The 57,671-nt window shown below is 54.8% G+C and carries 46 protein-coding genes (2 of these 46 running past the window's edge); 27 read left to right on the top strand and 19 right to left on the bottom strand.

Translation table 11 applies throughout. From position 1 onward, the window contains the following. The 11 genes from Q3O59_RS14130 to Q3O59_RS14080 form a co-directional block, all read left to right on the top strand. On the top strand, positions 1 to 667 hold the final stretch of the coding sequence (locus Q3O59_RS14130) for a winged helix-turn-helix domain-containing protein (RefSeq protein ID WP_305946201.1). Its footprint begins 1,475 nt before the window's first position; 667 of the gene's 2,142 nt are visible here — the last part of the coding sequence; its start codon lies off the left edge, out of view; its stop codon occupies positions 665 to 667. 167 nt (positions 668 to 834) lie between these two features. Further along, the gene (locus Q3O59_RS14125; protein WP_091342789.1) at positions 835 to 1,089 is read left to right on the top strand and encodes a hypothetical protein; all 255 of its coding nucleotides are present in this window, start codon (positions 835 to 837) and stop codon (positions 1,087 to 1,089) included. Positions 1,090 to 1,116: 27 nt separating this feature from the next. After that, complete coding sequence (locus tag Q3O59_RS14120; protein ID WP_305946200.1) at positions 1,117 to 1,251, top strand: hypothetical protein; 135 nt, start codon at positions 1,117 to 1,119, stop codon at positions 1,249 to 1,251. A 16-nt stretch (positions 1,252 to 1,267) separates the two neighbouring features. Further along, the gene (locus tag Q3O59_RS14115) at positions 1,268 to 2,053 is read left to right on the top strand and encodes a CPBP family intramembrane glutamic endopeptidase (protein WP_305946199.1); all 786 of its coding nucleotides are present in this window, start codon (positions 1,268 to 1,270) and stop codon (positions 2,051 to 2,053) included. Continuing rightward, on the top strand, positions 2,046 to 2,420 hold the full coding sequence (locus Q3O59_RS14110) for a hypothetical protein (protein ID WP_305946198.1): 375 nt from the start codon (positions 2,046 to 2,048) through the stop codon (positions 2,418 to 2,420). The genes Q3O59_RS14115 and Q3O59_RS14110 overlap by 8 nt, the downstream gene beginning before the upstream one ends. 64 nt (positions 2,421 to 2,484) lie before the next feature. Beyond that, entirely contained in the window at positions 2,485 to 3,849 is a 1,365-nt protein-coding gene (gene glmU, locus Q3O59_RS14105; protein WP_305946197.1) for a bifunctional UDP-N-acetylglucosamine diphosphorylase/glucosamine-1-phosphate N-acetyltransferase GlmU, read from the top strand. Between the two features lie 108 nt (positions 3,850 to 3,957). Next, positions 3,958 to 4,875 (top strand): tetratricopeptide repeat protein, encoded by a 918-nt coding sequence (locus tag Q3O59_RS14100; protein ID WP_305946196.1) that lies wholly within the window; start codon positions 3,958 to 3,960, stop codon positions 4,873 to 4,875. 430 nt (positions 4,876 to 5,305) lie between these two features. After that, positions 5,306 to 6,535 carry an efflux RND transporter periplasmic adaptor subunit gene (locus tag Q3O59_RS14095; RefSeq protein ID WP_305946195.1) on the top strand — a complete coding sequence of 410 codons (1,230 nt, stop codon included), beginning with the start codon at positions 5,306 to 5,308 and terminating at the stop codon, positions 6,533 to 6,535. 10 nt (positions 6,536 to 6,545) lie between these two features. After that, the gene (locus Q3O59_RS14090; RefSeq protein WP_305946194.1) at positions 6,546 to 7,259 is read left to right on the top strand and encodes an ABC transporter ATP-binding protein; all 714 of its coding nucleotides are present in this window, start codon (positions 6,546 to 6,548) and stop codon (positions 7,257 to 7,259) included. Beyond that, positions 7,256 to 9,676, top strand: a complete 2,421-nt coding sequence (locus Q3O59_RS14085) for an ABC transporter permease (protein ID WP_305946193.1) — start codon at positions 7,256 to 7,258, stop codon at positions 9,674 to 9,676. The genes Q3O59_RS14090 and Q3O59_RS14085 overlap by 4 nt, the downstream gene beginning before the upstream one ends. After that, positions 9,669 to 10,193 (top strand): DUF8453 domain-containing protein, encoded by a 525-nt coding sequence (locus Q3O59_RS14080; RefSeq protein ID WP_305946192.1) that lies wholly within the window; start codon positions 9,669 to 9,671, stop codon positions 10,191 to 10,193. Before Q3O59_RS14085 ends, Q3O59_RS14080 begins: the two co-directional genes overlap by 8 nt. A gap of 38 nt (positions 10,194 to 10,231) precedes the next feature. Here Q3O59_RS14080 and Q3O59_RS14075 read toward each other — a convergent pair whose 3' ends face one another. The 8 genes from Q3O59_RS14075 to Q3O59_RS14040 all read right to left on the bottom strand — a co-directional run bounded on the left by Q3O59_RS14075 (position 10,232) and on the right by Q3O59_RS14040 (position 16,835). Beyond that, complete coding sequence (locus tag Q3O59_RS14075) at positions 10,232 to 11,374, bottom strand: dicarboxylate/amino acid:cation symporter (RefSeq protein ID WP_305946191.1); 1,143 nt, start codon at positions 11,372 to 11,374, stop codon at positions 10,232 to 10,234. Between the two features lie 109 nt (positions 11,375 to 11,483). Next, the gene (locus tag Q3O59_RS14070; RefSeq protein WP_305946190.1) at positions 11,484 to 12,110 is read right to left on the bottom strand and encodes a hypothetical protein; all 627 of its coding nucleotides are present in this window, start codon (positions 12,108 to 12,110) and stop codon (positions 11,484 to 11,486) included. After that, complete coding sequence (locus Q3O59_RS14065; RefSeq protein WP_305946189.1) at positions 12,100 to 12,342, bottom strand: helix-turn-helix domain-containing protein; 243 nt, start codon at positions 12,340 to 12,342, stop codon at positions 12,100 to 12,102. The genes Q3O59_RS14070 and Q3O59_RS14065 overlap by 11 nt, the downstream gene beginning before the upstream one ends. 17 nt (positions 12,343 to 12,359) lie before the next feature. After that, positions 12,360 to 12,833: a hypothetical protein gene (locus Q3O59_RS14060; RefSeq protein ID WP_305946188.1), complete on the bottom strand. Its 474-nt coding sequence runs from the start codon at positions 12,831 to 12,833 to the stop codon at positions 12,360 to 12,362. A gap of 8 nt (positions 12,834 to 12,841) precedes the next feature. Continuing rightward, a complete protein-coding gene (locus tag Q3O59_RS14055) occupies positions 12,842 to 13,054 on the bottom strand; it encodes a hypothetical protein (RefSeq protein WP_305946187.1) in 213 nt (70 codons plus the stop codon). Between the two features lie 110 nt (positions 13,055 to 13,164). After that, positions 13,165 to 13,497, bottom strand: a complete 333-nt coding sequence (locus tag Q3O59_RS14050) for a hypothetical protein (RefSeq protein WP_305946186.1) — start codon at positions 13,495 to 13,497, stop codon at positions 13,165 to 13,167. 15 nt (positions 13,498 to 13,512) lie between these two features. Next, positions 13,513 to 14,601, bottom strand: coding sequence for an ATP-binding protein (locus tag Q3O59_RS14045; RefSeq protein WP_305946185.1), 1,089 nt, complete (start codon positions 14,599 to 14,601; stop codon positions 13,513 to 13,515). Beyond that, on the bottom strand, positions 14,601 to 16,835 hold the full coding sequence (locus Q3O59_RS14040; protein ID WP_305946184.1) for an ATPase, T2SS/T4P/T4SS family: 2,235 nt from the start codon (positions 16,833 to 16,835) through the stop codon (positions 14,601 to 14,603). The genes Q3O59_RS14045 and Q3O59_RS14040 overlap by 1 nt, the downstream gene beginning before the upstream one ends. Positions 16,836 to 16,993: 158 nt before the next feature. Here Q3O59_RS14040 and Q3O59_RS14035 point away from each other — a divergent pair, with 158 nt between their 5' ends. Further along, positions 16,994 to 17,551 carry a YceB family lipoprotein gene (locus tag Q3O59_RS14035; protein ID WP_305946183.1) on the top strand — a complete coding sequence of 186 codons (558 nt, stop codon included), beginning with the start codon at positions 16,994 to 16,996 and terminating at the stop codon, positions 17,549 to 17,551. Here Q3O59_RS14035 and Q3O59_RS14030 read toward each other — a convergent pair. Further along, a complete protein-coding gene (locus Q3O59_RS14030) occupies positions 17,548 to 19,233 on the bottom strand; it encodes a sulfite reductase subunit alpha (protein ID WP_305946182.1) in 1,686 nt (561 codons plus the stop codon). The genes Q3O59_RS14035 and Q3O59_RS14030 overlap by 4 nt on opposite strands. A 227-nt stretch (positions 19,234 to 19,460) precedes the next feature. On the opposite strand from Q3O59_RS14030, the gene Q3O59_RS14025 reads away from it, so the two are divergent. The 5 genes from Q3O59_RS14025 to Q3O59_RS14005 all read left to right on the top strand — a co-directional run bounded on the left by Q3O59_RS14025 (position 19,461) and on the right by Q3O59_RS14005 (position 27,790). Continuing rightward, positions 19,461 to 23,267 (top strand): ATP-binding protein, encoded by a 3,807-nt coding sequence (locus tag Q3O59_RS14025; RefSeq protein WP_305946181.1) that lies wholly within the window; start codon positions 19,461 to 19,463, stop codon positions 23,265 to 23,267. A gap of 53 nt (positions 23,268 to 23,320) precedes the next feature. After that, positions 23,321 to 24,094 carry a DeoR/GlpR family DNA-binding transcription regulator gene (locus tag Q3O59_RS14020; RefSeq protein ID WP_305946180.1) on the top strand — a complete coding sequence of 258 codons (774 nt, stop codon included), beginning with the start codon at positions 23,321 to 23,323 and terminating at the stop codon, positions 24,092 to 24,094. Between the two features lie 15 nt (positions 24,095 to 24,109). Continuing rightward, complete coding sequence (gene glmS, locus Q3O59_RS14015; RefSeq protein ID WP_305946179.1) at positions 24,110 to 25,939, top strand: glutamine--fructose-6-phosphate transaminase (isomerizing); 1,830 nt, start codon at positions 24,110 to 24,112, stop codon at positions 25,937 to 25,939. 163 nt (positions 25,940 to 26,102) lie between these two features. Beyond that, positions 26,103 to 26,636: a HEPN domain-containing protein gene (locus Q3O59_RS14010; protein ID WP_305946178.1), complete on the top strand. Its 534-nt coding sequence runs from the start codon at positions 26,103 to 26,105 to the stop codon at positions 26,634 to 26,636. A gap of 38 nt (positions 26,637 to 26,674) precedes the next feature. Beyond that, the gene (locus tag Q3O59_RS14005; RefSeq protein WP_305946177.1) at positions 26,675 to 27,790 is read left to right on the top strand and encodes an SLC13 family permease; all 1,116 of its coding nucleotides are present in this window, start codon (positions 26,675 to 26,677) and stop codon (positions 27,788 to 27,790) included. A 47-nt stretch (positions 27,791 to 27,837) separates the two neighbouring features. On the opposite strand, the gene Q3O59_RS14000 is transcribed toward Q3O59_RS14005, so the two are convergent. Beyond that, a complete protein-coding gene (locus tag Q3O59_RS14000; protein ID WP_305946176.1) occupies positions 27,838 to 28,332 on the bottom strand; it encodes a MarR family winged helix-turn-helix transcriptional regulator in 495 nt (164 codons plus the stop codon). Between the two features lie 92 nt (positions 28,333 to 28,424). Here Q3O59_RS14000 and Q3O59_RS13995 point away from each other — a divergent pair, with 92 nt between their 5' ends. Continuing rightward, a complete protein-coding gene (locus tag Q3O59_RS13995) occupies positions 28,425 to 29,666 on the top strand; it encodes a cyanate transporter (RefSeq protein ID WP_369812396.1) in 1,242 nt (413 codons plus the stop codon). A gap of 6 nt (positions 29,667 to 29,672) precedes the next feature. Here Q3O59_RS13995 and Q3O59_RS13990 read toward each other — a convergent pair whose 3' ends face one another. The 3 genes from Q3O59_RS13990 to Q3O59_RS13980 all read right to left on the bottom strand — a co-directional run bounded on the left by Q3O59_RS13990 (position 29,673) and on the right by Q3O59_RS13980 (position 35,932). Next, on the bottom strand, positions 29,673 to 31,385 hold the full coding sequence (locus Q3O59_RS13990; protein WP_305946174.1) for a hypothetical protein: 1,713 nt from the start codon (positions 31,383 to 31,385) through the stop codon (positions 29,673 to 29,675). A gap of 170 nt (positions 31,386 to 31,555) precedes the next feature. Then, the gene (locus Q3O59_RS13985; protein ID WP_305946173.1) at positions 31,556 to 33,052 is read right to left on the bottom strand and encodes a tryptophan halogenase family protein; all 1,497 of its coding nucleotides are present in this window, start codon (positions 33,050 to 33,052) and stop codon (positions 31,556 to 31,558) included. A gap of 69 nt (positions 33,053 to 33,121) precedes the next feature. Next, positions 33,122 to 35,932, bottom strand: a complete 2,811-nt coding sequence (locus Q3O59_RS13980; RefSeq protein WP_305946172.1) for a TonB-dependent receptor — start codon at positions 35,930 to 35,932, stop codon at positions 33,122 to 33,124. Between the two features lie 388 nt (positions 35,933 to 36,320). Here Q3O59_RS13980 and malQ point away from each other — a divergent pair, with 388 nt between their 5' ends. Beyond that, positions 36,321 to 38,459, top strand: a complete 2,139-nt coding sequence (malQ, locus tag Q3O59_RS13975) for a 4-alpha-glucanotransferase (protein WP_305946171.1) — start codon at positions 36,321 to 36,323, stop codon at positions 38,457 to 38,459. On the opposite strand, the gene Q3O59_RS13970 is transcribed toward malQ, so the two are convergent. The 3 genes from Q3O59_RS13970 to Q3O59_RS13960 all read right to left on the bottom strand — a co-directional run bounded on the left by Q3O59_RS13970 (position 38,437) and on the right by Q3O59_RS13960 (position 44,345). After that, entirely contained in the window at positions 38,437 to 39,501 is a 1,065-nt protein-coding gene (locus Q3O59_RS13970) for a hypothetical protein (RefSeq protein ID WP_305946170.1), read from the bottom strand. The genes malQ and Q3O59_RS13970 overlap by 23 nt on opposite strands. A gap of 120 nt (positions 39,502 to 39,621) precedes the next feature. Then, complete coding sequence (locus Q3O59_RS13965) at positions 39,622 to 42,036, bottom strand: alpha/beta hydrolase family protein (RefSeq protein ID WP_305946169.1); 2,415 nt, start codon at positions 42,034 to 42,036, stop codon at positions 39,622 to 39,624. A 245-nt stretch (positions 42,037 to 42,281) separates the two neighbouring features. Continuing rightward, positions 42,282 to 44,345 carry a M13 family metallopeptidase gene (locus Q3O59_RS13960; RefSeq protein ID WP_305946168.1) on the bottom strand — a complete coding sequence of 688 codons (2,064 nt, stop codon included), beginning with the start codon at positions 44,343 to 44,345 and terminating at the stop codon, positions 42,282 to 42,284. Between the two features lie 222 nt (positions 44,346 to 44,567). Here Q3O59_RS13960 and Q3O59_RS13955 point away from each other — a divergent pair, with 222 nt between their 5' ends. From Q3O59_RS13955 to Q3O59_RS13945, 3 genes are read left to right on the top strand one after another with little or no spacing between them, the layout of a single operon-like run. Continuing rightward, positions 44,568 to 44,978: a DUF350 domain-containing protein gene (locus tag Q3O59_RS13955; RefSeq protein ID WP_228592852.1), complete on the top strand. Its 411-nt coding sequence runs from the start codon at positions 44,568 to 44,570 to the stop codon at positions 44,976 to 44,978. Between the two features lie 9 nt (positions 44,979 to 44,987). Continuing rightward, the gene (locus Q3O59_RS13950) at positions 44,988 to 45,605 is read left to right on the top strand and encodes a DUF1190 domain-containing protein (protein WP_305946167.1); all 618 of its coding nucleotides are present in this window, start codon (positions 44,988 to 44,990) and stop codon (positions 45,603 to 45,605) included. A gap of 1 nt (position 45,606) precedes the next feature. Continuing rightward, positions 45,607 to 46,755 (top strand): glutathionylspermidine synthase family protein, encoded by a 1,149-nt coding sequence (locus tag Q3O59_RS13945; protein ID WP_305946166.1) that lies wholly within the window; start codon positions 45,607 to 45,609, stop codon positions 46,753 to 46,755. A gap of 383 nt (positions 46,756 to 47,138) precedes the next feature. Here the strand turns inward: Q3O59_RS13945 and Q3O59_RS13940 are convergent, their stop codons facing one another. Then, complete coding sequence (locus Q3O59_RS13940; protein WP_305946165.1) at positions 47,139 to 48,290, bottom strand: type III PLP-dependent enzyme; 1,152 nt, start codon at positions 48,288 to 48,290, stop codon at positions 47,139 to 47,141. 345 nt (positions 48,291 to 48,635) lie between these two features. Here Q3O59_RS13940 and argA point away from each other — a divergent pair, with 345 nt between their 5' ends. Together argA and Q3O59_RS13930 are read left to right on the top strand one after the other, a co-directional pair. After that, positions 48,636 to 49,979, top strand: a complete 1,344-nt coding sequence (argA, locus tag Q3O59_RS13935) for an amino-acid N-acetyltransferase (RefSeq protein WP_369812395.1) — start codon at positions 48,636 to 48,638, stop codon at positions 49,977 to 49,979. A gap of 286 nt (positions 49,980 to 50,265) precedes the next feature. Then, a complete protein-coding gene (locus tag Q3O59_RS13930) occupies positions 50,266 to 52,407 on the top strand; it encodes a DUF6351 family protein (protein ID WP_305946163.1) in 2,142 nt (713 codons plus the stop codon). On the opposite strand, the gene proB is transcribed toward Q3O59_RS13930, so the two are convergent. Next, positions 52,376 to 53,512, bottom strand: a complete 1,137-nt coding sequence (proB, locus tag Q3O59_RS13925; protein WP_305946162.1) for a glutamate 5-kinase — start codon at positions 53,510 to 53,512, stop codon at positions 52,376 to 52,378. The genes Q3O59_RS13930 and proB overlap by 32 nt on opposite strands. Before the next feature lie 150 nt (positions 53,513 to 53,662). On the opposite strand from proB, the gene Q3O59_RS13920 reads away from it, so the two are divergent. Continuing rightward, positions 53,663 to 54,313: a YiaD family glycine zipper/OmpA-like lipoprotein gene (locus Q3O59_RS13920; RefSeq protein ID WP_305946161.1), complete on the top strand. Its 651-nt coding sequence runs from the start codon at positions 53,663 to 53,665 to the stop codon at positions 54,311 to 54,313. Between the two features lie 64 nt (positions 54,314 to 54,377). Here Q3O59_RS13920 and speE read toward each other — a convergent pair whose 3' ends face one another. Continuing rightward, a complete protein-coding gene (gene speE, locus Q3O59_RS13915) occupies positions 54,378 to 55,244 on the bottom strand; it encodes a polyamine aminopropyltransferase (protein WP_305946160.1) in 867 nt (288 codons plus the stop codon). A gap of 240 nt (positions 55,245 to 55,484) precedes the next feature. Between speE and speA the strand changes: the two genes are divergently transcribed. Next, on the top strand, positions 55,485 to 57,371 hold the full coding sequence (gene speA, locus Q3O59_RS13910) for a biosynthetic arginine decarboxylase (protein ID WP_305946159.1): 1,887 nt from the start codon (positions 55,485 to 55,487) through the stop codon (positions 57,369 to 57,371). Positions 57,372 to 57,455: 84 nt separating this feature from the next. Further along, positions 57,456 to 57,671: the 5' portion of a 1-acylglycerol-3-phosphate O-acyltransferase, YihG family gene (yihG, locus tag Q3O59_RS13905; RefSeq protein WP_305946158.1), read on the top strand. Its footprint extends 678 nt past the window's final position; 216 of the gene's 894 nt are visible here — the first part of the coding sequence; it begins with the start codon at positions 57,456 to 57,458; its stop codon lies off the right edge, out of view.

The raw sequence follows: 57,671 nt of genomic DNA, 5'->3' as shown, positions 1-57,671 counted from the left end.
GCAGTCGATGTTGTTTCAGTACCATGCCCAGTCGGGTGAAAAAGTGCAGGTTTATGTGGCGCTTGAGTCACTACGGGTCATTCAGCAGCAAGCAGAAAAACTGTTAATTTATTTGCTGAAGCAAGAGCGGTTGGCCGTGTTGGATACATCCAGTGGTGCACTACGTTACCTGACCAGCGCGCAGCAGAAGGTTGATCGGCATCAGGCGTATTTGACAAAAGATGCAGTCTACTTTGGCGAGGAGCGCTCCGGCCGCTGGCAGGTTAGTCGCTATGACTTAGTGCAAAACCAGCAAGAAGTATTGCTGCCGGGCTACCGCTTTCTGGCGCCCTGGCAGCAGCAGTATGTAGCACGGGATCAGCATGGCCTGTACTGGTTGCTCACGCCAGATATGGAGCCTTTAAAACCGCTGCCTTTGCAAGTGCCGAGTTTGTTTCCAGTGCGCAGCATGCTGGTGAATGACCAATTAATTGCTGTAACGAGGCAGCCTGACCTGAGCTATTATGCCTATCAGTTGGATCTGCAAACAATGCAAATGACTGATATACCATTACCGCCAGATTTCCACGCATTAATGCACCTTAGTGTGGCCGATAATCAGCTGCTTTACCGTGAGAGCCCAGAGGGTGCGAGCAAGGTGGTGCGGTTGAAGGGTGCGCCTTTGTAGTAGTTTATAGTTACAGCCTTATGATTTTATTGTTTCTTTATAGGTTATAACTTGGTTATAACCTAAATCCCTACTTTGTCACAGCAAAGTCCTGCCACCGTTATCGTCTTTGTACCCTGCTCTGCCTAAGCTGGCGTTGTCTTAAACAAACGCCATTGGAGGCACCTATGAAAACATCACTAAAACGCTATGCCGCTGCTATCGCCATTTTGTCTGTGAGCAGCTTACCTTTGACTGCTGCGGAACTAACTGGGCAAGACGATGCTTTGCCGGAACTGACACAATACATTCAGCAGGATTTACGACAACAACTGCAAGACCAACTGGTAGTGCTAAAGCAAAGCACGAAACAGCAATTGCAGCAGCAAGTAAAACAGTTGTTGCAGCAGTCCATCCAGCTGGTGTTGCCAGAGCGCAACTAAAGAATAAAACATGGCAGGTAGCACTTTATGAAACCAGTGATTAATAAATGCATGCCCATTTTGAGCTATGGCTGTTGGTTGTTGCTGTGCCTGGCTCTGCAGCAGGGGCTGATTGCGCTGCTCAATACCATGGTGCCATTGGGCTGGTACCTGCCGCTTTGATAACAAGGAACACAACATGACAACTCAGACACTGAACGAAGCGCCGGCAGCTGAAGCCATTGAGCAGCCGCAAACATCGACAACGGCTCAACCTTTTAGCCGTTCCATCAAGTTTTTGCTGGCCATGGTGGTGACTTACTTTGTAGCGGCATTTGTGTATGGCATTGGCGCTGTGATTTATGGTACCGCCACTCAGCCGGATTTGTCACAGGCAGAGAGCCAGGCCTGGATAAGTGCGCATTTGATCAGCCCCAATGGCATCACCTGGATGTATTTGGTGACCGCCATCCCTGTGCTGCTGGTGTTGCTTAAAGCAGCCAGCTTGCCGCAGCAGCGCTGGACACAAACCTTGGCATTAACACCGGTCGCGGCCAAGCGCTACTTGCCCTGGTTGGGTGCTTTTGCGCTGTATTACGCGTCGGCCTGGCTGATCAACTGGTTGTGGCCGGTAGAGTCGGGGGAGTTTATTGAAGCCCTGGTGGGGGTGCGTCATCTGGGGCTTTTTGTCACCATGGTGCTGGTAGCGCCGGTGCTAGAGGAACTGGTGTTTCGTGGCTACTTCTTTCAAGCCTGGCGCAACAGCTTTCTGGGTTTGTGGGGTACCTTGTTGCTGACCTCGGTACTGTTCACCTTGATCCACGCCGGCCAGTACCCGCTGTTAATTTTGGCCATGCTGTTTAGCTTTAGCTTAATTCTGGGACTGGCGCGGGAAAAAACCGGTTCGGTCTATGTGCCGATGGCAATGCATGCGGCGAATAATCTGCTGGCATTTATCCTGATCAACTGGCTAGGTTATGTCTAAGCGGCGCCTGCTTATCGCCTTGCTGTTGGGAAGCCCGGTGCTGAGCCTAGCTTCTCTGTATGGCTGGCAATGGTATCAAACGCCCAGAGTGACGCTAAGCCCGGAGCTGTGGCAGCCGGCTTCCTTAGCCAGCACGGGTGACATGGATCTAAGCTTCTGGACCCAAAAGCGCCATGCCCACCAGTTGCAACTGTCGAAAGACTTTGTGCTGCAAAGCCATGACAGCAGCATTGGCATTCGCTTAACCTCGATCAGCTATCCCAGTTTGTATCCGTCCAAGGTTCGGGTTGGCTTTGAGCTGATTGAGCCGGAGGATATGGAGCCGCTTAGCCAACAGCAAAACTTTGTGCTGCGTCCACAGGGGTAAATGCCCTGTAATCGGGCGGTAATTTCGGTAGAATAGTGCCATTACGAACAAAGGAAGCATCGTTATGGCATTGAATGTAGTGATACTGGCGGCCGGTAAAGGCACACGGATGAAATCGGACTTGCCCAAGGTATTGCACCGTGTGGCCGAACGGCCGATGGTGCAGCACGTGATTGATACCGCCCGCGCTTTGGGCTCCGATAAGCCGCAGCTGGTCTATGGCTATGGTGCTGAAGCGTTACAAAGCACACTTGGCGAGCAGGCGTTGCATTGGGTGCTGCAGGCCGAGCAACTGGGCACCGGCCATGCGGTGGCGCAGGCGGTGCCGAATATCGCCGATGAGGATACCGTGCTGGTGTTGTACGGCGATGTGCCTTTAACCCGGTTGGAAACTCTGCAGCAACTGCTGGCAGTCAAACCTGCTGATGGTTTGGCCATTCTAACTGTTAATCTGACCAACCCAACCGGCTATGGCCGCATTGTGCGTGAAAACGGCAAGGTGGTTGGCATTGTTGAGCAAAAAGACGCCACGCCCGAGCAGCTGCAAATCAATGAAGTTAATAGCGGCATTATGGCGCTGCCCGGCAAGCAGTTAAAAAACTGGTTAAGCCGCTTATCGAACAACAATGCCCAGGGCGAATACTACCTCACCGATGTGATTGCGATGGCACACGCCGAAGGCGTTGAAATTGCCACTGCCCAGCCGCAAGATCCGATGGAAGTGGAAGGTGCCAACAACAGAGTGCAATTAGCCGCGTTAGAGCGTGCTTACCAGCAACGCCAAGCTGAAGAGCTGATGCTGGCTGGTGCTAACTTGCGCGATCCGGCGCGTATTGATGTGCGCGGTACGGTTGAAGTAGGCAATGACGTAATGATCGATATCAACGTGATTTTTGAAGGCCGCGTGGTGCTGGGTAAAGGTGTTACCATCGGCGCTAACTGTATTCTAAAAGACTGTACTATCGGTGATAACACCGAAATTAAACCCAACTCGATGATTGAAAAAGCCACTGTCGGCGCTGATTGCTCGGTGGGCCCTTATGCCCGCCTGCGGCCAGACAGCGTGATGCTGGATGATAGCCATGTCGGCAACTTTGTCGAGATGAAAAAAACCACCCTTGGCAAAGGCTCCAAAGCCAATCACCTGACTTACTTGGGTGATGCGATCATCGGTGCTAAGGTCAATGTTGGTGCCGGTACCATTACCTGCAACTACGACGGCGCCAATAAGTTTGTGACCACCATCAAAGACGGTGCCTTTATCGGCTCCAACAGCGCCCTGGTGGCACCGGTCACGGTCGGTGAAAACGCCACCATAGCGGCAGGCTCAGTGCTGACCAAAGACGCCGGTGACCACGAACTGGTCGTCGCCCGCGCCAAACAGCGCCATATCACCGACTGGCAGCGGCCAGTGAAGCAAAAAGCCTAACCATCTTACCGGTCCTGTTCCGCAGGGCCGGCAAGATACGTTGTTCTCAAATTTGATTTTTTGTTTATTTGTTGCTACAAATAAAAGTCATTATTTGAGGATGAAATTATGAAAATCTTAACAATGGCCGCTACTTTGTGCCTAGTTTCGGCTTTTGCTGTACCTGCGCATGCAACGGATGAGAGTGTTCAGGCCTTTTGCGATACCGAAGATTGTGTCAATACGTTAAGGCATCTTGAGCGTCGTGCCAATCATGGCAGTACCTTAGCAGCCATAGTGGTGGCAACTGCTTATGCGAATGGTGATGGCGTGGAGCAAGACTCCGCGAAGGCTGTGCGATTGTTGCGCCGAGCGGCCAACCGGGGTGATCCAGCCTCTGAGTTGCTGATATCGAACTGGTATCGAGAGGGAGTCCACCTGGCCCAGAATAGTGAGAGAGCCGATATGTTTTTGGCGCGGGCCGTAGGTCGTGATTACAATCCAGCATTAAAACATCAGGCCATGCTGTGGTTGCAACAGGAGACTCCAGAGCTTGATGCCAAAGCCATTGCGCTGCTGGAGCAAGCCTCGGCTCAAGCACATGTACCCTCGCAGTATTTTTTAGCGCAACTGTACATGAGTGGCGTCGGTACCGATGTGGATCTGGTTCGTGCCGGCACTCTCCTGCGGAATCTGGCCATCAGTAATTACAAAGACGCTCAGGTTTATTTAAAGCAGGTCATAGCTGCACTGGACAACGACGATGCAGTAAGTGAGGAATATCTGGCCAGTTTAACAGCAGCCTTTGATGTTGAGCGGATCGAAGTATTTGGTGGTCGCAATTCACCAGAGGATGTGTTGGGCTTTATTGAGTCCAACTTTCGTAGAGCCAATATTTACAACCGCCCAGGGACAGGGACCCGCATCATCGGCCGTTTATGTGGTGAAGCGGGACCTGCCAGCAACTGCATATCCCGCAGCGTGCGGCATGGTGAGTGCTGGTATGATATTTTGCCTGACCTGGTTGACCCCTCGGATGGCTGTTAAGCTTCTACCTTTTTGCAGTGAAAGCCTGGGTGACCAGGCTTTTCTTTTTGAAGGGCATAGAGCTTTATCAATGAATACAGCAAAAAGTGTCAATAGTCGGATTTGTTAGTTAGCTGGGCTGATTAGCAAGCGCTGTGAAGTTAGACTGATTTCCCAATGCTCCAGAGTTAACTGATAAAGAGCACTGTTTGGCCTGCTTTTTCCTTGGAATGGCAGCTGTCTATTGGGGGTAGCTTATGCCCAAAGACTACCCATCTATTTGAAGTCACTTATTCACAGATCTGTTAGCTTGCTATCTCCACTTTATTGTCATCAAGTAGAGGGGGTGGCGTCAAGTTGTGAAAAATGAAAAAAATTATTGTGCTACCTGCCTTTTTTCCATACTCTCAATTGTAAAGAAATTAATATGCAAAGTTAATTTGGGGGGGGAGTGAAAGCCAATTTAAGTACGCTGGTCTACAGCGCTGTTGGTTTGGTGTCTGCTTTATTGCTAATCAGCGGCTGGAGCATCGGCTTTGCCGGTGGGCTGCATTATATGAATGCATCCAGTGTCAGCGTGGCGACGGTGCAAAGTGGCGACTTTATCCAGCGCGTGACCGGCTATGGCAGCTTGCAATCGCAAAATCAGCGTTTGCTGACTGCCAGCAGCATGGCGACGGTGGATGAAATTAAGTTGCGCCCGGGTGCCGTGGTCGAGCCGGATACGGTGATCCTGACGTTAAAAAATCCTGCCTTAGAAATTGCCGCTCAGCAGGCGTTGGCCAATCTGCACAACAAGCGCAGCAACAGCCGCCGGCTGGCGCTGGAACAGCAACGCGAAATTTTGGAGCAAAGCTCGCGTTTGGCCGAACTGAAATCCGAATCCGAGCTGGCCGCTTTGCAGGTAGAAGCCGAAGCGCCGCTGGCTGAAGCCGGCATTATTTCGGCGATGGATGCCAGGCGCAGCCGGGCCCGGGCTGAGCAGCTGGCCGAGCGCTATCAATTGGAGCAACAAAAGCTCGCCACCTTGCAGGAAGTGCATCAGCAGTATTTATTGATCCAGCAAGAAGATATTCAGCAGGCGGAAGCCGAGCTTGCCAATGCTACCAGTCAGTTGCAGCAATTGGTGGTGCGGGCAGGTTTGGCTGGTGTGCTGCAGCGCTTGCCGGTCAGTTTGGGCCAGAGCGTCAATGTTGGCGATGAACTGGCGCTGGTTGGCAGCTTGTCGCCTTTGGTCGCCGAGGTCAAAGTGCCGCAAATGCAGGTACGGCTGTTGCAAACAGGGGCTACGGCTGAAGTTGATACCCGCCATGGCATTGTCACCGGTCAGGTGGTGCGGATAGATCCTGTGGTGGCCGATGGCGCGGTGCAGGTGGATATTTTATTGCCCGAGCAATTATCCGCCGATATCCGGCCAATGCAGATGGTGGATGCGCGCATTCATGGCCAAAGCCGTGGCCAGGTCAGCTTTGTCGACCGCCCGGCTGGGGTGGCCGAAGATGCACGGGTTGAGCTGTTTAAACTGGATGCCAATCAAGTGGCCAGCCGGGTGCCGGTGCAATTTGGCAAGGTATCTGGCCAGCAAATCGAAGTGGTGTCGGGCTTAAACCCGGGCGACCGTATTATTATCAGCGATCTGCAGCTTGATAGCAGTGTGCGGCAACTGAAACTGACTCAGTAAGGATTGAACGATGAAAACCGATGTACTCAAAGTAAAACAACTGAAAAAAGTCTTTCAATCCGGCCAGCAACAGCAAGCGGTGCTCAATGGCGTCAGTTTTAGCGTGCACGAAGGTGACTACGTGGCGATTTGCGGCCCTTCTGGCTGTGGTAAATCTACCTTACTCAATATTTTGGGGCTGCTGGATACTGCTGATAGTGGTGAGTATTACATCGATGGCCTACTGGTGTCGGATATGAATGCCGAGCAGCGGGCGCAGATGCGCAGCCGCCGTATTGGCTTTGTGTTTCAGGCCTTTAATCTGATTGATGAATACAGCGTGCTGGATAATGTCGCCCTGCCGCTGAAATACCGTGGCGACAGTGTTAAACAGCGCCAGGCACGGGCGCTGGAGTGTCTGGAAAAGGTGGGTCTGGCCGATAAAGCGGCACTTTTTCCTAACCAGCTATCCGGTGGTCAGCAGCAGCGGGTGTCGATTGCCCGGGCCTTAGCGGCCGACTCCGGCATTATGCTGGTGGATGAGCCGACCGGTAACCTGGACTCGAAAAATGGCGATGCGGTAATGGCATTGCTGGCCGATTTGCACCGCCAGGGCACCACCATCGTACTGGTCACCCACGACCCGCGCTACGCCACTATGGCGCACCGACAGATCCATTTGCTGGATGGTCAGGTGGTCGCCGCCGAGGCACTGCAGACTGATGCAGAGGAGCAAGTGGCATGAATGGGCGGCTAATCTGGCCAATGCTTTGGCGCAGCTTTCAGCAATCCCGGCACTACTATTTGACCGTCGTGGTCAGCCTGGTCTTTACCCTGACACTGCTATTTAGTGTGCTGAGTTTGGTCAATATTACCTTCTTTGCGCCCCTGCCTTATCAGAATGATCGCGAGCTTTATTTTGTCGGCGGTGAGCTGAATTATCAGGGAGCCGTGCATCAAGCCAGCAATGTACAGACTTTGTTTGACCTGCAGGAAAAAAGTCAGTTTCTGCAGCAGATGGCGGTGTATTTTAGCTTTCAAACGGAGTACAAGCTGCTGGATCAGCCAACACGGCCAAGCGTTCCGGTTCTGTTTGGCGCGCACGATATTTTTGAGGTGATGGGGGTAGAGCCTTTATTGGGTCGGCTTTTTAACGAGCAAGAACAAATGGGCAATAAGCAGCCCTCGGTAGTGCTCAGTCAGGCCATCTGGCAGCAGCATTATGGCGCTCGGCCGGATATTATCGGCCAAAGCGTTCAACTCAATCAGCGCCAGTTTACCGTGATAGGGGTGGTGAAACAGGCGCTGGAGTTGCCGGGTTTTACCGATGCGCATGAAGCCATCTGGCTGCCGCTGGATATGGATGAGTTTGTTGATATTCGCGGTTTTGATGGCTACTCGGGAGGTTTTGCTGCGCTAGGCCGGTTAAAGCCAGGCGTTAGCGTGCAAGAGGCCAATGCCGAAGCTTACCAGCTGTTAAAGCAAGCCTCAGCCGAGCGGCATCCTGACTTTCAAGGAGTGTTTGAGTATTACGGCAAAGTGGTACCACTGCGCCAACAAATTCAGGGCGACTCCGGCCGTTTGGTGTTGATGCTGATGGCCGGGGTGTCGCTGCTTACCTTAATTGCACTGGTCAACTTATCCAGCATGCAGCTGGCTCGGGCAGTCAAGCGGCTGCAGCCGCTAGCGGTCTGCTACGCCTTTGGTGCCAGCAAAAAGCAAATGTTTCTGCAGGTGTTTCGCCACAATATCGCCTTGCTGGCCGGGGCTGGCTTGCTGGCGCTGCTGTTGACCTGGTTGGGTTTTGGCGTCATTGCCAATGTGGCCAGTGAGCAACTGCCACGCATCAGTGCGCTGCGTATTGATGGCATGATGTTGCTGCTCACTGCCCTGGTGCTGCTTGTGATCGCCTTGCTGTTTAGCTGGATTGAGCTTAGCGGTGTGCGCGAGCAGCAGTTGATGGCCAGTTTGCAAAGCAGTGGCAAAGGGGCCGGTAAGCAGCTCAAGCAAGGGGTGGCGCATACTTTAATCGGGGTGCAGCTGATGCTGTCTTTGCTGGTGCTGCTGGCGACCGCCCATGTCTTTGTTGCCACCTGGACAGAAGCCAACCGACCGACTGGTATCGACAGCACTGAGCTGTGGTCCATTACAGTCAACTACAGCGACTTGGACAACCGCGAGCAGCGGCAAAACCAACATCGGGCCTTGCTGCAAAATCTGGTTGCTTTGCCTCAGGTGCAACAAGTTACTGCGGTATCTGAGCCGCGCGCCCCCCGGGTGCGTAATCAGGATACGGTTAGCAACGCGCAAGGGGAAGTCATCACCTCGGCCCGTATCATTCGGGTGCTGCCAGGTTACTTCCAATTTTATGGTCTTGAGTTGAGTGGTCAGGATTTTACTGCCGAGCAAGTCGGGCTGGAACATTACCCGCTGATTATTAATCAGCGATTGGCTGATCGCATTGCCCGCACTTCCGGCAAGCCTGCATTGGGGCAAACGCTATCCATTTATCAGGACAGTACCCAGCGGCAAATCATCGGCGTGGTGGCCAATACCAACTTCCCCGGCGACCCCAGCTATGAAGTGGATGAAGTGTTTTACCCGTCAGAAAATCCCGGCTGGCGTGACTACAGCTATCTGCTTAAGCTGAATCCCGGTGACGCCTTAACCGATACCGCTTTGCTGGAGCTGCTGCGCCAGCAGGATCCACGGCTCGATTTAATTGAACTCACTACGGTAGCGGCCGCTTTTCATCGCTTTTCGCTGGCACACCGGCTGGCAGCGGCTTTGGCGGCTACCCTGGCACTGATGAGCCTACTGACGGTGCTGGCCGGTATTGCCGGTATAGTGATTTATCTGGTGCAGGCCCGGCGGTATCAGCTAGGGGTAGAAATGGCGATGGGGGCCAGCTTAAAGCAATTGCTAAAAGACAACCTGGTTAAGCTGGCGCAGCCAATAGCGGCGGCGCTGCTGCTGGGCTTTTCCTGCTTCTTTTTTCTGGCCGGCATCAGCCGCACCCAACCCGAGCTGATGTTTCAAGCCAACTGGAGTCTGGTAGCGGTCTTGCTGGCGCTGTTGGCGTTGGCCGCCCTGCTCTGCAGCTTTGTGCCACTGCGACGGGTGCTGCTAACCGATCCGGTGAAGGCGCTGCGCAATGAGTGATCATAAAATGAGTGAACCGGCCAAAAAAAATGTTAACTGGGAAAAGTACACCGCACTCAGCTCGATGCTGATCGCGGTTTGTGCTTTGGTGATTTCCATCTGGCAAAGTTACAGCATGCAGCAACACAATAAGCTGTCGCTACGACCTTACCTGGAAATGGCATTTGAGTATGATCGCCGTGAGGGGCGCTGGGGGCTTTATATCTACAACCAAGGTATGGGGCCAGCCCAGGTAACAACTGTTGAGTATAAAGTGGATGGGAAATCTTACCCAAACATTGTTGCTTTTTTAATGGCTTTAGGAGAGGACCCTGATTGCTATACCAGAGGAAATATTAGTCGCTTTTATAAAGTAGAGGATCGGCAAGTTGTACTAAGAACACAAAATGAGCCCTGCTTCAAAGAAGAGCAAGCCTTTAGTGCTATGTTTGATAGGCTGCAGATAATATTGAATTACCAATCCTTGTACGGTGAATCGTACCGCTTAGTTATTGGTAATCCAGACGCTGTTGGCTAGCCCACCGACAGTATCGGCGGGCCTTTCGGTAAACATACTCAGCTGGCTTTATCCACCAACACGGAAATAGCCCCATCGCCGGTCACATTACAGGCGGTGCCAAAACTATCTTGTGCCATATACAGCGCTATCATCAGCGCAATGGCGGCGTCGCCAAAACCCAGCATCGAAATCAGCAAGGCAACGGCCGACATCACGGCGCCGCCCGGTACCCCTGGCGCAGCCAGCATCACCAGGCCCAGCATTAGGATAAAGGGCAGCATGGTGATAAACGATGGAATGGCCAGGCCATCCTGCATCACCATCACCGCGACCGCGCAGGCAACAATCGTAATGGTGGATCCGGCCAAATGAGTGGTGGCACAGAGTGGCACCGTGAAGTTGGCGATGTCGTCTTTGACACCATTGTTTTTGGTGGCCTCAAGCGATACCGGAATGGTGGCGGCGCTCGACATGGTTCCCAGGGCGGTAAAATAGGCGGGCAGCATGTTTTTCACCAGGCCAAATGGCGAGCGGCCAGCTTTGATGGCCGCCAGGGTAAAGAGCGCAAAGATCCAGACCCAGTGCAGTGCAATCGACAGCAGCAACACCACACCAAAGGTTTTCAGGGTAGCAAACACTGTACCGGCCACCGCCATCTCAGCAAAGACACCGGCAATGTAAAACGGCAACAGTGGGATAATCACCTTGGTCAGCAGCAGCTGAATGACATCCCGGCCCTGATCGGATAATTGTTTCAGTTGCTCGGCTCTGGTGGCGGCAATGCCAAGACCAAAAATAAAGGCCAGCGCCAGCGCCGTCATCACATTAAACACCGGCGGAATGGCCAGCTCGATAAAGGGGCTCAGCACAGTGCCATTGCCACTGGTCGCCGCGGCATCTGCCGAGCCTGCCAGCATCGGCACCAGCAAGGCGGCGATAAAAAACGCCAGGCTGCCGGCTAAAATGGTGGAAAGGTAAGCGGTGCCCAAAGTGCGGCCCAGCAGCTTGCCGGAATTTTGCGGCAAATTGGCAATACCGCTGGTTATAAAAAACAGGATCAGCAGCGGAATGGTAAAAAACAGCAGCTGAGCAAAAAGGCCTTTGAAGGTGATTAGCAGTTGGGTCAGCACCGTCGGGGCATAGAGCCCCAACAGCATGCCAAGCACTATGCCGGCAATCAGTTTTAAAATAAGCAGCATGGTCGTTTCTCGTTGTTTTACACCAGCACAGTGCTGGCGGTCCCCTGGTAACGGTCAGAGCATACCATAAGGCAGCGGCAGAGATCTGCATCTGCAGCTTGAGTTGGTATTAGGCGCTGCCCAGCAAACGCCCAATGCTGTCACTCAAGACAGCAACACTGTAACCAACAGTGCCGCCAAAACTCATGCCGAGTACCAATGCTCGGGGTAAGGTATGGCCCAGGTAGCTGAGCGGTGAGGAGGATGAAGGCTTGTTGGCTGCCAATGGTGGCTTGAACAGCCAGAACAGGCACAGCAGGCAAAGCGCAGCCAAGCTTAGCAGCGGCACCAGCACATTGCGGGCATCGAACAGCAGCAGCGCCACCATCATGGCCAGTGGTATCAGCAACGTCAGCACAAAAGGCAGTTTCAGCTCGGCCAGCCAGGCGGCGTTTTCAGGCTCTGCCAACTGCTTCTGATCGGCGCCTTCGAACAGTACGATTTCCTGTTGACTGAGCAGAGCACCACCGCGCATAAATTCAACTTTGATGGTATTCATCAGGCCGGGCTCTATACGAATGCGGATGTGCTTGCCTGGATTTAACTCGACCAGATAATTGCTGTTCATGGTCCAGTTCAGCCGGTTGATTTTCACCTCGCCATCCACCAGCACGGTTTCACGACCGGTTAAACCATTCAACCGTACTTCGACCTGATGGCCATCAATTTGCTGCACCAGGGCTGGTTTATAGCTCATCGGTTCCCTCCGGATTTTTATCTTGTTCTGTCTCGGTGTAGGCCAAAATATCGCCCGGCTGGCACTCCAGCACCCGGCAGATGGCACTTAAGGTGCTAAAGCGAATGGCTTTTGCCCGGCCGCTGCGCAGTACACTAAGGTTTTGTGGCGTGATGCCAATTTGCTCCGCCAGCTCGTTGGATTTCATTTTGCGGATCGCCAGCATCACATCCAGATTTACGGTAATCGCCATCAAGTTCTCGTCTGTAGTCAGATGGTAAGGTTTTGCTCGTCTTCCAGTTGCGCGCTCAGCTTGAGCTTGGCAACAGCCAGCGGCACGGTACAGCCCAGGCCAATCAGCGGCAGGTTTAGCTGCGCCAGCAAGGTGAGCAGGTGCAGCTCCTGGCCCCAGTACAGCAATAAACTGCAAAGAAATAGGGCGGGAAACAGCGCTGCTACCAGGCAACCGCTGGCCAGTTGCATCCACAGGGCGCGGCTTGCTGGCTGGAACAGCTGGCCCTGAGATGCGCTGAGCAGCAAGCGCTGGATAATCAGGCCCAGTCCAAGGGCGCTGACCAGCTGGGCCAGCCACAGCGCCCGTTGCTGGGCCCGGTCTAGCTGCTCTGGTGGAAACAGCAGGTCCGGTAGCAAGGCGACGGTATGCACCAGGCTAAAAGCAAGCAAGGCCCAGATCACCAAACGGCTGCGCTGGTAGAGTACTTTGGCGTACTGTTGAATAATCATGCTTGGCCTCAGTTATTATTCAGATAGTGATCAAGCTGTTTCAGTGCGGGGCGCAGCAAATGCAGGCCATAACCAATTGCTGCTGGGGCAACAAGCAGCAGCAAACTAAAGCGCCAGTGACCATTGGCGAGCCAGCTGCCAAGTTCATAGCCCAGCATCAGGCCGCCGAACATCAAAAACAGGATGGCGACCAGGGTTTGTTGTTTCAGTGAATTGGACATAAGCGACTCCATGCGTGTTGTTTACACTCGCATTAAAGCCGAAATTGATTTGATGGGCAATAATTAATTATCGAAAAACAATCATTAATTATTGCAAAATGTTTCAGCGGCTAGGTCATGCGCTCGGTGAGATCCATCGAAAAGCTGGCCTGATCGGTCAGGCTGAGCCGCACTCCTTTAGATTGAAAGTGCAAATCGCTCAACTGCAGATTGGCTGGCAGTTCGTACACGATCAGGGTACCGGAGCTGATGGAAAACAGCTTGGTGCGGCGATCGCTTTTTTCTTTCATGGTGCCGCTGACACCATCCCGCAAAATGGTGTGACCACTCACCTTCACGATCCCATCCTGGTAGGCTTCGACTTCACCGAGAAAAAAGCGGCTGTCATCCTCCGGGAACAAGCGCCGGTAGTTAATGAGGACCAATGATTTAGGTTGTAACATAACATAGCTCCTTGGTTAGATAAGGTGGCGCGCTGCATAAAGCTGCTGCCAGTGCTGGCCCTGCTTCTCTGCCACTTCGGTTTCAAAGTAGTGCTGCAACCGTCGCCGGTCTTCCGGGTTGTCTTTTAAGGCTGAGCCAAGCAAGAAATGCAGCAATTCGGTAATTTTTAGCTCGCCTTGATGGTAATACCAGGCATGCAGACAAAAAGTGTGGGCTACGGATACGGCTTCGGCGGTCGACATCGCGGCTCCAGCCAGTCGGTCGGTGCTGCGCCCGTCCAGGGTTTGACCATTGCGCAGCTCATGGAAGATGGTGACCAGCATTGCAAAAGGTGCGTGATCCAAAGTCAGCTCAATACCGGCTTGTTGATTGAGTTTTTCTGTTTGCTGCAACACCACAGCAATTTCATCATCCAGCTGCCGAATGGGACGAATGTGCTCAAAACTAAGCCGTCGTTTTAAGGCTGCACTCATCTGATGCAGTCCCTGATCAACGCTGTTGGCGGTGGCAATCACATTAAAGCCATGGCGGGCATACAGCACACCGTCCTCACCGGAGAGCTCCGGGATGGTAATCACCCGATCGGACAACAGGGACAAGGTCGCGTCCTGCAGCGGCTGTGGACAGCGCGACAACTCCTCAAACCGGACGCACTTGCCTTGTTGCATCGCTCGAAACAGCGGGCTGGGTACCAGCGCCTCCAGGCAGGGCCCTTTTTGACTCAGAATGGCTTGATTCCAGCTGTACAGCAATTGATGGATGGAGCTGACAGCGCCGCCCTGAATAATCAGGCTGGAATCGCCGGAGATAGCGGCTGTGAGCAGCTCCGACAGCCAAGACTTTGCGGTGCCAGGCTCACCGACCAGCAAGCTGCCTCTGTGGGTGCATAGGGCCACCACGATACGGGTCACAATGCCGGGATCGGCGACAAACTTACGCTCTATGCCAAGCTTTGAGCAGCCAAGAATAAATTTTTCGACGGCCTGAGGCGAAAGTTGCCAGCCCGGTGGTGGCGTCATCGGATCCCACTGCTTCAGTTGCTGCAGTTCGCTGGCATAGGCGATTTCTGCCGGTGTGCGTTGAGTGGCGGATTGGGTTGTCATCAGCGGCTTCCTCCACGCTGTTCTGGAGCCATGCGCTCTGCCGGTAAAATTCTGGGCAGTTCGGATAAAGGGATGACGCCGGCGATCACCAGGTCGAGTGCACTGTCGCGCATGGTAATTAAGCCTGAGTCCAGCGCTTGCCAGCGCAATTCGGCCACAGGCTGCTGCTTGGAAATCGCATTGCGGATGGCACTGTTTACCTGCATGTATTCGATAACCGCTACCCGGCCTTTGGTCCCCCGCTGATGGCAGTGTTCACAGCCTTTGCCTGCAAAGCTGCGGAAGCTGGCAGGGATGCCATCTGGGAACACCTCCTCCAGCAGCAGTGGGTCGGGTTCGATTTCATGGCGGCAATGCGGGCAGATGCGTTTTGCCAGACGCTGGGCGATCACCGCCAGCAATTCACTGGCAATGGAGTTGGGGTGGATACCCAGATCATACAGGCGTTGCAACGCATCGACCGCGTCATTGCAATGCAAGGTGGACAGCACCAGGTGTCCGGTTTGCGAAGCACGGATGGCTTCCTGGGCGGTTTCATGATCGCGGATTTCCCCCACCAGGATCACATCCGGATCTTGCCGGACAAAAGAGCGGACGGCATCGGGAAATGCAAAACCAATGTCAGGCCGGATGCGGGTTTGCTGAATGTTGTCGATGGAGTACTCCACCGGATCTTCGGCGGTAATCACTTTGCGCCGGCCATCATCGGCCAGCTCTTGCAGCCCGGCATACAAGGTGGTGGACTTGCCGGAACCCGTTGGGCCGACCACCAACACCAGGCCTGCCGGGTTATTGAGCAGGCGCTGATAGTATTGAGCGACTTTGCCTGACATACCCAGTTCACGCATGGTCATCGCCCGGCCTGTGTGCTTCAGCAAACGAATAATGACATGCTCGCCGTGCAGGGCGGGTTGGGTCTGTATGCGTAAATCGTAACTGTCGCCGGCACACTGCAGCAGGGCTCTGCCTCCTTGCGGCAAGCGATGCTCAGCGATGTTGAGTTCAGCGCGAATTTTGATGATGTTGACCAAGCCAACCAAGTCTTTGGCGCTTAGATTGTAGTGCTCCAGATCATGCAAGTCGCCGTCTATCCGCAGCCGAACCCGAACTTTGTGACGGTAAAACTCCAGATGGACATCGCTGGCCCGTTCACTGACCGCTTCCAGTAGTATGGCTTCGTACACCGAGACCAGATAGGGGCTGATCACCGGTTGACCTGTCTGCGGGCTGGCCGGAGCGGACTCGGTTTCCTTGCGCACAGGTTCCGGTATCTGCTGACCGCGACTGCTGACATCCAGGTGCGACCAAATACGGCGAAAGTCAGTGGCACTGACCAGCGCCATGGTGATACCGGCGCTGCCGTTCATTTTTTCCAGATCGGTGGTGTCCAGCTGTGGCGTATCGGTAATCAACAGCAGTTGTTTGTCCAGTTGGCATACCGGCAGGACACGGTGGTGGTCGAGAAAAGTTCGGGAGAACTGAATAAACAGGGCTGGGTTCAGCTGTTCCAGCACCTGATGTGCAGAGAGCAGTGGCCATCCGCGCTGTTCTGCTATGGCCTCCAGTGTGGGCAGCTGTTGCGTGTGTTGTTGCTGCAGTCCATCGGCCACCGGTTGCTTTGTGGCTCTGGCGGCTTGTTGCAACTGCTCCAGTTCGGGTGTGGAGTCGATATCAAGCTGAATGGCTGTCGGCGCTTGTTGCAACAGCAAAGGCCCCAGGTTCTTTTGTCGAACCAACTGCTGATGATTTTTCTGATACAGCACCATTGATGTCTGGTTAGGGCGCTCACCTTCGAGCCGGAGCAGCCAGCCTTGCTCGACCAGCACCGGCAGTACTGCATCCAACCGTTGCAACAGGCAAGTGGCTACGACCAGCTGAACTGGGGTCTCTAGCTGGATGAGCCGATTGGCATCACCCACCAGGAACTCCATATTACGAACATTTAATCGTTGCAGATGCCGCATGGCGATGGCGATGCAGGCGGGGTTTTTATCCAGCACAATCAGCTCGGGTACGCACTGGGCTAAAAGCGCAGCCAGATAACCACTGCCGGCACCGATAAGCAGCATCGGGGTGTCGGATTGCAGGGGTTTAAGCCAGTTCAATAGCTGCCGAGCCGCTTGCTCTGTCGGGATACTGTGCCCGGAAATCAGATGTGCGATGTCTTTGGAGGTGATAAACTCCGAGCGCGGGTAACGGGCCAGTATGGTTTCTACGGATGGTATTTGAGACATCGGGGAACCTAACTTTCAAACTGCATTAGCAATAGCTTAGACAGTGATGCGGTTTTTTTCCTTGATAGGGATCAGACTAGTGCTCTTTCCAGTTAATTATGACGGATTCAGTCGGAATTAACTGGAAAGAGCACTCACGTTAAAAATGGAGAATAAAGATGCGCCGATTCATAGTGATGTTGTTTGTGGTATTAGGGCTCACCGCCTGTGCTCAGGTGAGTGAGCTCACCAGTTACAGCGTGAGCGAGCAGCAATTGCAGCAATTGATGCTGCGGCAGCTGGATCAACTGCAACAACAGGTGCGGCTTGCTGGCATGCCGGTGGCGCTGGCGGTGGAGGATATGCAGGTGCAGATTGGGCCGGACAACAGCGATACCGTTCGGCTTGGAACGACTGCCAGTGCAGTGTTTTCAGCCTTCGGGCTGCACTACCCGGCCAGTCTGGCGCTGCAGATAGAGGCCTCGCCTTACTACGATGGCGAGCAAAAGGCGGTGTTTTTACGCAATCTGCGCTTGCTGGACTCGACCGTCGATGCAGCCGGCTATCGTGGCAATCTGGCGCCGCTCAGCACCGAGGTGTTGCAGTTGGTCAATGCCTGGTTGCAGGAACAGCCGGTGTACCGGCTGGATGAAAACGATGCCACCCAGCGGCTGCTGATGCAAATGCCGCTGAATATGGCGGTGCAACAGGGCCGGATCCGTTTCAGCCCGCTCTAGTACAGGTCGCGTCGGTAGCGTCCCTGTTGCTGCAGCTCCGTGAGTTGGGCATCCCCCAGCTCACGGCGCAGCAATGCATCCACAGCCTGCCCCATGCCCTCCAGGCTGCCACACAGGTACATCGCAGCGCCTTGCGCCAACCAGGCCTTGAGTTCGGGTAAGCGTTTGGCCAGCCGGTGCTGCACATAGCGTTCGTTACTAGCATCACATGGGTCACCAGCATCGCGTGAAAACACCCGGTCCAGCTCCGGTAAAAAGCCTTGCTGCTGCCACAGCTGCAGATCTTTGGCAAAAAAATTATCCACCTTGTGCTGACGTTCGCCAAACAGCAGCCAGTTTTGCTGGTGCCCCCGCTTCACCCGCTCTGCCAGTAAGCCGCGGATGCCTGCGATGCCGGTGCCATTGCAGATAAAAATCAGGGGCCTGTCATCCTCTGGCAGGTGGAAGTTTGGATGTGTCCGCAGACGGCACTGCACCGGCTGACCTTCCAACGCATAGCTGGTGAGCCAGCCAGAGCCCAAGCCTAAGCCATCCGCCTTTTTCACCTGCCGTACCAGCAGCATCAACTCGCCTTCATCGGCAATGCTGGCAATGGAATAACTGCGAAGGGGCAGCAAGGGTTGTTGCTGTAACCATTGTTCCAGCGACTCCTGCTCTGAGGGTCCCTGTGCTGGCAGTTCGATTTGTGCCAGTGCGCGACAAAGAGGCAGTTGCTGCTGATAAAACCGTACGGTCTGGCAGCCAAAGACCTGATGCTCGGTGAGCCAAAGGGCAACGGTACAGCGGCTGTGCTCTGGCTGGATTTCAAGAAGATCGCCGGCTTGCCAGTTCATCTCGGTGGTACGGGGAAACTTGACGACAAAGCAGGGGCTGCCCTGGCTGCCAGGGTTGGTGCAGTAGCGGCTTTTCAGTGGCAGCTTAAGCCAGCTGGGGCTGACTGTTGGCTGGATTTGGCTGGCCCCCAGCTGCTGCAATAACTGCTGCCACTGTTGCCAGGGCGTTGTGTCCCGCTGCCCTTGATCCCAGGGAAGCAAGGGCTGCATTGCCGAAGCACCTTGCTGCGTCAGCCACTGGTGCAGCCAGTGACCAAAAGCACAAAAGTGCTGGTAGCTGCGATCGCCAAGCGCCAGCACCGCAAAGTTCAGACCCGATAAGCCCAGTTGTTGCTGCCGGGCTTGCTGCAAGAATTGCTGGCCATTGTCCGGGGCTTCGCCTTCCCCATAGGTACTGACAATAAACAAGGCTTGTTGAAACTGCTGCAAAGGGGTCGCAGCCAGCGCATTAAGCGGCAGGGTTTGCACCCGCTTGCCAGAGCGCATCAGCTGGGCAGCACTGTGCCTGGCCAGTTGCTCGGCGGTGCCAGATTGGCTGGCGTAGCCAATCAGCCAGTCCGCTGGTGCTTTGGCATCCGGTTTCAGCGGTCGCCGCTGAAGCTGACGCACCGCCAACAACAGCAATTGCGTGCACAGACACCACAACCACACAAATGACCAGCCAAAGGCCAGGGGGGTAAGCCAAAGCAAGCCAACCAGGCTGAAAAAAGCCAACAGGCTAAGCTGTTCCAGCCCTTTGGCTGAGGACAATAAGTGTGTTTTTGCATGATGACTATACCGCAGGACAACGGCCAACAGCACAACAGCCAGTAGCAACAGCAATGGGTGGGAAAGCACAGAGAAAAGCATCGTCAGCACCGAAAAAAAGGGGGCAGCTATTGCTGCCCCAAAATGCAGGACAAGTTAACAACGACCAGGAAAAAACGCTGTGAAGCGTACGCCAGTTTCCCGACAAGAGCGATCGTAGCAAAAAGAGAATTTAAATGCAAATGGTTATCATTATTATAATTGCACCTGATTTGAATTTGGTGATCGCAACTGCAATACTTTAAAAATCCCAGTCTGTGAGACCTGTTATGCCTCGGTGTCGTTTTCAAGCACTGCTGTGTCATTTTTGTCTGTGGCTGTTGCTATGCATCGGCTCCGTTGGCTGGTCTGCCCCTCAGGTTTACAGCCGTTTTATTCATTTAAATGATAGTTTTGATATTTCCCCACTGTCGACCAGTATCGCGCAGGATCATCATGGCATGCTTTGGCTGGGAACTCAGCATGGCCTGTACCGCTTTGATGGTGGTGATTTGACCCGCTTTCAGGCCGATGCAGCAACCAGCAACAGCCTTTCTGCCGATTGGGTCACCAGTTTGTTGGTAGAGGGTACCGATACCTTGTGGGTTGGTACACGCTATGGTGGTTTGAACCGACTGAATTTAACAACAGAGCGTTTTGAACAACTTCGCTTTGCCATCGATGCGGATGATGCACCCCAGAATGAAATTTCAGTGTTGTATCAGGATGCGGCTGGCCAAATCTGGATTGGTACCAATGGTGCTGGGGTATTCTATTGGGATCGGCAGCTAGAGCGCATTGTGGCTTTGGAGTTGCCAGGTAAGATTGATGATGTCTCGACAGCTTATATCAATGATATCTGGATGGATGATGCCCAGCAGTTGTGGTTAGCGATCGGGGATGCCCCGCTTCGTACCAAAGGCCGTGCGACAGGTGGGATCATTCGATGGGATCCGCAGCTGCAACAAGGTCAAGGCTGGCATCCGGGAAACTCCGATTTAAGCCATGACTCTGCGACTAGCCTGGTCGTACACCCAGACAAAGGGTTACTTATTGCTTTGTATGGTGGTGGGCTCTGGCGCATGAATCCTTCGTCTTTGCAGCCCGAACCGATGCCGATGCCAGAAAACATGCAGCGGATCCGGGCGACGTCTATCGGCCTGGATGCAACAGGCAACATATGGGTTGCCAGCGATGGGCAAGGCCTTTGGTTGTATTTAACAGCCCGTCAGCGTTGGCAGCAGTTTCAATACCACCCTGAGTTTGCCAGTGGTTTGCGTAACTCTGCAATTACCAGGTTGTATTTTGATGGGCAGGGTACACTGTGGTTGTTAAGCCAATCGGGCTTTAGTCTGCTTGGGCCAGTCGCACAGCAGGTGCGCACCTTGCCTTTTGGAAGGCTGGATTCGAACTTACTGGGTGCTGCCAATGTTTTTGGTATAGAGGCGGTTAGTGAGCAGGAGGTCTGGATAGCCAATCGCGAAGCCGGAGTTGCCTTGTTCAATCCGTTATCCGGTAAGTTGCAGCGCTTTGCATTGCCTGAGGATGACAGAGGCCCAAGCCTGGTCCGGGCTGTATTAAAAGAGCAAGACTGGCTTTGGGTGGGCACCGACCGTGGTTTGTACCGTTTGTATCCTGAAACCGCTGTCTGGGAGCATCAAGCATTGCCGGAAATTGGTGGGCCGCCAACCATCTCCATTTTTTACCCAGATGCACAGGGACGTCTATGGTTGGGCAGTCGGGGCGCGGGGTTGTACCTGTTGGATCAGCAGCGTCAGTTGGTGCGTCATTACCACACCGGTTCTGAGCAACACCCGTTACCCTTTGATACCATTACCAGCATGGTGATGGATCCACAAGGGTACTTTTGGTTGGGCTCACTGGATAGGGGCTTGCTTCGCGGTGATGCTGAGCTTACCGAGTGGCAGCACTGGCGCCAATTTGATGGCAGTGAGCATGGTTTGGTCTTTAATGGCATACAGCTCATTTACCTACAAAATGGTCATGTCTGGGTTCGGGCGGGTAATCTGAATCATCGATGGTTGGATCGCACCGAGCCGCCATTTTTTAAGGCCTATCCGACAGATGAGTCGGTTGATGAAGCCTTGGTAGCAGCCGATGAGTTTCGCTTGCTGTATCGTTATCACTGGTTACCCGGCAGCGGTACTTTGCTGGAATTGAATCAATGGCATGGTATGCAGGAAACCACCTGGATTGGCGCTTGGGAACTTTACAATGGCATGATTTATCGGGGGGGCAGCAGTGGTATGGATTATTTTCAACCGCAGGCGTTGCCCAGTGAGCAGCCGATGCCAGCCGTGCAGCTCAGCCGGTTTAGTTTATTTAATCAAACTGTGCAGCCAGGCAGCAGCTCACTGCCTCAGGCATTGCCTTACCTGGATCGCTTGGTTCTACGCTACAAAGAAGATATGTTTAGCATCCGCTTTGCAGTACCTTCTTTATTGCATCAGCAGCAATTGCAGTACCGTTACCGACTGCAGGGGTTTGATCGGGACTGGATCCTTACCAGCTCCAATGAGCGTATTGCGACCTACACCCGACTTCCCCCCGGTACCTATCAGTTTGAAGTGGCAGCCAGGTTGGGCAATGGCGAGTGGCAGGAGCCAGCATTGCTCTCGATTCAGGTGCTGCCACCCTGGTGGATGACCTGGTGGTTTCGGGCGTTGGTGATCACCGCAATAGTGTTTGCGCTTTGGTTGTGGCTGCATCTGAAAATGCAGGCTGAGCGTGCTATGCGCCGTGAGCTGCAGCGCCAGGTGACAAAGCGAACTATGGAGCTAAAAGAGAAGCACGATGCGCTGGAAGCATCCAACAAAGATCTAATGCTGTTGCAGCAAATCGGTCGTGAAATTACCGCCTCGCTGCAGTTGGATCAGGTGCTGTCCCGTTGTCACCAGATGTTGAGCGAGCTGATAGATGTGCACGTGATGGTGATTGGTTTGTACCGGCCTCAACTCGAGCAAATCGAGTTTGTTTTTTGGCAGGAAAATGGGCAGCAGCTCCCCAATTTCAGTATTGATGCGAAAGACTCTGAGGTTTTGGCATCACTTTGTTTTAATCGGGGTCAGGAGATCCAGGTCAGTCAGCGCTCCGATTTTTATAAATATTTTAGCAGCATGCCACAGCCGCTTTGCGGTGAGCCGATGCAGTCTGTGCTCTATATCCCACTGATGGCCAATCAGCAGGCGGTTGGTGTGTTTTCCGTGCAAAGCCCAAACCCCAATGCCTACAGTGCATCGCAGCTGGATTTGCTGCGAACTCTGGCCAGCACCATCGCCATTGCTGTGGTCAATGCCGATACCTTTACCCGTCTGCAACAGACCCAGCAGCAACTGGTCACGCAGGAAAAAATGGCTTCTTTGGGTGGGCTGGTAGCCGGGGTGGCCCATGAAATTAATACACCGCTTGGCATTTGTGTCACGGCCACCAGTCATTTAAAAGCCGAGTTTGAGCAGGTTTACAGCGCTTTTGCCGAAAAAAAGCTGCAGCAGTCGCAGTTCAAGCGGTTTTTGCAGCATCTGCACGATGGACTGAAAATCCTGGAGGTCAATACCGAGCGGGCGGCCGCCCTGGTGCAAAGTTTTAAGCAGGTGTCGGTCGATCAATCGGCCGATGGCAGTCGGGATATCGAGCTCTCTGGCTATTTGCAAGATGTGCTGTTGTCGTTGCAGCCCCAGCTTAAAACCATCGCCTGTCAGTTTGAGCTGAACTGCCCTGAAAACATCGAGTGGACCACCGATGCCGGAGCTCTGGCGCAAATTCTGACCAATTTGGTGATGAACAGCATCCGGCATGCCTTTGCTGAGACGACAGAGCCTAAGATTTCGTTGACAGTGAGCCGTCAAGGGCAACAACTGCAGCTGGATTATCGTGACAATGGCTGCGGTATGGGACCGGATGATTTAAAACGATTGTTTGAACCATTTTACACCACCAAACGCTCCTTGGGTGGCACAGGGCTTGGTGCACACATCGTGTACAACCTGGTCACGGTGCGCTTTAAAGGCCAGATCGAGGTGCAGAGTGCGCCCGGCCAGGGGCTGCATTACCGGCTTACTTTGCCATTTGGCACTTGATAAAATCTTTCTTTTCGTTAGAATAACTTTCAAATCGAAACTTACGGTGCCGAATGAACAAACGCAATACCCAGCAACGCCGCCATTTGATCATGACCGAGCTGCAGCAACAGGGCGAGGTCTCGGTAGAACAGCTGGCAGAGCGCTTTCAAACCTCGGAAGTTACCATTCGTAAAGACTTGTCGGTGCTGGAAGAAGCCGGGCTTTTGCTGCGCCGCTACGGTGGTGCTGTGTTGGTGCCGCAGGACTTTGTCACCGACTCCAGCCTGGAACAGGTTTCAAAACGAAAGTTAGCCATTGCCAAAGCTGCTGCCAGTTTGATCAAAGATCACTACCGCATCATCATCGACAGCGGCCGCACCACCGCAGCCTTATTGCCGGAGCTGGCGCACAAACAAGGTCTGGTGGTGATGACCAATTCGCTGGCGGTGGCCAATGCGCTGCGTGAGCTGGAAAACGAGCCGACCTTGCTGATGACAGGTGGCAGCTGGGACTCGCAGTCCGAATCTTTTCAGGGCCAGTTGGCAGAGCAGGTGCTGCGGGCCTACGATTTTGATCAGTTGTTTATTGGCGCCGATGGGCTGGACTTGGCCCGCGGCACCACCACCTACAACGAGCTGTACAGCTTAAGCCGGGTGATGGCCGAGGTGGCACGCGAAGTCATTGTGATGGTTGAGTCCGACAAACTGGGCCGTAAAATTCATAATCTGGAGCTGCCCTGGCAGTCGATCAAAGTGCTGGTGACCGACACCGGCTTATCGGCGGCCGATGCAGCGGCCATTGAACAACAAGGCGTCAGCGTGATCCGCGTCGATGCCGAAGCTTAATCTAAAGGAGTTGGTATGTGTGGTATTGTCGGCGCTGTAGCGCAAAGGGATGTGGCAGAGATTTTACTGGAGGGTTTGCGCCGGCTGGAATACCGCGGCTACGACTCCGCCGGTTTGGCGGTGCTGAACCCGGACAGCGGTTTGCAGCGCTGCCGTCGGCTTGGCAAAGTGAAAGAACTGGTCGATGCGGTAGCAGCCGAGCCACTCAGTGGCGGTACCGGCATTGCCCATACCCGCTGGGCAACCCATGGCGAGCCGAGTGAGCGCAACGCCCACCCGCATGTCTCCAGCCGCATTACCGTGGTGCACAACGGCATTATTGAGAACCACGAGCCGCTGCGTCAGCAACTGCAGCAACAGGGTTATGTCTTTAACTCCGATACCGATACCGAAGTCATTGCCCATTTGGTTGAGCAAGAGCTGGAGCAGAGCGATTCTTTACTTAGTGCGGTGCAAAAAGCCGTCGCTCAGCTGCATGGCGCTTACGGCACTGTGCTGATGGACAGCACCGATGCCAGCCGCTTGGTGGTGGCCCGCTCCGGCAGCCCGCTGGTGATTGGCGTTGGCATTGGCGAGCACTTTATTGCCTCCGATCAGCTGGCGCTGTTGCCGGTGACCCGCCGTTTTATCTTTTTGGAAGAAGGCGACGTGGCCGAAATCAGCCGCCACAGCGTGCAGATCTTTGATAAAGATGGCCAGCCGGTCGAGCGCGAGCTGCACGAGTCCAACGTCAGCTACGATGCCGGCGACAAAGGCCCGTACCGCCACTTTATGCTGAAAGAAATCTACGAGCAGCCGCATGCGGTCAGCAATACGCTGGAAGGCCGCTTAAGCGCTGACTCGGTGCTGGATGAAACCTTCGGCAATGGCGCCAGCGAGCTGTTTAAGCAGGTACAGCACGTGCAAATCGTCGCCTGTGGCACCAGCTACCACTCTGGCATGGTGGCCCGCTACTGGCTGGAAGCAATGGCCGGTGTGTCCTGCAATGTGGAAATTGCCTCCGAATTCCGTTACCGCAAATCTTTTGTGCAGCCGAACAGCCTGCTGGTGACCATTTCCCAGTCCGGCGAAACCGCCGATACCCTGGCGGCACTGCGCCTGGCCAAAGAGCTGGGTTATCTTGGCAGTTTAACCATCTGCAACGTGGCGGGCTCCTCCCTAGTGCGTGAATCCGACCTGGCCTTTATGACCCGGGCCGGTGCCGAAATCGGCGTGGCTTCGACCAAAGCCTTTACCACGCAATTGGTCGGCCTGGCCATGCTCAGCCTGGCCATTGGCAAACACCATGGCATGGATGCGGCCACCCAGCAACAGCTGGTGCAGGCACTGAACCAACTGCCGGCGGTGCTGGAGCAAAGCTTAACCCTGGCCGGCCAGATTGAAGCTTTGGCCGAAGAGTTTGCCGACAAGCACCACGCGCTGTTTTTAGGCCGCGGCGATCAGTACCCGATTGCGATGGAAGGGGCGCTGAAGCTGAAAGAAATCTCCTACATCCACGCCGAAGCCTACGCCGCCGGCGAGCTCAAGCACGGCCCGCTGGCGCTGATCGACGCCGATATGCCGATCATCGTGGTAGCGCCGAACAACGAGCTGCTGGAAAAACTGAAATCCAACGTCGAAGAAGTGCGCGCTCGGGGCGGTATTCTTTATGTGTTCGCCGACGCCGACGCCCGCTTCCAGTCCGACGACACCATGCGGGTCATCAACGTCCCCCACAGCCACCCCTGGCTGGCCCCGGTGCTCTACACCATCCCGTTGCAGCTGCTTAGCTACTACGTTGCCATTATCAAAGGGACGGATGTCGATCAGCCTCGTAATTTGGCGAAATCGGTTACTGTTGAATAATAGTTGCGCTGCTTTCAAAGTATTTAAAAATGCAGGCCCCGCTAGACGGGGCCTTGCTATTTAGCTTCCTTCGTACCAAAAAACACTTTGCATTTCCGGCTGTCTGCCTTAGTTTAAAGGGATGCCTTTTGAGCAGCTGAATTCATCGACGTCAAGGGAAGTTATGACAAGTAGCGCTTACGCCATCTTTGAAACAGGAATGCAGGATGTGACCAAGCTCATCCAGCTATTCGACAACCTAGAGTCACAAGAACAACGCCAACAATATGAAGTATTAAAACGTGCTGCTTTGGTTATGACTACCACAGCTTGGGAGAGTTATATCGAAGCCTTTTTGCATGAGTTACTGATTAAGAAAATTAATGGTATACAGGGCAGCTTTGCAGGTGACTTTATTGAGCAGAAATTTGAAGCCGAAATCAAGCGATTGAATAACCCCAGCGGGGATAAAGTTAGGCAGTTATCAAAAGAGTTTTTGCGTTTTGATATTACCGAGCAATGGAAATGGGCTAATACTGATCCAACCCAAGCGAGGAGGCAGCTTAATCATTGGCTATCAAAACGTGGCGATGCAGTTCACAGTGCCTGTGAAAGTGACAATCCTCAGAAAGCGCATCTCGTTAAGAAAGAAGATCTGGATAAAGCTGTCAGGTTTTTTCGGGAGCTGGTAAAAGTTACTGACGAGATTCGTGTTTGATGCAGAAGTGAGCGAAACCCATCCCAGGAGTCTGGTTGATGAAGCTGGTGCGTTATCTGTTTTCACGTCTATCCGAAGACTTGCTGCTATTAACGCTACTGCTGGGGTTGGTGATCTTGTTGCTTTGGATGCCTGAGCAATTACCTCAGCTGCCAACACTGGTTGAATGGCACACCATCGCCATTCTTACTGGATTAATGGTACTGAGCCGTGGTCTGGAAGACAGTGGTGCCCTTACCCGGGCAGGGCATTGGTTGCTGGAGCACATGCACACCGAGCGACAACTGGCGCTTGCTATGGTCGTATTTGCTGCACTTTTATCGGCCATTGTCACCAATGATGTTGCTTTGTTTATTGTGGTGCCACTCACACTCAGTCTGGGGCGAGCCTTGACGTTGCCGACTGGCCGGCTAATCATCTTTGAAGCTCTGGCTGTGAATGCGGGGTCCGCGGTTAGTCCCATTGGTAACCCTCAGAATCTATACCTCTGGCAATTGTCTGGCGACAGCTTTGTCACCTTTTTTATCTTGATGCTGCCCATTGCAGGTTGGATGCTGATGGTTGTCCTACTGCTAACAACTCTTTCCTTTTCCAGCCGAAAGATCACGGTAAACACTGATCTGGCCAAAGCTCCATTGAGCCAGAGCTTGCTACTTATCTCATTGCTTGGTTATCCCCTCTTTCTCATATGGGTTGAGCTGGGGCAAATGGCTTGGGCACTGGTCGCTGTGCTGGGTTTGTTTCTGCTGTTCTGGCGCAACGTCTTGCTGGGCGTGGATTGGCTGATTCTGCTGATTTTTGTCTTGATGTTTGTTGTGCTGGGCTTGCTGGCACAACTGCCGGTGATGGCTGGGCTGACCCAGACGTTAATGGCTTTACCCGGCGAAGAGTTGACTGCTGGGGTGCTGTTGTCGCAAGTTATCTCCAATGTTCCGGCTGCGATTTTTCTTTCCGCTTTCAGTGAGGACTGGTATCGACTTGCCTGGGGTGTCAACGTGGGTGGTTTTGGTTTGGCTATTGGATCCATGGCCAACCTTATCGCGCTGCGCCTGGGAAAGCAGCCGGGCTTGTGGTGGCAGTTTCATCTCTGGTCGCTGCCCACTTTGTTGTTCAGCCTGCTGGGAGCCTATCTGTTTTTGCCTTGGCTTGGCTGAATGTTAGCTGCCTTAACTGCCGCCATACTAAAGCTATCTTGGGCGTGTTAAAGCCTCTTATCCAGCCCCGCCAGCCAGATTTTCAGCAAGTCGCTCAGCTGTTGCTGTTGCTGTGTGCTAAGCGGTGCCACCAGCGCTTGCTGCAATTCGGTGTGGGGTGGCAGGGCTTGTTCGATCAGGGCTTTGCCCTGCTCGGTCAGGCTGACATGCACCACCCGCCTGTCGTCGGTGCAGTGGCGGCGGGCGATCAGTTGTCGTTGCTCCAGTTTTTCCAGCCGGCTGCTCATGGCGCCGGAGCTTAGCAGCATGCTTTGATGCAGCTGGGATGGCGACAGCGAATACGGCGGCCCGGCGCGGTGCAGTGTTGCCAGTACATCAAACTCGCCTTGTTTTAACCCCTGTTGCCGGTAGCAGTGCAAGAAAGCCTGCTCCAGCTGTTTATTCAGCCGGGCAAAGCGGCCGAGCAGTTGCAGCGCTGGTAAGGCATTGCTCACCCCTTGTTGCTGCCATTGCTCGCCCATGGTGTCGAAATCGTCTTGCATCACTGTGTTAGCCTGATTGTGCCGAAGAATGGCTTTACAGCTTACCCAAAAATAGGCAAGATCCAAATATCTTTATATCAAGATATTTTTCGATGGTTGGAGGCAGGGTGCAAAACGCAAACCCATGGCAAAGCACTGAGCGGTTGGCCTTGTTGGCCATTGTGCTGGTGGCGTTGAATTTACGACCGGCGCTGGCAGCGATCGGGCCCTTGCTGCAAGGGATCCAGGCCGATTTATTGCTCAGCTTTACCGCTGCGTCCATGCTGACGACCCTGCCGGTACTGGCAATGGGGTTGCTGAGTTTTGTCGGCTTTCGGCTGGCTGCGCCTTTGGGGCTGGAGCGATCGGTGCTGGCGGCTTTGGCCTTGCTGGCGCTGGCAACAGCGCTGCGTTTCTGGGCTCCGGCTGCCGGGGTGCTGATTGGCACGGCGCTGCTGGCCGGCGTTGCCATTGCGCTGATTCAGACCCTGATGCCGGCCATCATCAAGCAGCGTTTTGGTTTAAAAGCGCCGTTGATCATGGGTTTTTATGTCACCGCTATTATGGCCGGGGCTGCACTGGCGGCCACCGGCACCCCGTTGTTGGCCGATTTGCTTAGCTGGCGTCAAAGCCTGGGGCAATGGGTCTGGTTGGCGCTGTTGGCATTGCTGTGCTGGGCCTGGCGGATGAAGCCTGTCGTGACGAAAAGTGCCGAGGCGGAGGCGCCACCCGCCTATGCCTGGTGGCGCAATCGCCGCAGCTGGCAGCTGGCGGTTTTCTTTGCCCTTGGCACCAGTTGCTATGTCTCGGTGCTGGCTTTTTTGGCGCCCTATGCGCTGGAGCTCGGCTACAGTGCCCGTCAGGCCGGCTTGCTGCTGGGTTTTTTAACGCTGTGTGAGGTGGTGGCTGGTTTGTTGTTTCCCTGGTGGGCATCCCGGCATGCCGATCGTCGTCCGGTCATCGCGGTGCTGTGCTTACTGCAATTGGTTGGTTTTACCGCATTGGCGCTCTTTCCTGCCAGCGCGCTCTGGTTGTGGGTGGCCCTGATTGGGCTTGGCATTGGCGGTATTTTTCCGCTGGCGATGATTATTACCATGGATCACATCGATAATCCGGTACAGGCCGGGCGCTTAACGGCGTTTGTGCAAGGGGTCGGTTACATTATTGCGGCCTTCTCGCCCTGGCTGGCCGGCTTGCTGCGCGATTGGCTGCACAGTTTTACTCTGGCCTGGTTGGGCCTGGCGGCTACCAGTGTAATGGCGCTGTGGCTGGGGGCGAAGTTCAGTGTCGCCAGTTACCGGCAGCATTTTCCACTGGATGAAATCGCGGCCCCGGATAAGGCCGCGACAAGTTAAGCGGGGCTAGTCGGCCTGGTCACCACCGAAGTGCATGGTGCTTTCAATCGCAATACCAGTTGGCTCAATATCCATCGAGATCCCCAGTTGGAACGGGGTATCTTTCATGGCGTCTACCTCGGGCGGGACTTCCATGCCACTGGTTGCCATGCCCGCAGCCATGGCGCTGAAGAGCTTGGCGTAGTTCATGCCAAAATGCAGCAGGCCGTTTTGGCTGAGCGTAGTGCCTGCCAGTTGACGGGCTTGTTGTTGTGCCCGCTCTCCCTGATAGACTAAGGCGTGATCGCCGCTCAGCATCAGCTTGGGGGCCAGGCCAAAAGCAGCGGCCATCGGAAAGAGTTCATTCAGCTCCAGCTCTTCACCGGGGGCTGGCAAGGGGATGCCGGCCATTGCTGGGTAAAACATCAACAAGCTTTGAATCAGGCTCTGGGCGTTGTCGGCCGAGATGCTAACCAGTGCATCGACCGCGCTCGGCATACCGGTGGTTGGATCCATCGCAATATCGTTGATGGTGATGGAGGCACCTTTGACCGAGCCTGCCATCCCGGCCATCGCCAGAGCGGCCAGAGGGTTGCTGGCCTGCATCGCGGCTTGCATCTCCTGCAGCGGTTGGCATGCAAAGCTGGCGCTGGTGGTGGCGGTCCAAAGTTCGCTGATGGCGGGCAACAACTGGCCAATATTCAGGCCCAGACCAAACTGCAGCACGCTGTCTTTTGCTGGTTGCTGCACATGAGGGGCGATAAAGCCACGCAACTTGCCGAGTGACGCCATGGCGCTTTGGTCGGTGCTGGCAATCAGCATCCGGCTGCTGACGGGCTGCTGATTCATTTGGTTATCAAAATAAATGCCAGGCCAGTTGGCGGCAATGGAGGCGGTGTCGGCCTGACAGGCCGGGGTGCGCCAGTTCACAAGTGCGGCATCCAGCTCGGCGCCTGCCAGTTGTTGCAGGTCTTTGGCCAGCCGGTTTTGCCCGGCGCCAGTCAGGGCTTTTAGCAGCTCGGCACTGCTTACCATGCCCAGGCTGTTTTCATTCAGGCGGTAGCGCTGTGCCAGTGGCCGCATATCACGCTGCCAGTTGAGGGGATCGGCTGGCTTACGAAGGCCCAGCGCGATGGCGTGATGGCTGGCATCCAGCTCCGATGAGGTCAGTACCAGAGTACCCCAGCCATTGTTGACACTGACCAGCAGTTCAATCTGTTGACCTGCCAGTTCCAGCAGTGAGTAGCGACGGTAGGGGTGGTTATCAGTCTCTTCGGCCTGGTGCCAGAGTTGACTTTGCTGCTCGACGCGATCGAAAAAGCGCCAAAAGGCGGCTTCATCGGCCAGCTCCACCCGGCTTACCACCGATAAACCCACCAGATAAAACAGGCTACGAAACTCTTGGGGGATCCCAGTAAGCTGCGTCAACTGCTCTGGCTGCTCCAGCACTTCGAGGTAGTGCTCCAGCAATGCTGCCACGAAATGACCGCTGTTGCTGCCTGTGGCACTGGCCATGGTTTCCAGCAAAGCCATCGCTTCCTTTGGGTTTTGTGGCATCATCTCCACTTGCTTTAGGTAGCTGATCAGGTCGAAAGGCTCCAGCTGCACACTGAGCAAAGCCGTATCGGCCGGGATATAACTGAGCTGGGAGGATGGGTGTTGTTCCCCGTTGGGCCCAAACTTGAAGTAGGCAACAAGTGCGGCCAATAACAATGCCGCAATGACAACCAGGTTACGCATGAGTTCTCCTTAACGATGCTGTGGCACCACCTCGTCCCTGGGGTGTGAAGCAGTACCTGTTTTGTGTAAATAATGTAATCGAAGAATGATATATTTTGTAAGGCGAAGATGCAATTAGAAACTGTGAGCTTGAAGCTGCATCCGGAGATACAGCTTCGCGTTCAGCAGCGTTAACGTGAAAGGCTTTGGAGAAAATCATCATGGGATCCCAGCTTTTCGCTGGTCATCGCCATAATGGCTTTCAGTTGCTCCAGCAGCTCCTGCAGTTGCTGATCGTTCAGGGCGTTGACCAGTGGGTGGTAGTCTTTGGGCAGCAGCCCCTGGCCAATCATCACTTGCTGCCAGGCAACTTCAGTAAAGAGCTCGTCCTGTTCGCGGCAGACCTTGCCGGACTGGGCAAACAGCGCCATTTTGCGCTGCAAGGACTCAGGCGTCTCCATCCGCTGGCAATCTTTCCAGTACTGGCTGTCGCCACGTGCATTGAGTTTGTAGTGCAGGATGATAAAGTCACGAATTTGCTCAAACTCCACCTTCGATTGGCGGTTGTACTCGTCCCTATCGGCCGGGCAGATGCCGTGATTGGGGAAAAACTTTAACAGCCGCAGTACGCCGGATTGGATTAAATGAATGCTGGTGGACTCGAGCGGCTCCAGGAAGCCGCTGGATAAGCCAATGCTCACCACATTGCGGTGCCATTGTTTTAAGCGGCGGCCGGTTTTAAAGCGAATAATGCGCGGCTCTGCCAGTGGCTTGCCATCCAGGTTGCTCATGAGTGTGGTGCGGGCCTCTTCGTCACTGCAGTACTTGCTGGAGTAAACAAAGCCATTGCCAATGCGGTGTTGCAGTGGGATGCGCCACTGCCAGCCCTTGGCGTGGGCAATGGAGCGGGTGTAAGGGGTGATGGGCTCAACCGACTCGCAGGGCACGGCCATGGCACTGTCGGCCGGCAGCCAGTGTGACCAGTCTTCAAAGCCGGTATTCAAGGTCTTTTCAATCAACAGGCTGTGCAGGCCGGTGCAATCAAGAAATAAATCCCCTGCTATCTGCTGGCCATTATCCAGCAGCAGGCGCTCGACATCGCCGCTGTCCGGATTCAGCACCACTTCATCCACCTTGCCTTCAATGCGCTTGACACCCAGTTTTTCGCTGTAGCGGCGCAAGTACTGGGCATAGAGCCCGGCATCGAAGTGGTAGGCATAGGAAAGCCCGGGCAGGTTCACGCCTTCAATGCGGTTGAGTTTGCTGAACTTGTTTTTGTGCGCCGCTTGATAGGCTAAAGAAAAGTCCCAAAAATCGAAGTTCATGCCGGCTTGTTGGCTGCGAAGCCAGAAGTGATGAAAGCTGCAGGATGGGAACTCTTTACCAATGCCGCCAAAGGCGTGCATGTAGGAGTCGCCGAGCTTGCCCCAGTTCTCAAACTGAATACCAAGCTTGATGCTGCCCTTGGTTTCACGCAAAAACTCGGCCTCATCAATACCCAGAGCTGTGTTAAAGGTCATGATGGGTGGAATGGTGGCCTCACCAACACCGACAATGCCAATTTGCTCCGACTCTACCAGGGTGATTTGAATGGCCTTGCCCAGCATTTTGATCAGCAAGGAGGCGCTGATCCAGCCGGCGGTACCGCCACCCAAAATAACCAGATGTTTAATCGCATTCGTTGTCATACTAACTACCTAGTAAAAAGCCCCTGGCTACTAAGGTAGCGCAGGGGCTGAATTCCGACTAGCTCTTCATCAGAACTTGTAGCTGAAACCTAACAGGAAGTTGCGGCCGTAATCCTGATAATCGCGGATCCGCAGTGCATTGCCTTCGGTGGTAACAAAGGCTTCGTTGGTCAGGTTTTGGCCTTGCAAGAAGACGGACAAACCATCCAGTCGCTCAAAGCCTGCTTCACCAAAGTCAAAGCCAATTTGCGCGTCGACAATGGTTTCGCCGTTGATATCCACTTGCTGGGTATCAAAGCCTAAACCGTAGACGTCGCCCTTAAAAGAGCTGCGTTGACGCACACTCAGCCGTGCCTGGAAGCCATTCTTTTCATAGAAGGCGGTGTAGGATTGAATGTTCTTCGACAGACCTGGCAGCTCGTATTTATTGCCATTTGGCATTTTGATGTTTTGGTCAATTACGGTGTAGCTGGCCAAAATACCAAAGCCATCCAGTACGTCGCTTAACTCACCCAGTGGCAAGGAAATCGAGAACTCCAGACCTTGCAGGGTACCGCCGCCACCATTAACTTTACCAAAACCGGTTGCGGTAGAGGTTGGTGGGATTTGGCCGGTACTTGGATCGGCAACACCGTCCAACTCGACCTGATAGGTCCCATCAAAAATCCAGTTCTTCAGATCTTTCCAGAAATAGGCGACTGCGAAGTAACCAGCATCACTGAAGTAATTTTCATAGGATAAATCCAGGCCAATGGCTTCTTTTGGCTCCAGCAGCGGGTTACCACCACCAATGCTCCAGAAGTTGCCGTTGTCATCTGGCTGCTGGTTGTAGCTGGCACCGACAGAAGCGTTCATTTCATCCAACCGGGCACGGGACATGGTTTTGGCGGCACCGAAGCGAACGGATTGGTTTTCGGCAACATCAAAAATCAGGTTCAGGCTAGGCAACAAGTGCGAGTAACTGTGCTTAACATCGGTCGGCGATGACACGATCATGCCGCCTTCGTTGGCAAAGGCTGTGCCTTGCGAGCTTTGCTCGGTGCGGATGTAACGCAAGCCGATATTACCGGTCACCGGAATCGAACCCAGCTCCATTTCCAAATCGGCCTGAGTAAAGAAAGACAGCACGTTTTCTGATACTTTCCAGGTTTTAAAGGAGTGGCTGTCGTTGGTTAATGCCTCTGACAGCAACTCGTAATACCCATCCTGCAGCATCCGGCCGGAATCGTAGGCAATCATATTGCCCATGCCAATAAAGTCCAGATTGACGGAGCCTAGGCGGTATTGCTCTGGCACTACCAGGGTATCCGGGAAGTTGCTGAGCGTCATAAAGAAACCGTCAGAAAACTTTTCTTTGGTCCGCTCACGGTAAGAAACGCCGTAATGCATTTGCGTCACAATGCCACCATTGTCCAGCAACTGGCTGGCGGCCAGCCGGAAGGCATTCAGCTCGTCGTCGACGGTTGGGGTATTCAGGAAACCATCCTGAGCTGCATTTTGCAGTGGATTGCCGTCTTCCAGGCCGTATTTATCATTCAGAGCAGAGCTCCAGCCCCAGCTGCGAGGACCACCCAACTGGATCAGGTTATAGTCGCTGTAATCCAGGCTTGGGGTGAAAATGGCACCTGAGTTGCCCTGACGCAGTTCGTAAGTTAAATCATCACCGACGCCAAAGTTATCACCACGGCCGGTACCGGCGTAGCTTTCAAAGCTCCAAATGGTGCGATCGACCGAAGAATGGCTGACATCAAGATTCAGTGTCCAGTTGTCATTCAGGATGTAGTCGAGGTTCAGGCCAAAAGATTTGAGCTCGGCATCGCGGGTTTCCAGATCGTTACGAACCACCAGGTATTCATCGCTAACGGCACCGCGAGTGACAAAGCCGGTCGCAGGATCAACATCCAGCGCCGAAGTACCACGGCCATAACCCCAGGCAAATGGAATTTCGATACCACGCAGAATCTTTTCATCGCTGAAGTCAACATAGAGTGCATCGAAGACCAGACGCAGGTTGTCGGTCGGCAGGGCTTCAACCACCAGCATGGCAGAATCACGCTTCAGGGTCGAAGAGCGCACAAACGGTTTGGCGCCACCCAGAATGCCATATTGCTCACCATTGACTTCAAAGTCCGGATAGCCCCAGGAGTTCCAACGCTTTTCCTGGTTAGGGGAGTTCATGGTGGTGTAGGCAAAGGCAATGCCAACCCTGTCATCGGCAAACTGATCGATGTAGGAGAAGGTGCCACGGAAGCCGGTATCGTTGCCATCCGGATTCAGTTTGCTGTGGCCGGTTTTTTCCAGCTGGCCATTCACCTGAACGGTTCGTTCACGATTCAGTGGCCGCACCGTTTGCAGATCGATGACACCGGCAATGCCTTCCGCTTCCAGCATGGCGCCTGGTGTTTTGTACACGGTCACACCGCTCATGATTTCAGAAGGATAAAGGTCAAATTCGACGCCACGGTTATCACCAATGGACACCTGCTCTCGGCCATTGAAGGTGGTCGCACTTTCGTTTTCACCAAAGCCACGGATACTGACCCGGCTGGCACGGCCATCCAAACGCTGAGCGGTTAAGCCTGGCAGACGCGCAATGGATTCGGCAATGCTGGAATCCGGTAGCTTACCAATGTCTTCCGCTGAAATGGCTTCCACCACATTGGTTGAAAAGCGCTTGGTATTGATCGACTCCACCACAGAGCGACGAAAGCCGCGAATTTGAATCACCTCAAGCTCGGCTTGCTCTCTGGCGCGCTCGCGTGCTTCGGTGGGTGACAGCCGTTCGGCTTCGGTATCGCTTTCCAGCGCGGCTGCGCTGAAATGGCTGAGGCCGACGGTGGCCATCGCCATGGTCAGCAAACTGAGTTTAAACTTGTTCATGCCCTTTATCCCCGTATTGGTTTTTATATCCACCACTTATTCAGCAGCGGCTAATCCTGTGATCCTGTTATTTATTAAACCTATTCGAGCGCAACAACAACATGAATACGTATTCATAGCGACCGCTTTGCACTGAACTGGGGCTACCGCAGCTGGTTTTGAACTGATTTAGTGCATTTGTTCGATTTTTACTCGTTGATTTGTCGTGATTTTTGCATCCCCACCCAGCTGATACCTCCGGAAGACTGTGTTTTTACTGATTTTTTAGGGCTTTGGCACTGCATACGTATGCAGTGCATTTCTTTCCACGGCCACCCTGTTTATGCTTGGCTCAGACCAATATTTTAGCTGGCTGCCAGCAAGCTGCCTAAGCGGCAACAGGTGCACTATGGAATTACAACAACGTTTGGCCGAACTGGCCGGGGTTCAGGATCACTACATCAATGCCCACGGCCAACCCGAAACCATTGCTCCGGATTGTGTTGCCGGGGTATTGACGGCCATGGGGTTTGATTTAAGCAGTGAGCAGCGGATAGCCCAGCAAATCCGGCAGCTGGAAACCGAGCACTGGCAACACTACCTGGCACCGGTGACGGTGGTGCAGCAGGATCAGCCTTTATCCATCCGGCTGCAGCAGCCTAAAGCCAGCGCCCACAGCCAGTGGCGCTGGCAAATTGATACCGAGCATGGCCAGCAGCTGCAGGGCGAGCTGGCGCTGCATTTGGGAGACATCGTTGAGCAAGCCGAGTTGGCCGATGAGGTTTGGCTGGCGTTTCAGCTGACCATAGCGGCCAGTCTGGAAACCGGTTACCACCAATTGACCTTAACCGCCGGCGAAATTCAGCTGACACAACGGCTGATTATCACCCCAGCCCGCTGCTTTCAGTTGCAGGACAAAGCGGTGTTTCGTAAAACCGCCGGCCCGGCCATTCAATTGTATGCGCTCAATACCGAGCACAACTGGGGCATCGGTGATTTTGGCGACTTAATCCGGCTGGCGCCGATGCTGGCGGCTGCCGGCTGTGACTTTATTGGCTTAAACCCTTTGCATGCGCTTTATCCGGCCTTGCCGCAAGATTGCAGTCCCTACAGCCCGAACAGCCGTTTGTGGCTGAACAGCCTCTATGCCGACTTAACGCTGGAGCCGGAGTATCAGGCTGAAGCGGTGCAGCAGGCAGTGCAAAGCACTGATTTCAAACAACAGCTGCAGCAGTGTCGTCAGGCCGCCGATGTTGATTACACCACCGTCAGCCGGCTGAAACAGCGGATAACCGGCCTGATGTTTGCGCATTTTCAGCAGCAGGAGCTGCAAGCCGGGACTTCCCGCGCCAAAGCCTTTCAGCGCTTTGTGGAAGACGGTGGTGATAGTCTTTACCAGTTGGTGGTCTACAAGGTGTTGCAGCAGCAGATGTTCGCCAAAGACTGGCAAATGGCCAGTTGGCAGCAGTTCCCGGCCGAGTTCCGGCAGCCTCAGAGCCCGGCGGTACAGAGCTTTGCCGTGCAGCATCAGGACGCGATCCAGCAGCAGTTGTATGCGCAGTGGCTGGCGTACCGCCAACTGGCTGCCGCCCAGCAAGCCTGCCTGCAGGCTGGCATGGCCATTGGTTTGTACCGCGATCTGGCGGTGGGGACCAACCGCAGCAGCGCCGAAACCTGGGCCGAGCCGGAGAATTACTTTTTGCAGCTGAGCGTAGGCGCTCCGGCCGATATCATGGCGCCCAAAGGTCAGGATTGGGGTTTGCCGCCATACAACCCTGCGGCCTTAAAAGCCAAGGCTTATCAGCCCTTTATTGATTTGCTGCAAGCCAATATGCAGCATGCCGGTGCTTTGCGCATCGATCACGTGATGGCGCTGTTGCGGCTTTGGTGCACCCCTGTCGGTAAAAGTGCGACCGAGGGGGCTTACGTCCGTTTCCCGGCCGACGATTTGTTCGCCATTTTAGCGCTGGAAAGCCAGCGCAATCACTGCGTGGTGATTGGTGAAGACTTGGGCACTGTGCCAGCCGAGATCAGCCGTTTGCTGGAGCAGTACCAGGTGCTGTCGTACCGGGTGTTTTTGCTGGAGCAAAAAGACAGCAGTTACCAGCACAGCGATGCGACCTACCCGGAGCGGTCGATGGCGACGGTCACCACCCACGATATGCCCACCATGGTCGGCTACTGGCAGGAACACGACTTGGCGCTGCGCCACCGGCTGGATTTGTACCCCAGCGCCGAGGTGGCTGCACAGTTGCATCAGCTGCGCGAGCAGGAAAAACAGATCCTGCGGCAGCGGTTTGAGCTGGTGGGCGACGATTACAGCGCCTTGATTCAGCACAGTCACCGTTTTGTCGCGGCGACGCCGGCCAAACTGATGGCCTTTCAGCTGGAAGACCTGGTGCTGGTGGATACCCCGGTCAATGTGCCGGGGACCAGCACCGAGTACCCGAACTGGCAACGCCGTTTGCCACAGCCGGCCGAGCAACTGCTAAAGCGGGCTGATGTACAGCAACTGCTGGCTGAGATTAAGGCGGCTCGGGGGAATTAACGCCGTTTAGCTTTGCAAGGGTATCCAAACGAAGCTGTTCAAGCTCTTGCAGGCTATAACGCTGATAATGCGAACACATGTCCTGTTTAAGCATCTTACCCAAAGGGTTGTAAAACCAGTGATACCAGCGCAGATCGCCGGCTTGGCTTTTCCCAAGGCAAGCTAAAAGTTGCGTGGCATAGTCATTGGCGGTGGCTTGTGGTAACAAAAAAGGTTTTAACAGCCACATGGTCAGCTGCTCAGAAAAGCTGGTTCCCAGATCTTTGAAAGGTGCTGCCAGCATCTCATCTATATAACTGCTGCTAAAGACCCACTCACCGGCAATTGCACGTTTCAGGCTTAGCTCTTCAGCACTAAAAGGGGCATGCCAGCTTGCTGGTGCCAAGGCTATTGGGTGGTCAGGTTCTAACGGTGCCAGCAGCATCTGACTGAAAGCGAAATGCCTTTGCAAAGCGGCTCGACTGATCATGCTGCCCAGTAAATGATGGTTCTGGCGAATCACCATGCGCCAAAACTGCAGATCGTTTTGGAGTAACTGCTGTGCGGTTATGACATCGCCTGCCTGTACTTTTAACCAAATCTGCATCATGTACAGGCGCTGGGCGTGCATCACAGGCTGGTACCATGGAATTTGTGACTGATGGCTAAGCGGAGTTTCTTGCCAGTAGCGAAACTGTAGCAGTTGTCGGTAGAACTCCAGCAAAGCCTGGTGCTCTGCGAGCAGTGCGACTAAATCAGCGCTGGCTGCAGTCAGCTTGTCATGACAATTGGCGCGGTCGCATGCCATAAACAGCGCCCTCAGCTCATCCGATACTGGCAACAGAGCTGGATCGCTGTGTTCCTGCAGATAGTGATAACCATTGAGCTCATCAGCAATGGATGCATCATAATGTAAAAAGCTTTGCAGCAATAGAGCATCGCCTGAAGGTGTTTGATCTTGCCAGTTGATGGCCAGCAAGAGCGCATACAGACTGAGTACTAACAGCAAGATGCCGAGGATCAGCCATAACAAAGCTTTGGTTAGTTTGCGCAGCAACAGCATTTATTTACCTGAAATACATCTTTAAAACATTAACATAGCAGCCTACGGCTTTTAGTAAGGTGAAGCAAATAAAAAAACCAGCCTCATCAGGGGCTGGTTTTTGTTGAGCTAGCTATCCGCTTAGTCGGTTTTGCGCGGCTCGGCGTTTTTAACAAATTCATCCAGCCAGTTCACCGTTTCCCACAGCATGTGCAGTACCGACTCGCGGGCGCGGTAGCCGTGCGACTCCAGTGGGAGCATCACCAGCCGGGTGGTGCCGCCGTTGCCTTTAATGGCCTGGTACAAGCGCTCGCTTTGCATCGGGAAGGTACCGGAATTGTTGTCTTCGGCGCCATGGATCAGTAGCAGCGGTGTTTTGATGTTGTGCGCATGGAAGAACGGCGACATCCGGATGTAGAGATCGGTATCGTCCCACAGAGTGCGTTGTTCGCGCTGAAAGCCAAAAGGCGTCAGACTGCGGTTGTAAGCACCACTGCGGGCAATGCCGGCGCGGAACAGGTCGGAATGCGCCAGTACATTGGCCGTCATAAAAGCCCCGTAGGAGTGGCCGCCGAGGGCTACCCGCTCCGGATCGGTCACGCCACGGCTCACGCCGGCTTCAATCGCCGCTTTGGAGTTCATGATCAGCTGCTCGATAAAGCTGTCGTTCGGTTCTTTCTCGCCTTCGCCCACGATGGGCATGGTGGCGCTGTCCAGCACCGCATAGCCTTGGGTTGCCAAAAACTGTGGGTTCCAGTAGCTGATACGATTAAAGCGATAGGGGGAGCCACTGACCTGACCGGCAGCTGCACTGCTGCGAAATTCGCGCGGGTAAGCCCAGACAATGGTTGGCAGTGGACCATCGCGTTCTTTGTCATAACCAGCCGGTAACAGCAAGGTGGCAGACATCGGCACACCATCTTCGCGTTGGTAATGGATCATCTCCCGGCTGATACCAAGCGTATGCGGCATTGGGTGCGGCGTTTGGGTTACAGCGGTCAGGGCACCGCTTTGAAAATCGCGCAGGTAAAAATCCGGCGGCGTGTCGATGCTTTCCCGTTGGGTCAGCAAACGGCCATCGGCCCGCAGCGTGATGGGGTACTCGTAATAAGGTGCTTCCGAGCGCCAAAGCCGCTCGGTTTCACCACTGTGCAGCTGCATCCGATCGATGAAAGGGCGATCACCCTCGTCAGAAGCTCCGGCACCGGTGAGCAAGATGGCACCATCATCCAGCCGCAGTACCCGGTTGCCATTGGCATCCAGGCGCGTTAGTGGCGTGCCCGGATCGCCGTAGCGGTCTTCATAAGAGCGCTGCCACAGCAGTTTGGGTTCGGCATCGGTCAGCAACCAGAGCTTTTCCTGCCGTTCCTGCCACCAGCGCTCCCACACCAGGCTGGTGCCATCTTCCGCGCTCAGCATGCTGGCAAAACGGTACTGCATATCGAGCAAAGGTGTCGGCTCGGCCGTAAAAGGCGCAGCCAGCTGCAGCAGTTGATCTCGTGTGTCCGCGGCCTGGCGTGGATCGCCACCGTCCTGAGCCTGGGCCCAAACCAAAGTAGCGGGCTGATCGCTGCGCCACTGAATGGCGCGGCGGCTGTCGACCACGGCATCAAAGGCAATCGGCAGATTGTCGACCAGTGGCTGCTGTTCCACGGTGTAGAGCAATTCACCACGGCGGTTCAGTACTTCACTGGTGCGGCCAAAACGAAACATCGGCACCGCATAGGAATACGGCTCGGTTAAGCGAGTGGTCAGCAGATGCTGATTGTCCGGTGCCAGCGAAAAGCCTAAGTAAGGCTTGGCCTCAGTAATGACCTGAATGCGGTTGTTCAGACCAATCCGCACCAGTTGGCTGGCCATGTAATGATTGAACAAGGCTTCATCGTGGCTGTTTTGCAGCAAGTCCTGATAGGTGCGGGCCGGCGCCGTGCGGCCACGTACTTCGGTCACGACCGGGCCTGCCGGCACGCGCGGCGCGGCTGGCTCTGCACCACGTTTTGGGTCAACTGCCAGCAGATACACAGCCTGGCTATCAGCAGTCCATTGCAGCTCGCCACCGCGGATGGCGTTGACTTTGACTTTGGACCAGCGCTCCGCGCGACCGCGTTCAACATCGACCCGCCACAGGGCGGTGTGATCCTGCTCCAGTTGCAGCAAGGCCAGATAGCGGCTATCCGGTGACCAGGTCGCCGACAGCACCCGCAAATTGCGCGGCAGGCCACGAATGGCTTTGCTTTGTTGGTTATCCAGCTCAATCAGCTGCAAACCAGACAGGTAGCGCGGCTGCGAAGGCCCCTGATTGCGTGGATTAAAGCGCATACCGGCCAGCCGGTATTCCGGCTCGGCCAGATCGGCCAAGGATGGCAGTGCCGGGCGCTCCAGTGACAACAACCAGCGACCATTCGGGCTTAAGCTGGCTGCCGGTGGTGGCGGCGCATCGACAATGGCGGTGATTTCGGCGGCGGGTTCCATAAAGCCGATATCAACGGCTTCGGCCCAAAGCGGCTGGCTGAAGGCGGTGAGCAGCCCCAGCAAAAAAAGAGAGAGAGTTTTCATCCGGCATCCCTGAGCATTTTAATGCCTTTTTGTAACAAAAAAAAACCGCAGTGGCGAGCCCATGGCGTTGATTGGAGCGGAATTCAGGATAAATCGAACTAAGCCAACCCGACTAGTTGTGAATAGTTGTGTATAACGTTAAGTTTTTGTTCATTTTCGACCGGTTAGGATGCCGTTGTTCCAACCCAACCAAGAATGAAAAATGCCGACGATATCGCCGGCATTTTTTTTCACTGCAGAGTGGCTTACCAGATTTTCACCCGCACCGCTTCCTCGCGGTACATACCATCGCCTGGCTGCACATCAAAGGCCTGATAAAACTCCGGCATATTGGACAGTGGTCCCAGTACCCGGTATTTGCCCGGTGAGTGGGGCCCGGTGATCACTTGCTGACGCAGGGCTTCATCACGGAACTTAATACGCCAGATCTGGCCCCAGCCAATAAAGAAACGCTGCGAGCCGGTAAAGCCATCAATCACCGGGGCTGGTTGGCCCTGCAGTGAGTTTTGGTAAGCGCGGTAACCAACGGTTAAGCCACCCAGATCGGCGATGTTTTCACCCAGCCCCAGTGCTCCTTGCAGATGCAAATCGTCAATCGGGTTAAAGGCATTGAACTGATCAATCATCAGCTGCGCCCGTTCGCGGAACTGACGCTCATCTTCTTCAGTCCACCAGTCACGCAGGTTGCCCTCGCCATCGGAGCGGCGGCCCTGATCATCAAAGCCGTGGGTAATTTCGTGGCCAATGACGGCACCAATGGCACCATAGTTCAGCGCATCGTCGGCGATCACATCAAAGAATGGCGGCTGCAAAATGGCGGCCGGAAAGACGATTTCATTCATGGTCGAACTGTAGTAAGCGTTGACGGTTTGCGGTGTCATGCCCCACTCGTCCCGGTTGACCGGCTGGCCTAAGCGACCAATCATCCGCTCGTACTCGCACTGGGCGCTGCGCCGGGCGTTGCCCAGCAGATCATTGGCGGCAATGGTGACGCAATCGTAATCGCGCCAGACATCCGGGTAGCCAATTTTGGTATTAAAGCTGGCCAGCTTGGCCTGAGCTTCCGCCTTGGTGGCATCGCTCATCCACTCCAGTTCATCGATGGCCTGGCTGAACGCCACCATAAAGTTTTGCACCATTTCATCCATTCGCGCCTTGGCTTCGGGTTGAAAGTGACGCTCGACGTACTTTTGACCCACCAAAAAGCCCAGCATTTGCTCGGTGGTCTGGACGGCACGTTTTTCCCGGCTGCGCTGCTCTTGCTGGCCACTCAAGACCCGGCCAAAAAAGTCGAAGCTGGCGTCATCAAAGGCCGATGGCAGCATGGAGGCACTGCTTCGCAGCAAGTGAAACCGCAGGTAATCCTGCCATTCACTCAGCGGGATCTGCTGCTGCAAAGCCGCGAAATCGGTGAAGTAGCTGGGCTGGCGGATCACCAGTGCATCGATGTCTGCCAATTGCGCCGCCGTGAGCATGCTGGCCCAGTCAAAGCCGGGGGCGCTTTCGGCCAGCTCTGCCGGGGTCATTTTGTTGTAGGTGGCATTGCGATCGCGGTTTTGGATGCGGCTCCACTGCGCTTCGGCCAATTGCCGCTCAATCGCCAGGATGGTTTCAGCCGCCTGCTCGCCCTGCTCCCAACCCGCCAGCTGCCAGAAGCGCTGGATCAGGTTTTGGTATTCCTGCAAAATTTGCAGCGAGCGCTCATCATCTTTTAAGTAATAGTCGCGATCCGGCATGCCTAAACCGGACTGGGTGGCAGCGGTGATGTATTGATCGGATTGACGTTGATCCTGGCCGACAAAGAGCACCATCGGCACGCCACTGCGAATGTGCTGCCATTCCCCCCAAAGTTTGGCCAGATCAGCATGGCTTTGCAGGGCACTGATACGATCCAGTTCTGGCTGCAACGGCATCAAGCCCAGAGACTCAATGGTTTCTGTATCCAGAAATGAACGAAACAGATCGGCAATTTTTTGTGCATCGCTGTTTTGGGCGTGTTGCCCTTCGGCCAGTTCCAGAATGATGTCCAGCACATGCTGCTCGGCCACTTCACGCAGCTCGTCAAAACTGCCCCAGCGCGCCCGGTCGGCTGGGATTTCAGTGCGCTCCAGCCAGTTGCCGTTGACGAAGCGGAAGAAGTTCTGCTGCGGCGCAACACTGGTGTCCATGTTGTGCAGCTCAATGCCGGAGCTCAGGGTTGGGGCTTGCTGTTGCTGGCTTGGGCTCTGATTCACCGGCGCTTCGCCGCTGCAGCCAGTCAGGGCCAGGCTGACAGCCAGAGCGACCGTGCTTAGAAGGGACTTGGTCATAATGGATTCCTGTGGTTGTGATTCGTTTGTTGTTGTATTGAGTTCGGTCAGTTGCATGGCAACGCAACCTTCAGTGTATAAAGTTCAGGCCCCATGTAAAGGGCAACGCGATTTATGCCGATGCCGACGCGGTTAAATGCAGCTGGTGGCTAAAAGGCTTGTCTTCAGCGGCATTTTTCGTCAGGATCAGCAGCAATTTTTGCCTTAAACCGGAGCCTTCGCATGGAAACTGTTTGGATCTCACTGGCCGGTGTGCCCTATTTTGCGGTGTATTTTGCCTTGGCAGCCTTGTTGCTGCTCTGCTTTGCTCGTATTTACAGCTGGGTCACGCCCCATCATGAGTTTGATTTGATTCGGGCCGACAACAGTGCGGCAGCGGTGGCTTTTGGTGGTGCCTTGATTGGTTTTTCCATCCCGTTGTCCAGTGCCATCACCCATTCCATGTCGTTATTGGACTGCGCCATCTGGGGTGCGGTTGCGCTCTTGGTACAGGTGCTGACCTTCTTTGTGGTGAAGCTGACCCTGAAGCAGCTGCCCAATCGTATTCGACAGGGGGAGTTGGCGGCTGGCATTTTTTCAGCAGCCTGTTCCATCGCTGTTGGCATCTTGAACGCAGCCAGCATGAGTTACTAAGGAGGCGCCATGAAACGCAGTAAAAAAGCCGCTTTAATCCTGATGGCCCCGGCCGCTACCTTGCTGTTGGCTGGCTGTGGTGAACAAGAGCAGGAAGTGCATGTGTTCCATGATGTGGATGAATGCGCCGCCTTTTATCATCCACCGGCAGCGTGTCAGGCCGAGTTTGAGCAGGCGCAGGCCATGCATACTCAGATGGCACCACGTTATCAGAATCAATTGGAGTGCGAGGCCGATTTTGGGGCTGGCCAGTGTGAGACCGCGCCCGAGCGTCATCAAAGCGGCAGCTTCTTTATGCCAATGATGATGGGCTATATGGCGGGCCAGATGCTCAACCGCGGCAATCTGGCTGGCGGGCAGGCACAGCCCACGCAGCAAGCTGCTGGCGGCAGCCGTCCGGCGGTGCCGACTCAGCCTTTGTACAAGTCGCGCGATGATCGCTCCACCTTTCGAACGGCCAGCAACCAGGCGGTAGCCAGTCAGCCGGGGGTGGCTCGAGTCCGACCTTCGGCGGTGCAGCCGCAACGGGCACAATTGGTGCGCCGCGGTGGTTTTGGCCAGCAGGCAGCAGCGCGGCAAGAAGCGATGCGCCGCGATGCCCGTCGTCAGCGCAGTTACGGCAGCTAACATGAAGCGTGTGCACAGTACCCCGCGCCCGGGCTGGCAAGCCTATGCCGAAAGCCTGGGTTTTCAGTTTCACACCATTGATGGTGAGCCCTATTGGGATGAAAGCGCCTACTACCAGTTCAGTCTGCGCCAGATTGAGCAGGATCTGGAGGATGTGACCGAACAGCTGCATGCGATGGCGCTGGACTTGATCCCGGATATTCTGGCCGATGAACAAAAGCTGGATCAGCTGGCTATTCCAGCAGACTACCGCGATGCCCTGGCCGAATCCTGGCGGCGCGGTGATCCGCATCTCTATGGCCGGATGGATCTGGTGTACGACGGCAGCGGCCCGGCCAAACTGCTGGAGCTGAACTACGATACCCCGACCTCCTTGTACGAAACCGGCTTTTTTCAGTGGGTCTGGCTGGAAGACCAATTGATGCGGGGTGAACTGCCGGCGGGCGCTGATCAGTTCAATTCACTGCAGGATAAACTGGAGCAGGCCTTTGCCAACCTGGCGCTGCCACAGCCGTTTCATTTTACCAGCGTGCGCGAAAGCATCGAAGACAAAGGCACTGTTGATTACCTGCTGGATATCGCCACCCAAAGTGGCGTCGATGGCCGCTACATCGCGCTGGAAGACATCGGTAGCCTGGATGGTCAGTACTACGATCTGCAAGGCGAGCCCATTACCGGCTTGTTTAAGCTCTACCCCTGGGAGTTTCTGCTGGAAGAAGCCTTTGCTGAGCAGGTAAAAACCTCCCAGACCCTCTGGCTGGAGCCGCTGTGGAAATTGTTGTTATCGAATAAAGGCATTTTGCCGCTGCTGTGGCAAAAGCACCCCGGCCATCCGAACTTACTGGAAAGCCACTTTGATAACGGCAGTGCGCTGGACAAAGGCTGGCTGCGCAAGCCGCTGTTCTCGCGCGAAGGGGCTAATATTGAGCTGGTCACTGCCGATGGCAAGCGCTTAAGCGAATCCGGCCCTTATCAGGACGCCCCCTTTATTCGCCAACGGCTGCAGCCATTACCGATCTTTGACGGCAACTACAGCTTAATCGGCAGCTGGGTGGTGGGTGACAGCGCCGCCGGCATTGGCATTCGTGAGGACAACAGCCTGATCACCAAAGACAGCTCGCGGTTTTTGCCGCATATTATTTTGGATTGATGGAGCTCTGCAGCCTTTGATATATACCCAAGTGACCTCAAGATGCAGGCTTCAGCGGGAGATAAAAGCGCTTTAGGCAAGGCAGTTGTTGGAAGCTTTGGTGGTTCCAAATCGACAACAGCTAACGCGGCATAAAGCGCTTTTAGCCCCGCCCTGCGGGAGCCTCTGGGCGCTTCCACTGCGGTGTTACCCTGGCTAGCAAGGTGGTCGACATTGCGTCGCCAGTGTGCCTTACATTGAAAGCGGGTATAGGGATATACCGTTTCGCGAACCTGAGGATGGAAAGCGCCCAAAGGCTCTGAAACTCGCATCTTGAGGTCACTTGGGTATACATTCAAGCCAGCATGACGCTGGCTTGATTGTTTAGAGCGGTGCTGTGGCTATCAGGCGACTACCGCCAAGCGGCAAGGCTCAGCCCCATTGAGTACCAAAATCTCCGCTTTGCGAAAGAAGTTAAACTCGGTGGCTGAAGCCCAGGTGTAGGCGCCCATCATGCGGCCAATCACCAGATCACCCACTGCCAGCCGCGGTAGCTGGATGTTTTCGCGGATCACATCGATGCTGTCGCAGGTGGGGCCAGCCAGCACGCTGTTAACGGTTGGGCCTTCATTGTACGGCACCGCCAATGGGTAGATTGTGTGATCAAAAATCTGGCCCGAGTAAGCCCCATAAACCCCATCATCCAGATAATACCAGCATTGATCGCCTCGCTCGGCCACACCCATCACCGAAGCGACCGACGTCATCGCCGGTGCACTGATAAAGCGACCTGGCTCGGCCATCAACCGCACCGCAGCCGGGAATTTGGCCAGCGCCTGGCGAATGGGCGCACAATACTGCTCAATCGGGCTCACCTGATCCAGGTACGACACCGGGAAGCCGCCACCGATATCCAGCCAGTGCAGTGGCAAGCCAGCAGCTTCAGCCTGTTGAAACACTTGCAGGCATTGTTCAATGGCTGCAACATGGCGCTTGGGTGATACCGCCTGCGAGCCAACATGAAACGACAGCCCCATCACATTCAGGCCCAGCGCCTTGGCTTGTTGCAATAAGCCCAGCGCTTGCTCTGGCCGGCAGCCGAATTTTTTCGACAAATCCACCTTGGTATCCGGGTTCGGGAAGCTCAATCGCAGCAGCAACTGGGTCTGGTCGGCATAAGGCACAAATTTGGCCAGCTCCACCGGGTTGTCGACCACAAAAACCGTGCAGCCAAACTCCAGCGCATAGCGAATATCGCTGTCGCGCTTGATCGGGTGGCTGTGAATGCAATGCTGTGGGTTGACGCCTTGCTCACGGACCAGGTCGACTTCGCCATTGGTGGCCAGATCGAAACGGCCGCCTTCTTGTTGCAAAATCGCCACCACCGCCGGGTGTGGCAGCGGTTTTAACGCATAGTGCAGCTCGACGCCAGGCAGGGCTGCAGTTAAAGCGCGGTATTGTTGGCGGACGGCGTCGCCATCCAGCACCAACAGCGGAGAGCCATGGCGGGCGACCAGATCACGGTAATCGACAGGTGTGTGGGTGTTGTGCTGCATGTTTGACCTCATTCGTATCCGGGTCAAAAGACAAGATCAGGGCAGGCTGATCGGTGCTTGGGTGCTCAGGTTTTGAGCTGCGCGCGCATTATGAAGCAAAAGAATGAAAATGCAATCTTTTTAGATAAAAATCCACGGCAAATGTAAGAAGTGAACAGGTGCGCTGGTAAGATTCTGATTTATATCAACTTTCATTTATGATTTCAGTTTGGATGAATATTTGTTGATTATTTATCCTGTTTTTCCGTATAATTATTCTTCTCTGATTCATCCGGCTGTCATGATGTTTTCATACAGTGGTGTTGCATCAGCCTGGGTGTTCAACCGATGAAGGATTTTGCCAAGGTGCGTACTACTGAACTTGTCGCTGGTTTTCGCCAGTCTGCTCCTTACGTCAATGCTCACCGTGGCAAAACCTTTGTGGTGATGCTGGGGGGCGAAGCCATTGCTCAGCCGGGATTTCGCAGCATTATCAATGACATTGCGCTGCTAAACAGCCTGGGTATCAAAATGGTACTGGTGTATGGTGCCAGGCCGCAAATCAATCAGGCACTGCAGCAGGCTGGTTTGGACGCCAGCTACCACAAGCGGGTGCGGATTACCGATGACGATACCTTTCAGCTGATCAAGCAAGTGGCCGGTGCGCTGCAGCTGGATATCACCGCCCGGCTGTCGATGAGTTTGAGCAATACGCCAATGCAGGGCGCACAAATCAACGTGGTCAGTGGCAACTTTGTCATTGCTCAGCCGCTGGGCGTGGATGAAGGCATTGATTATTGCCACAGCGGCCGGGTGCGGCGTATCGATGTGCAGGGCATTCGCCGTCAGCTCGATAGCAATGGCATGGTGTTGATGGGACCGATCGCGGCTTCCGTCACAGGCGAGAGCTTCAACCTGACGGCCGAAGAGATCGCCACCCAGGTTGCCATTAAGCTCAAAGCGGACAAAATGATAGGTTTTAGTGCCGATGGCGGCATTTTGGCCGAAGATGGCCAGATTATTCCTGAGCTTTTGCCAAAAGATGCTGAGCAGATCATGCAGCGGTTGGAACAGGAAGACTGCTGCTGCGCGGCCAGTCTGGCGTTTTTGCATGCCGCCATCAGTGCCTGCCGGGCCGGTGTGCCCCGTTGCCATTTGATCAGCCATACAGCCGATGGTGCCTTGCTGCAGGAACTGTTCTCCCGCGATGGCATTGGTACCCAAATGGTCAATGAGTCGGCGGAAAAGCTGCGCCCGGCCACCATTGCCGACATTGGTGGCATTCTGGATTTGATCCGGCCACTGGAGCAGCAGGGCTTGCTGGTACGGCGCTCGCGTGAGCAGCTCGAAATGGAAATCGACCACTTTGTGCTGATTGAAAGAGAAGGTCTGGTGATTGGCTGTGCGGCGCTCTACCCCTTCGCCGATGAGCTGGTCGGCGAATTCGCCTGCGTGGCGGTGCACCCGGATTACCGCGATGCTGACAGGGGCAGTGTCTTGCTGAAATACGTGATTCAGCGCGCTAAACAGCAGCGTTATCATACCCTGTTCGCACTGACCACCCGCAGCATTCACTGGTTTCTGGAGCATGGTTTTGAGCTGGCGACGGTGGATGATCTGCCGGCGCAAAAGAAGCAGCTGTACAATTACCAGCGCAAATCAAAAATTTTGGCGCTGGCACTAAGCAGTGCTCTTTCCAGTTCATTATGACCGGTTCAGCGAGTGCCAGGGCTTTCAAGGCAAGGCAGCTCGTTGAAGGCATAGTGGTGCTCTGTCGAAACGAGCTAACGCCGCATTGGAAGTCCTGGCGCTCGCCCGTAGGGTCGGTTTAAAACACCCTCAGACGTTGTTGCTTGTTTTTGATTTAGCACCACTAGACCTGCAAACAAGCGCCTAGCCTGAGGGTGTTTTAATTCCGACTGAATCCGTCATAATGAACTGGAAAGAGCACTAGCCGTCAAACGCCTTGCTATCCTTACTAAAAAAGGAGGTGGCTGTGCGTTTGCTGAAATGGTTATTGCTGCTAGCTCTGGTGTTGGTGCTGGTGTTTTTCTGGCCACGCAGCGAGATCCCACAGAGCTTGTTTGAACCCCACCCGGTGCTGGCGATCCCCCCAGAGCGTGCCGGCAGCTTGCTGGCGGTGACTGATTTTATTGCTCGCACCGAACGGCCAGCTGATCTTTATCCTTACCCTGTCCCGCTGGGCGATGTCGGCCCGTCCACCCCGCTTTTTTCTGGCCCCAAGCAATACCCCTTTTACTGCGGCTGGCACCGCATGGGCATTGAGCCACCGCTGGTTGACAACGAGCAGGGCTATGGCGTGGCGATTTATGCCGACGATGATACCTTGCTCGGTTACAGCAAGGACTGCCTGCACCCCAGCCGTTTGCTCTGGTACCGGCTGGGCGTTGATGGCAGCGTCCTGCCGTATCAGGGCGGTGATTTGGCCGCTGGTGAGCTGCTGCTGCGGGTTGAGCTCGGCACCATACAGCGCTATTTCTACCTGGTGGTGATGCCAGTGACGGCAAAGGAGTACCCGCTGCGCACCGGCCAAAGCCAGTGGAATCAAAAGCTGATTTACCAGTTTCATGGTGGGGTGGGTATTGGTTTTCGTCAGGGTGACCTGCGGATTGAACGCATGGTGCAGCGCCGCTCGGCGCAGCTTCGTCAGGGCTATGCGGTGATTAGTAGCAGCGCCAATCGCACCAGTCACAGCTACCATTTTCTGCGGGCCGAAGAAGTGGCTCGTCAGCTGAAGCAGCACTTTATCAGTCTCTACGGCGAGCCGGAAATGACCATTGGCATTGGCGGTTCTGGTGGGGGTATTGCGCAATACCTGCTGGCACAAAATACCCCGGGCCTGCTGGATGCAGCTATCGCCCAGTACAGCTATCCGGATATGCTAAGCCAGGTGATCTACGCGCTCGATTGCGACTTGCTGCACAACTACTACTACTTTACCGCCGAAGACAAGGCCTTCTGGCAACCCTGGCAACACCGGCAGTGGCTGGAAGGTTTGAGCACGGTACCGGATCAGCAGGTACGGCATCGCAATGCCATCAGCGCAGCCCAATTGCTGGCTGGCCTGAAGCCAACCCCGATGCAAGGGGCCACGCAGTGCATCAATGCCTGGTTTGGTTTGTCGTCGGTGGTGCACAACCCGAGGCAGGGGCGCTTGCGACCTTTCGTGGCTCCGGAGTTGCTGCAACAGCAGCATTGGAGCTACTGGGAAGATCTGGTTGATATTTATGGCCGCGATGAACACGGCTTTGCCCACAGCTTATGGGACAATGTTGGCGTACCCTATGGCTTGCTGGCACTTCGTGCCGGTCAGATCAGCCCGGAGCAGTTTATTGCACTAAATGCCCGCATTGGCAGCTGGCTGCCGCAGCACCGGATGCAAGCGGAGCGCGGCCGCTTTATTCCTCGACTGGATACGCCGATTTGGCTCAGTGCCTTTGGTCGTCACAACATGACGGAGCCCAGGGTTACTGACAGCGGTCTGGCGGTGGCACCGCGTTACCGGGCCAACAGGGAGGCGATTGAGCGGGCCTATCGCTATGGTCAGCTTTTTATTGGTGAGCTGGCTATTCCGGTGGTGGATTTGCGCCATTACCTGGATCCGGTGCTGGATATGCATCATCTGCAACCTTCGTTTATGGCGCGCGAGCGGCTGCAACAGCGCGGCAATGATCATTGGCAGCGGATCTGGGTCAGCCACCCCGATTACACGCCTGAGCGGGAAGCCTTTGCGGCGGTGGTGGACTGGGTTCGCCATGGTGAAGCACCGGCTTCGGTGTCGGATCGCTGCTTTGCCGGGGATGGCAAGGTGTTGGCACAGGGCGATGATGTCTGGGCTTCGGCCGGTGCATGCCAGCAGATTTACCCGGCTCTTAGCAACAGCCGCCAGCAAGCCGGGGCGCCAAGCCATGGCCTACTGCTGCAATGTGCCTTGATCCCGGTGCAGCAGGCGATAGCGCGTGGTGATTTTGGCAGGGTGGACATGACGCCCTGGCTGGCTGAACTGAAGCAAATTTTCCCGGATGGGCTCTGCGATTACCAGCAGCCGGATTTGGGGTATCCGCCGGACTGGCATGACGAAGGCATCAGCAGCCCGATTGAGCCCTGGCTTCACTGACCGACAGCAGCACCAGATCGTCGCGGTGAATCACCTCTTCACGCGGGCAATAGCCCAGGGTGGCGGTGATTTGCTGACTGTGCAGGCCTTTAATCCGTGCCAATTCAGAGGCCGGGTACTGGCAGATGCCTTTGGCAAAGGGCTGACCAGCCGGGTCGCACACCAATACCGCCTCGCCTTTATCAAAGTCTCCGGTCACGGCGGTTATCCCTTTGGCCAGCAAGGAAGCGCCCTGTTGCTGCAGCGCTGTCACCGCACCAGCGTCCAGCTGGATCTGGCCCTGACTTGTTAAACCATGCAGCAACCAGTGTTTCTTGGCACTGAGCCGTTCCTGCTGGCGCTGAAACAAGGTGCCAGCCGTTTTGCCTTCGAGCAGAGCTTCAAAGACAGCGGCTTTCTGGCCATTGACGATCAGGGTATCAATGCCTTGCTGCGCCGCTTTTTGCGCCGCCTGCAGCTTGGTCACCATGCCGCCGGTGCCGACACTGTGATGGCTGCCACCGGCCATGGCGAAAATCTCCGGCGTAATACGCTCTACCTCGGCAATAAACTGCGCCGCTGGATTGCTGCGTGGGTTGGCGCTGTAGAGGCCATCAATGTCGGAGCAAATAATTAGCACATCGGCATCGACAGCAGTGGCCACCAGCGCGGCCAGGTTGTCGTTATCGCCCAGTTTTAACTCGGCGGTGGCGACACTGTCGTTTTCATTGATAATCGGCAGCACCTGATGCGCCAACAGGGTGCGTAGCGTATTTTCAATGTTCAGGTAGCGACGGCGGTTGTGAAAATCGTCGTGGGTTAATAGCAGCTGACCACAGTGGCAATCGAGCAGGTTTTGCCACAGCTGCATCATCTGGTACTGGCCCACCGAGGCCATGGCTTGTTTCACCGGAATAGGCAACGGCTGATGGGAAAACGCAATGGCGCTGCGCCCGGCCGCCACACTGCCGGATGAAACCAGCACCACTTCGATGCCTCTGGTTCGGCACTCGCTGATAAAGCGCGCCAGGGTTAGTAAATAGCGAGTCGAGCACCCTTTGCCCTCCGGTGCGATTAACGCACTGCCTACTTTTAACACCAAACGCCGCCAGGTCTGCCCCAACATAGCCATTGCTCATTGTTGAAATTGTGCTCTGATTATAATTTTGGATGGCCATATGTCTATTTATTTTGGTGGCCCGATGAAAAAATAGTTCAGCCATAGTTCAGCTTGTGGGATTATGCTGTTCATTATAAGTCAAAGGAGTTTAAGTAGATGAAGTCAAAGCTTGTAATGATTGGCGTATTGGCTGGCAGCGTCTCGATGGGCGGCCTGGTGGGTTGTGCCAGTACCGACAACCAAAATACCGCCCGTGGCGCTGCCATTGGTGCTGTGGCTGGCGCGATTGCCGGCAAGGCCACCGCCAACCGCAGCAACAAACGGATGGTGATTGGTGCAGCTGTTGGTGCCCTGGCCGGTGCGGCTGTGGGCAGCTACATGGACAACCAGGAAAAAGCGCTGCGCGAAGAGTTAAGTGGTACTGGCGTCCAGGTGCATCGTGAAGGCGACAACTTGCGGTTGGAAATCCCTTCTCAGTTGACCTTTGCCATTAACCGGGCGGATATCCAGCCCCAGCTGTATCCGGTGCTGAACGACATTGCCCGGGTACTCAGCAATTACGATAAAACCATGCTGATTATCTCCGGCCATACCGACGATACCGGGCCGTACGATTTCAACATGCGTTTATCCTTGCAGCGGGCGGAAAGTGTCAGCAGTTATCTGGCGGCGCAGGGTGTGTTGCCCATCCGGATGGAAACCCAGGGTTTTGGTCCGACCTACCCGATGGTACCCAATACCTCGGAAGCCAACCGGGCACTGAACCGCCGGGTGGAAATTCATATCGAGCCGGTGACCGAAGGCTAATGCCTGAACCACAAAAAAACCTGCCGCGGCAGGTTTTTTTGTGGGGCGACTGGGGTCGAACCCCTTACTTTTGCCCGGCAAAAGCCTTTTGTACAAAGTTGGGCAATGCCATCGCTGCTTTGTGAATGTCGACATTGTAGTAGTCGGTATTCAGCTCGGCTGCAGCCGCATCGGCTTCGCGGAAGCCGTCAAACCCTTCGCCTTTCCGTGCCAGGGTGCAGGTCCACCAGCCGGATGGGTAAATCATCTGCGGGAAATTCAGCGTCTGCAGTGCTGCAAAGCCGGCATCCAGCATGGCCTGGCGCATATCGGTCAACAGCTGCAGGTGAATCAGAGGCGACTCGCTCTGTTGCACCAGAATACCGCCCGGGCGCAGTGCATTCAGACAGCTTTGGTAAAAGGCGCGGTTAAACAAGCCTTCACCCGGCCCGACCGGATCGGTCGAGTCGACAATGACCACATCAATCGATTCTGCTGCAGCTTCGCGCATAAATTTAATGCCATCGTCAAATAAGATGGTGGCACGCGGGTCATTGTTGGAAGCACAAAGCTCGGGAAAGTGCTTCTCGGCCATCCGGGTGACCTGCTCGTCGATGTCGATTTGGTGCACGCTTTCCACGCCCGGATGCTTTAACACTTCGCGCAGGGTGCCGCAGTCGCCACCGCCGATGATTACCACATTTTTTGGGCTTGGGTGGGTGAACAGTGCCGGGTGGCTCATCATTTCGTGGTAGAGGAAATTCTCACGGGTGCTGACCATGGTGCAGCCGTCAATCACCATCAATTTGCCAAAGTGGGTGGTGTCATAAATTTCAATGTGCTGGAACGGCGATTGCACTTCATCCAGCTTGGCGGTAATGGCCAGGCCAAAGGCACTGCCACTGGGCTCAAAGACTTCGGTAAACCATTGTTGTGTATCCAGACCAGACATTGTCGTCCCCTTTGTTTGTTCCCATCCTGAGCTCAGGCTCGCGATTGGGCAGTGGTGTATCGGCTGCATTGCATTTTAGGGCCGTTATTTTGCCTGCATTGCGCCTTTCAGACAAATTTTTGATCGCATTTTGCTGCAACTGGCCGTGATAGCGCTTAAAATAGAACTATTGCCGCGAATACTGTGCCATACAGCATTCGCTTTCTTTTTTCTGCTGTGATGACAGGATAAGGATCCACCATGATTGACTGGGGTACCGAAAAAGCACGTTCCATCTACAATGTCGCTACCTGGAGTGAAGGGTACTTTGACATCAACTCCAAAGGAGAGTTGGTGGCCTACCCCGATCAGGATCATTGCAAGCCTGGTATTCACTTTCCGGAGCTGGTGCAGCGCTTCAAAGATGAAGGCCTGACCTTGCCGGTGCTGGTGCGCTTTACCGATATTTTGCAGCACCGTATCGATTCCCTTATCACCGCTTTTCAAAAGGCCAAGCAGGAAAAAGAGTACCTGGGTCAGTACACCGCTGTTTATCCGATCAAGGTGAACCAGCAGTACTCGGTGGTGAAGAAACTGCTCAGTCACGACAGTGGCACCGTGGGGCTGGAGGCCGGCAGTAAACCAGAGCTGATGGCCATTCTTGGGGTGTCCGACAAGCCTCTGAGCATTGTCTGCAATGGCTACAAAGACAGTGAGTTTCTGCGGTTGGCGACCATTGGCCAGATGATGGGTCATAAGGTCTACATCGTGGTGGAAAAGCTGTCGGAGCTAAAAACCCTGCTGCGTGAAATCGACCAGCTGGGCGCAGCGCCTTACATTGGCATTCGCATCAAGCTGAACTCCATTGGCAAAGGCAAGTGGCAAAACACCGGTGGCGAGAAAGGCAAATTTGGCCTCACCGCTACCCAGGTGCTGCAGGCCATTGAGGTGCTCAAAGAAGCTGGCAAGCTCGACTTGCTGCAGTTGGTGCATTTTCATATCGGCTCGCAAATTGCCAACATTCGCGATATCCACAATGCCATTCGTGAGTGTGCCCGCCACTACGCCGAGCTGCGCACCTTGGGGGTGCCGATTGATACCGTCGATGTGGGCGGTGGCCTGGGGGTGGATTACGAAGGCTCGCGCTCACGCTCGACCTGCTCGATGAACTACACCATGCACGAGTATGCCCGCAATGTGGTCAATGGGTTAAAAGAAGTTTGCGATGAGTACGACTTGCCGCATCCAAACATTATTTCCGAATCCGGCCGGGCGATGACCGCGCACCATGCGGTGCTGGTGACCGATGCCATTGATATTGAGCGGGCGCCGGGGCTGAAGTACCTGCCGGAGCCGGGTGAGGATGCGCCATCGGTGGTGCTGGGGCTGTGGGATGCCTACACCAATGTCACGCCACGCACAGCGGTCGAGGCTTATCACGATGCGGTGCATTATTTCAGCGATGCCCATACCCAGTATGTGCATGGCTTGCTCAGTCTGCAGGACTGGTCCTTGCTGGAGCAAATTTACTTTGCCACCATCAACCGGGTACGGGATAACCTGGATTTAAGTTCGCGCTCGCACCGCGCCATTCACGACGAGTTGAATGAAAAGCTGGCCGACAAGCTGTTTGTCAACTTCTCGCTGTTTCAATCGATGCCCGATGCCTGGGGCATTGATCAGCTGTTTCCGGTGATGCCGCTGGAGCGGATGCACGAGCCGCTGGATCACCGCTGCATCATTCAGGACATCACCTGCGACTCCGACGGCATGCTCAAAAGCTACGCCGATGGCAATGGCATCGAAAGCAGCTTGCCGATGCCGGTGTACAAAGAGGACGAGCAGTACCTGCTGGGCATGTTTATGGTGGGTGCCTACCAGGAAATCCTGGGCGATTTGCACAACCTGTTTGGTGATACCGACTCTGTGCATGTGGAGCTGACCGACGATGGCGGTTACAAATTGACCAACGCCATCAAGGGCGATACCGTGGCTGATGTGCTGCGCTATGTGCACTTTGATGCCAACAAGCTGATCCAGTCGTACAGCGATCAGCTGGAAACGCTGGACATCCCAGCAGAGCAGCGTGCCGCGCTGTTGGAAGAGCTGAAAGCCGGTGTCAATGGATACACCTACTTTGAAGATTAAGGTACACTAAGCACTGATCCGATCAGTGTCGGTTGGCCGGTTGCATCGAGCGCTGTGCCAACCGACTGCACGTAAAGGTGAATCATGCTGTACTTTTTACCAAAGGCGGTGCGTGGCGTGCTGGCTTTGTTGCTTTATGCCATCAATACCCTGTTCTGGTTTTTGCCGCTGATGCTGTTGGCGGTGTTAAAACTGCTGCCGCTCAAGCGCTGGCAGGCCTGGCTGACCTATCTGCTGGATGCCATTGCAGTGGCCTGGATCAGCATGAACAATGTCACTACCCGCCTGTTTACCCGCATT

The organism is Alkalimonas delamerensis, assembly GCF_030717955.1.
GTDB lineage: Bacteria > Pseudomonadota > Gammaproteobacteria > Enterobacterales > Alteromonadaceae > Alkalimonas > Alkalimonas delamerensis.
Note: the sequence above shows the minus strand (reverse complement) of the source record. Positions and strands in the feature narration are given on the sequence as shown.

Bases quoted from the DNA above. Each gene is read 5' to 3' on its own strand.
- Q3O59_RS14125 (WP_091342789.1), top strand. From the start codon at position 835: ATGAAAACATCACTAAAACGCTATGCCGCTGCTATCGCCATTTTGTCT.
- Q3O59_RS14120 (WP_305946200.1), top strand. From the start codon at position 1,117: ATGAAACCAGTGATTAATAAATGCATGCCCATTTTGAGCTATGGCTGT.
- Q3O59_RS14115 (WP_305946199.1), top strand. From the start codon at position 1,268: ATGACAACTCAGACACTGAACGAAGCGCCGGCAGCTGAAGCCATTGAG.
- Q3O59_RS14110 (WP_305946198.1), top strand. From the start codon at position 2,046: ATGTCTAAGCGGCGCCTGCTTATCGCCTTGCTGTTGGGAAGCCCGGTG.
- glmU (WP_305946197.1), top strand. From the start codon at position 2,485: ATGGCATTGAATGTAGTGATACTGGCGGCCGGTAAAGGCACACGGATG.
- Q3O59_RS14100 (WP_305946196.1), top strand. From the start codon at position 3,958: ATGAAAATCTTAACAATGGCCGCTACTTTGTGCCTAGTTTCGGCTTTT.
- Q3O59_RS14090 (WP_305946194.1), top strand. From the start codon at position 6,546: ATGAAAACCGATGTACTCAAAGTAAAACAACTGAAAAAAGTCTTTCAA.
- Q3O59_RS14085 (WP_305946193.1), top strand. From the start codon at position 7,256: ATGAATGGGCGGCTAATCTGGCCAATGCTTTGGCGCAGCTTTCAGCAA.
- Q3O59_RS14080 (WP_305946192.1), top strand. From the start codon at position 9,669: ATGAGTGATCATAAAATGAGTGAACCGGCCAAAAAAAATGTTAACTGG.
- Q3O59_RS14075 (WP_305946191.1), bottom strand. From the start codon at position 11,374: ATGCTGCTTATTTTAAAACTGATTGCCGGCATAGTGCTTGGCATGCTG.
- Q3O59_RS14070 (WP_305946190.1), bottom strand. From the start codon at position 12,110: ATGAGCTATAAACCAGCCCTGGTGCAGCAAATTGATGGCCATCAGGTC.
- Q3O59_RS14065 (WP_305946189.1), bottom strand. From the start codon at position 12,342: ATGGCGATTACCGTAAATCTGGATGTGATGCTGGCGATCCGCAAAATG.
- Q3O59_RS14060 (WP_305946188.1), bottom strand. From the start codon at position 12,833: ATGATTATTCAACAGTACGCCAAAGTACTCTACCAGCGCAGCCGTTTG.
- Q3O59_RS14055 (WP_305946187.1), bottom strand. From the start codon at position 13,054: ATGTCCAATTCACTGAAACAACAAACCCTGGTCGCCATCCTGTTTTTG.
- Q3O59_RS14050 (WP_305946186.1), bottom strand. From the start codon at position 13,497: ATGTTACAACCTAAATCATTGGTCCTCATTAACTACCGGCGCTTGTTC.
- Q3O59_RS14045 (WP_305946185.1), bottom strand. From the start codon at position 14,601: ATGACAACCCAATCCGCCACTCAACGCACACCGGCAGAAATCGCCTAT.
- Q3O59_RS14040 (WP_305946184.1), bottom strand. From the start codon at position 16,835: ATGTCTCAAATACCATCCGTAGAAACCATACTGGCCCGTTACCCGCGC.
- Q3O59_RS14035 (WP_305946183.1), top strand. From the start codon at position 16,994: ATGCGCCGATTCATAGTGATGTTGTTTGTGGTATTAGGGCTCACCGCC.
- Q3O59_RS14030 (WP_305946182.1), bottom strand. From the start codon at position 19,233: ATGCTTTTCTCTGTGCTTTCCCACCCATTGCTGTTGCTACTGGCTGTT.
- Q3O59_RS14025 (WP_305946181.1), top strand. From the start codon at position 19,461: ATGCCTCGGTGTCGTTTTCAAGCACTGCTGTGTCATTTTTGTCTGTGG.
- Q3O59_RS14020 (WP_305946180.1), top strand. From the start codon at position 23,321: ATGAACAAACGCAATACCCAGCAACGCCGCCATTTGATCATGACCGAG.
- glmS (WP_305946179.1), top strand. From the start codon at position 24,110: ATGTGTGGTATTGTCGGCGCTGTAGCGCAAAGGGATGTGGCAGAGATT.
- Q3O59_RS14010 (WP_305946178.1), top strand. From the start codon at position 26,103: ATGACAAGTAGCGCTTACGCCATCTTTGAAACAGGAATGCAGGATGTG.
- Q3O59_RS14005 (WP_305946177.1), top strand. From the start codon at position 26,675: ATGAAGCTGGTGCGTTATCTGTTTTCACGTCTATCCGAAGACTTGCTG.
- Q3O59_RS14000 (WP_305946176.1), bottom strand. From the start codon at position 28,332: ATGCAAGACGATTTCGACACCATGGGCGAGCAATGGCAGCAACAAGGG.
- Q3O59_RS13995 (WP_369812396.1), top strand. From the start codon at position 28,425: ATGGTTGGAGGCAGGGTGCAAAACGCAAACCCATGGCAAAGCACTGAG.
- Q3O59_RS13990 (WP_305946174.1), bottom strand. From the start codon at position 31,385: ATGCGTAACCTGGTTGTCATTGCGGCATTGTTATTGGCCGCACTTGTT.
- Q3O59_RS13985 (WP_305946173.1), bottom strand. From the start codon at position 33,052: ATGACAACGAATGCGATTAAACATCTGGTTATTTTGGGTGGCGGTACC.
- Q3O59_RS13980 (WP_305946172.1), bottom strand. From the start codon at position 35,932: ATGAACAAGTTTAAACTCAGTTTGCTGACCATGGCGATGGCCACCGTC.
- malQ (WP_305946171.1), top strand. From the start codon at position 36,321: ATGGAATTACAACAACGTTTGGCCGAACTGGCCGGGGTTCAGGATCAC.
- Q3O59_RS13970 (WP_305946170.1), bottom strand. From the start codon at position 39,501: ATGCTGTTGCTGCGCAAACTAACCAAAGCTTTGTTATGGCTGATCCTC.
- Q3O59_RS13965 (WP_305946169.1), bottom strand. From the start codon at position 42,036: ATGAAAACTCTCTCTCTTTTTTTGCTGGGGCTGCTCACCGCCTTCAGC.
- Q3O59_RS13960 (WP_305946168.1), bottom strand. From the start codon at position 44,345: ATGACCAAGTCCCTTCTAAGCACGGTCGCTCTGGCTGTCAGCCTGGCC.
- Q3O59_RS13955 (WP_228592852.1), top strand. From the start codon at position 44,568: ATGGAAACTGTTTGGATCTCACTGGCCGGTGTGCCCTATTTTGCGGTG.
- Q3O59_RS13950 (WP_305946167.1), top strand. From the start codon at position 44,988: ATGAAACGCAGTAAAAAAGCCGCTTTAATCCTGATGGCCCCGGCCGCT.
- Q3O59_RS13945 (WP_305946166.1), top strand. From the start codon at position 45,607: ATGAAGCGTGTGCACAGTACCCCGCGCCCGGGCTGGCAAGCCTATGCC.
- Q3O59_RS13940 (WP_305946165.1), bottom strand. From the start codon at position 48,290: ATGCAGCACAACACCCACACACCTGTCGATTACCGTGATCTGGTCGCC.
- proB (WP_305946162.1), bottom strand. From the start codon at position 53,512: ATGTTGGGGCAGACCTGGCGGCGTTTGGTGTTAAAAGTAGGCAGTGCG.
- Q3O59_RS13920 (WP_305946161.1), top strand. From the start codon at position 53,663: ATGAAGTCAAAGCTTGTAATGATTGGCGTATTGGCTGGCAGCGTCTCG.
- speE (WP_305946160.1), bottom strand. From the start codon at position 55,244: ATGTCTGGTCTGGATACACAACAATGGTTTACCGAAGTCTTTGAGCCC.
- speA (WP_305946159.1), top strand. From the start codon at position 55,485: ATGATTGACTGGGGTACCGAAAAAGCACGTTCCATCTACAATGTCGCT.